At 67.0% G+C, this 55005-nt stretch carries 56 protein-coding genes and 2 pseudogenes (1 of these 58 only partly in view); 31 read left to right on the plus strand and 27 right to left on the minus strand.

Annotated elements, in window-relative coordinates; genetic code table 11:
- Positions 1-124 precede the first annotated feature (124 nt).
- Positions 125-283, plus strand: a pseudogene (locus tag AZH51_RS11250) (VOC family protein); the annotation flags it as partial.
- A gap of 61 nt (positions 284-344) precedes the next feature.
- Here the strand turns inward: AZH51_RS11250 and AZH51_RS11255 are convergent.
- Positions 345-884: pseudogene (locus tag AZH51_RS11255) on the minus strand (phosphotransferase); the annotation flags it as partial.
- Between the two features lie 311 nt (positions 885-1195).
- Positions 1196-2077, minus strand: coding sequence for an N-acetyltransferase (locus tag AZH51_RS11260; protein ID WP_291524301.1), 882 nt, complete (start codon positions 2075-2077; stop codon positions 1196-1198).
- A gap of 470 nt (positions 2078-2547) precedes the next feature.
- Here AZH51_RS11260 and AZH51_RS11265 point away from each other — a divergent pair, with 470 nt between their 5' ends.
- Positions 2548-2682 (plus strand): hypothetical protein, encoded by a 135-nt coding sequence (locus tag AZH51_RS11265; RefSeq protein ID WP_291524303.1) that lies wholly within the window; start codon positions 2548-2550, stop codon positions 2680-2682.
- A 2-nt stretch (positions 2683-2684) separates the two neighbouring features.
- On the opposite strand, the gene AZH51_RS11270 is transcribed toward AZH51_RS11265, so the two are convergent.
- Together AZH51_RS11270 and AZH51_RS11275 are read right to left on the minus strand one after the other, a co-directional pair.
- Entirely contained in the window at positions 2685-2957 is a 273-nt protein-coding gene (locus AZH51_RS11270; RefSeq protein WP_291524305.1) for an acylphosphatase, read from the minus strand.
- A gap of 19 nt (positions 2958-2976) precedes the next feature.
- The gene (locus AZH51_RS11275) at positions 2977-3357 is read right to left on the minus strand and encodes a DUF427 domain-containing protein (RefSeq protein ID WP_367188046.1); all 381 of its coding nucleotides are present in this window, start codon (positions 3355-3357) and stop codon (positions 2977-2979) included.
- Positions 3358-3496: 139 nt separating this feature from the next.
- Between AZH51_RS11275 and AZH51_RS11280 the strand changes: the two genes are divergently transcribed.
- The 3 genes from AZH51_RS11280 to AZH51_RS11290 are packed head-to-tail and all read left to right on the plus strand — an operon-like array spanning position 3497 to position 5892.
- Positions 3497-4075, plus strand: coding sequence for a hypothetical protein (locus AZH51_RS11280; protein ID WP_291524309.1), 579 nt, complete (start codon positions 3497-3499; stop codon positions 4073-4075).
- Between the two features lie 33 nt (positions 4076-4108).
- The gene (locus tag AZH51_RS11285) at positions 4109-4945 is read left to right on the plus strand and encodes a uracil-DNA glycosylase (RefSeq protein WP_291524311.1); all 837 of its coding nucleotides are present in this window, start codon (positions 4109-4111) and stop codon (positions 4943-4945) included.
- Positions 4942-5892 carry an aldo/keto reductase gene (locus AZH51_RS11290; protein WP_291524313.1) on the plus strand — a complete coding sequence of 317 codons (951 nt, stop codon included), beginning with the start codon at positions 4942-4944 and terminating at the stop codon, positions 5890-5892. Before AZH51_RS11285 ends, AZH51_RS11290 begins: the two co-directional genes overlap by 4 nt.
- Positions 5893-5896: 4 nt before the next feature.
- Here AZH51_RS11290 and AZH51_RS11295 read toward each other — a convergent pair whose 3' ends face one another.
- Positions 5897-7450, minus strand: coding sequence for an SLC13 family permease (locus AZH51_RS11295; RefSeq protein WP_291524315.1), 1554 nt, complete (start codon positions 7448-7450; stop codon positions 5897-5899).
- A gap of 95 nt (positions 7451-7545) precedes the next feature.
- Positions 7546-7704, minus strand: coding sequence for a hypothetical protein (locus AZH51_RS11300; RefSeq protein ID WP_291524317.1), 159 nt, complete (start codon positions 7702-7704; stop codon positions 7546-7548).
- Between the two features lie 154 nt (positions 7705-7858).
- Here AZH51_RS11300 and AZH51_RS11305 point away from each other — a divergent pair, with 154 nt between their 5' ends.
- The gene (locus AZH51_RS11305) at positions 7859-8872 is read left to right on the plus strand and encodes a hypothetical protein (protein WP_291524319.1); all 1014 of its coding nucleotides are present in this window, start codon (positions 7859-7861) and stop codon (positions 8870-8872) included.
- 7 nt (positions 8873-8879) lie between these two features.
- Here the strand turns inward: AZH51_RS11305 and AZH51_RS11310 are convergent, their stop codons facing one another.
- The gene (locus AZH51_RS11310; RefSeq protein ID WP_291524321.1) at positions 8880-9647 is read right to left on the minus strand and encodes an endonuclease/exonuclease/phosphatase family protein; all 768 of its coding nucleotides are present in this window, start codon (positions 9645-9647) and stop codon (positions 8880-8882) included.
- A 48-nt stretch (positions 9648-9695) separates the two neighbouring features.
- On the opposite strand from AZH51_RS11310, the gene AZH51_RS11315 reads away from it, so the two are divergent.
- The 4 genes from AZH51_RS11315 to AZH51_RS11330 all read left to right on the plus strand — a co-directional run bounded on the left by AZH51_RS11315 (position 9696) and on the right by AZH51_RS11330 (position 13313).
- Complete coding sequence (locus tag AZH51_RS11315; RefSeq protein WP_291524323.1) at positions 9696-10079, plus strand: ribonuclease inhibitor; 384 nt, start codon at positions 9696-9698, stop codon at positions 10077-10079.
- A 13-nt stretch (positions 10080-10092) separates the two neighbouring features.
- Positions 10093-10986, plus strand: coding sequence for an NYN domain-containing protein (locus AZH51_RS11320; RefSeq protein WP_291524326.1), 894 nt, complete (start codon positions 10093-10095; stop codon positions 10984-10986).
- 49 nt (positions 10987-11035) lie between these two features.
- Entirely contained in the window at positions 11036-11599 is a 564-nt protein-coding gene (locus tag AZH51_RS11325) for a YggT family protein (RefSeq protein ID WP_291524328.1), read from the plus strand.
- A 349-nt stretch (positions 11600-11948) separates the two neighbouring features.
- The gene (locus AZH51_RS11330) at positions 11949-13313 is read left to right on the plus strand and encodes a UDP-glucose/GDP-mannose dehydrogenase family protein (RefSeq protein ID WP_291524432.1); all 1365 of its coding nucleotides are present in this window, start codon (positions 11949-11951) and stop codon (positions 13311-13313) included.
- A 9-nt stretch (positions 13314-13322) separates the two neighbouring features.
- On the opposite strand, the gene glpK (AZH51_RS11335) is transcribed toward AZH51_RS11330, so the two are convergent.
- Both glpK (AZH51_RS11335) and AZH51_RS11340 read right to left on the minus strand, forming a co-directional pair.
- Positions 13323-14843 (minus strand): glycerol kinase GlpK, encoded by a 1521-nt coding sequence (glpK, locus tag AZH51_RS11335; RefSeq protein WP_291524330.1) that lies wholly within the window; start codon positions 14841-14843, stop codon positions 13323-13325.
- Positions 14840-15598 (minus strand): IclR family transcriptional regulator, encoded by a 759-nt coding sequence (locus AZH51_RS11340; protein WP_291524332.1) that lies wholly within the window; start codon positions 15596-15598, stop codon positions 14840-14842. Before AZH51_RS11340 ends, glpK (AZH51_RS11335) begins: the two co-directional genes overlap by 4 nt.
- 127 nt (positions 15599-15725) lie before the next feature.
- Between AZH51_RS11340 and AZH51_RS11345 the strand changes: the two genes are divergently transcribed.
- The 3 genes from AZH51_RS11345 (at position 15726) to AZH51_RS11355 (ending at position 19910) form a co-directional block, all read left to right on the plus strand.
- The gene (locus AZH51_RS11345) at positions 15726-16544 is read left to right on the plus strand and encodes an MIP/aquaporin family protein (RefSeq protein WP_291524334.1); all 819 of its coding nucleotides are present in this window, start codon (positions 15726-15728) and stop codon (positions 16542-16544) included.
- Positions 16545-16571: 27 nt separating this feature from the next.
- Positions 16572-18095, plus strand: coding sequence for a glycerol kinase GlpK (glpK, locus tag AZH51_RS11350; protein WP_291524336.1), 1524 nt, complete (start codon positions 16572-16574; stop codon positions 18093-18095).
- Positions 18096-18191: 96 nt separating this feature from the next.
- Entirely contained in the window at positions 18192-19910 is a 1719-nt protein-coding gene (locus AZH51_RS11355) for a glycerol-3-phosphate dehydrogenase/oxidase (RefSeq protein WP_291524339.1), read from the plus strand.
- On the opposite strand, the gene AZH51_RS11360 is transcribed toward AZH51_RS11355, so the two are convergent.
- Positions 19903-20814, minus strand: coding sequence for a LysR family transcriptional regulator (locus AZH51_RS11360; protein ID WP_291524343.1), 912 nt, complete (start codon positions 20812-20814; stop codon positions 19903-19905). The two genes, AZH51_RS11355 and AZH51_RS11360, sit on opposite strands and share 8 nt — an antisense overlap.
- 83 nt (positions 20815-20897) lie before the next feature.
- Here AZH51_RS11360 and AZH51_RS11365 point away from each other — a divergent pair, with 83 nt between their 5' ends.
- On the plus strand, positions 20898-22007 hold the full coding sequence (locus AZH51_RS11365; protein WP_291524346.1) for a C4-dicarboxylate ABC transporter: 1110 nt from the start codon (positions 20898-20900) through the stop codon (positions 22005-22007).
- Here AZH51_RS11365 and pgi read toward each other — a convergent pair.
- The 4 genes from pgi to AZH51_RS11385 all read right to left on the minus strand — a co-directional run bounded on the left by pgi (position 21913) and on the right by AZH51_RS11385 (position 25398).
- On the minus strand, positions 21913-23586 hold the full coding sequence (gene pgi / locus AZH51_RS11370) for a glucose-6-phosphate isomerase (RefSeq protein ID WP_291524347.1): 1674 nt from the start codon (positions 23584-23586) through the stop codon (positions 21913-21915). The two genes, AZH51_RS11365 and pgi, sit on opposite strands and share 95 nt — an antisense overlap.
- Before the next feature lie 36 nt (positions 23587-23622).
- Positions 23623-24090 (minus strand): DUF3995 domain-containing protein, encoded by a 468-nt coding sequence (locus AZH51_RS11375; protein ID WP_291524349.1) that lies wholly within the window; start codon positions 24088-24090, stop codon positions 23623-23625.
- Positions 24091-24092: 2 nt separating this feature from the next.
- Complete coding sequence (locus tag AZH51_RS11380) at positions 24093-24743, minus strand: 4a-hydroxytetrahydrobiopterin dehydratase (RefSeq protein ID WP_291524351.1); 651 nt, start codon at positions 24741-24743, stop codon at positions 24093-24095.
- A gap of 145 nt (positions 24744-24888) precedes the next feature.
- On the minus strand, positions 24889-25398 hold the full coding sequence (locus AZH51_RS11385; RefSeq protein ID WP_291524353.1) for a nucleoside deaminase: 510 nt from the start codon (positions 25396-25398) through the stop codon (positions 24889-24891).
- A 227-nt stretch (positions 25399-25625) separates the two neighbouring features.
- Here AZH51_RS11385 and AZH51_RS11390 point away from each other — a divergent pair, with 227 nt between their 5' ends.
- Positions 25626-27386 (plus strand): HNH endonuclease signature motif containing protein, encoded by a 1761-nt coding sequence (locus AZH51_RS11390; protein WP_291524355.1) that lies wholly within the window; start codon positions 25626-25628, stop codon positions 27384-27386.
- A 20-nt stretch (positions 27387-27406) separates the two neighbouring features.
- Here AZH51_RS11390 and AZH51_RS11395 read toward each other — a convergent pair whose 3' ends face one another.
- Together AZH51_RS11395 and AZH51_RS11400 are read right to left on the minus strand one after the other, a co-directional pair.
- Positions 27407-29149 (minus strand): sodium:proton antiporter, encoded by a 1743-nt coding sequence (locus tag AZH51_RS11395; RefSeq protein WP_291524357.1) that lies wholly within the window; start codon positions 29147-29149, stop codon positions 27407-27409.
- A gap of 9 nt (positions 29150-29158) precedes the next feature.
- Positions 29159-30067, minus strand: a complete 909-nt coding sequence (locus AZH51_RS11400) for a LysR family transcriptional regulator (RefSeq protein ID WP_291524359.1) — start codon at positions 30065-30067, stop codon at positions 29159-29161.
- Between the two features lie 72 nt (positions 30068-30139).
- On the opposite strand from AZH51_RS11400, the gene AZH51_RS11405 reads away from it, so the two are divergent.
- Complete coding sequence (locus tag AZH51_RS11405) at positions 30140-31081, plus strand: EamA family transporter (protein ID WP_291524362.1); 942 nt, start codon at positions 30140-30142, stop codon at positions 31079-31081.
- Between the two features lie 2 nt (positions 31082-31083).
- Positions 31084-32934, plus strand: coding sequence for a dihydroxy-acid dehydratase (ilvD, locus tag AZH51_RS11410; RefSeq protein ID WP_291524364.1), 1851 nt, complete (start codon positions 31084-31086; stop codon positions 32932-32934).
- 14 nt (positions 32935-32948) lie between these two features.
- Here ilvD and AZH51_RS11415 read toward each other — a convergent pair whose 3' ends face one another.
- The gene (locus tag AZH51_RS11415) at positions 32949-33476 is read right to left on the minus strand and encodes a DUF6328 family protein (RefSeq protein WP_291524366.1); all 528 of its coding nucleotides are present in this window, start codon (positions 33474-33476) and stop codon (positions 32949-32951) included.
- A gap of 2 nt (positions 33477-33478) precedes the next feature.
- Complete coding sequence (locus AZH51_RS11420; RefSeq protein ID WP_291524370.1) at positions 33479-33931, minus strand: universal stress protein; 453 nt, start codon at positions 33929-33931, stop codon at positions 33479-33481.
- A 230-nt stretch (positions 33932-34161) separates the two neighbouring features.
- On the opposite strand from AZH51_RS11420, the gene AZH51_RS11425 reads away from it, so the two are divergent.
- Both AZH51_RS11425 and AZH51_RS11430 read left to right on the plus strand, forming a co-directional pair.
- Positions 34162-35040 carry an XcyI family restriction endonuclease gene (locus AZH51_RS11425; protein ID WP_291524374.1) on the plus strand — a complete coding sequence of 293 codons (879 nt, stop codon included), beginning with the start codon at positions 34162-34164 and terminating at the stop codon, positions 35038-35040.
- Between the two features lie 49 nt (positions 35041-35089).
- The gene (locus tag AZH51_RS11430) at positions 35090-35755 is read left to right on the plus strand and encodes a response regulator transcription factor (protein ID WP_291524377.1); all 666 of its coding nucleotides are present in this window, start codon (positions 35090-35092) and stop codon (positions 35753-35755) included.
- A gap of 19 nt (positions 35756-35774) precedes the next feature.
- On the opposite strand, the gene AZH51_RS11435 is transcribed toward AZH51_RS11430, so the two are convergent.
- Complete coding sequence (locus AZH51_RS11435; protein WP_291524379.1) at positions 35775-36443, minus strand: response regulator transcription factor; 669 nt, start codon at positions 36441-36443, stop codon at positions 35775-35777.
- Entirely contained in the window at positions 36440-37687 is a 1248-nt protein-coding gene (locus AZH51_RS11440) for a histidine kinase (protein WP_291524381.1), read from the minus strand. Before AZH51_RS11440 ends, AZH51_RS11435 begins: the two co-directional genes overlap by 4 nt.
- 159 nt (positions 37688-37846) lie before the next feature.
- Here AZH51_RS11440 and AZH51_RS11445 point away from each other — a divergent pair, with 159 nt between their 5' ends.
- Positions 37847-38476, plus strand: coding sequence for a DUF4352 domain-containing protein (locus AZH51_RS11445; protein ID WP_291524383.1), 630 nt, complete (start codon positions 37847-37849; stop codon positions 38474-38476).
- 74 nt (positions 38477-38550) lie between these two features.
- Here the strand turns inward: AZH51_RS11445 and AZH51_RS11450 are convergent, their stop codons facing one another.
- Together AZH51_RS11450 and AZH51_RS11455 are read right to left on the minus strand one after the other, a co-directional pair.
- Complete coding sequence (locus AZH51_RS11450) at positions 38551-39219, minus strand: response regulator transcription factor (protein WP_291524385.1); 669 nt, start codon at positions 39217-39219, stop codon at positions 38551-38553.
- A gap of 24 nt (positions 39220-39243) precedes the next feature.
- A complete protein-coding gene (locus AZH51_RS11455) occupies positions 39244-40530 on the minus strand; it encodes a histidine kinase (protein ID WP_291524386.1) in 1287 nt (428 codons plus the stop codon).
- A 272-nt stretch (positions 40531-40802) separates the two neighbouring features.
- Between AZH51_RS11455 and AZH51_RS11460 the strand changes: the two genes are divergently transcribed.
- The 3 genes from AZH51_RS11460 (at position 40803) to AZH51_RS11470 (ending at position 43379) form a co-directional block, all read left to right on the plus strand.
- Positions 40803-42170 (plus strand): FAD-binding oxidoreductase, encoded by a 1368-nt coding sequence (locus AZH51_RS11460; RefSeq protein ID WP_291524388.1) that lies wholly within the window; start codon positions 40803-40805, stop codon positions 42168-42170.
- A 9-nt stretch (positions 42171-42179) separates the two neighbouring features.
- A complete protein-coding gene (locus tag AZH51_RS11465; protein WP_291524390.1) occupies positions 42180-42770 on the plus strand; it encodes a GNAT family N-acetyltransferase in 591 nt (196 codons plus the stop codon).
- An 87-nt stretch (positions 42771-42857) separates the two neighbouring features.
- Positions 42858-43379: a hypothetical protein gene (locus AZH51_RS11470; protein WP_291524392.1), complete on the plus strand. Its 522-nt coding sequence runs from the start codon at positions 42858-42860 to the stop codon at positions 43377-43379.
- A gap of 6 nt (positions 43380-43385) precedes the next feature.
- Here AZH51_RS11470 and AZH51_RS11475 read toward each other — a convergent pair whose 3' ends face one another.
- Positions 43386-44408, minus strand: coding sequence for an ATP-dependent 6-phosphofructokinase (locus tag AZH51_RS11475; RefSeq protein ID WP_291524393.1), 1023 nt, complete (start codon positions 44406-44408; stop codon positions 43386-43388).
- Between the two features lie 179 nt (positions 44409-44587).
- Here AZH51_RS11475 and AZH51_RS11480 point away from each other — a divergent pair, with 179 nt between their 5' ends.
- Complete coding sequence (locus tag AZH51_RS11480; RefSeq protein ID WP_291524395.1) at positions 44588-44968, plus strand: NUDIX domain-containing protein; 381 nt, start codon at positions 44588-44590, stop codon at positions 44966-44968.
- Between the two features lie 78 nt (positions 44969-45046).
- Positions 45047-45880, plus strand: coding sequence for an alpha/beta hydrolase (locus AZH51_RS11485; protein ID WP_291524397.1), 834 nt, complete (start codon positions 45047-45049; stop codon positions 45878-45880).
- Here the strand turns inward: AZH51_RS11485 and AZH51_RS11490 are convergent.
- The gene (locus tag AZH51_RS11490; RefSeq protein WP_291524399.1) at positions 45873-46652 is read right to left on the minus strand and encodes an alpha/beta fold hydrolase; all 780 of its coding nucleotides are present in this window, start codon (positions 46650-46652) and stop codon (positions 45873-45875) included. The two genes, AZH51_RS11485 and AZH51_RS11490, sit on opposite strands and share 8 nt — an antisense overlap.
- A gap of 155 nt (positions 46653-46807) precedes the next feature.
- Here AZH51_RS11490 and AZH51_RS11495 point away from each other — a divergent pair, with 155 nt between their 5' ends.
- From AZH51_RS11495 to AZH51_RS11510, 4 genes are all read left to right on the plus strand, one after another.
- Positions 46808-47284, plus strand: coding sequence for an OsmC family protein (locus tag AZH51_RS11495; RefSeq protein ID WP_291524400.1), 477 nt, complete (start codon positions 46808-46810; stop codon positions 47282-47284).
- 628 nt (positions 47285-47912) lie between these two features.
- On the plus strand, positions 47913-49460 hold the full coding sequence (locus AZH51_RS11500; protein ID WP_291524402.1) for a bifunctional phosphatase PAP2/diacylglycerol kinase family protein: 1548 nt from the start codon (positions 47913-47915) through the stop codon (positions 49458-49460).
- Positions 49461-49598: 138 nt separating this feature from the next.
- The gene (locus AZH51_RS11505) at positions 49599-49766 is read left to right on the plus strand and encodes a CopG family transcriptional regulator (RefSeq protein ID WP_291524404.1); all 168 of its coding nucleotides are present in this window, start codon (positions 49599-49601) and stop codon (positions 49764-49766) included.
- Complete coding sequence (locus tag AZH51_RS11510; RefSeq protein ID WP_291524406.1) at positions 49763-50473, plus strand: hypothetical protein; 711 nt, start codon at positions 49763-49765, stop codon at positions 50471-50473. Before AZH51_RS11505 ends, AZH51_RS11510 begins: the two co-directional genes overlap by 4 nt.
- Here the strand turns inward: AZH51_RS11510 and AZH51_RS11515 are convergent.
- Positions 50393-51091 carry a hypothetical protein gene (locus AZH51_RS11515; RefSeq protein ID WP_291524408.1) on the minus strand — a complete coding sequence of 233 codons (699 nt, stop codon included), beginning with the start codon at positions 51089-51091 and terminating at the stop codon, positions 50393-50395. The genes AZH51_RS11510 and AZH51_RS11515 overlap by 81 nt on opposite strands.
- A gap of 70 nt (positions 51092-51161) precedes the next feature.
- On the opposite strand from AZH51_RS11515, the gene AZH51_RS11520 reads away from it, so the two are divergent.
- Positions 51162-52598 (plus strand): PLP-dependent aminotransferase family protein, encoded by a 1437-nt coding sequence (locus AZH51_RS11520; protein WP_291524410.1) that lies wholly within the window; start codon positions 51162-51164, stop codon positions 52596-52598.
- Positions 52599-52600: 2 nt separating this feature from the next.
- Here the strand turns inward: AZH51_RS11520 and AZH51_RS11525 are convergent, their stop codons facing one another.
- On the minus strand, positions 52601-53059 hold the full coding sequence (locus AZH51_RS11525) for a rhodanese-like domain-containing protein (RefSeq protein ID WP_291524412.1): 459 nt from the start codon (positions 53057-53059) through the stop codon (positions 52601-52603).
- Positions 53056-53538, minus strand: a complete 483-nt coding sequence (locus tag AZH51_RS11530) for a cysteine dioxygenase family protein (protein ID WP_291524414.1) — start codon at positions 53536-53538, stop codon at positions 53056-53058. The genes AZH51_RS11525 and AZH51_RS11530 overlap by 4 nt, the downstream gene beginning before the upstream one ends.
- A gap of 236 nt (positions 53539-53774) precedes the next feature.
- Here AZH51_RS11530 and AZH51_RS11535 point away from each other — a divergent pair, with 236 nt between their 5' ends.
- Positions 53775-55005: the 5' portion of a glucose-6-phosphate dehydrogenase gene (locus AZH51_RS11535; RefSeq protein WP_291524416.1), read on the plus strand. The gene runs 185 nt beyond the window's last position; 1231 of the gene's 1416 nt are visible here — the first part of the coding sequence; it begins with the start codon at positions 53775-53777; the stop codon falls past the right edge of the window.

Below are 55005 nucleotides of genomic sequence, written 5' to 3' on the forward strand. Positions count from 1 at the left end.
ACACCACGCGCGACCTGCTCAGCGCTCATACCCTGCGACAACAACCGCAACGCCCGACGACGCTCTGCAGACAAATCTCGCAACACAACCTCCACGGTTCGTGTTGCACCCACCGCCTGAACCAGCCCTCTGGCTGCACGCCACCGACGTCCAAACCATCCACGACGCGCTCGTCGCAGACGGTCACACCATCGCGGCCGCTCCCATCGACGGACCGTTCGGCCGGACGTTCACCTTCGCTGACCCCGACGGCTACCTGATCACCCTTCACGACCGCGCCTAGCACGGCGAGGCGGACGGCACCCTTGGACGGGGATGCCGTCGCCGAGGGACCGGGCCCAGTTCTAGAGCCCTGCAGCCAATGAGCGAAGGACTTCGACCTCCGGGAAGGTGGCCGGGTCACCGTATCCGTGCTGAGTCAGCCACTGGATCTGCATCAGACTCCGGAGCGCCCAATAAGCACGAACGACGTCGACATCGACCTCGCCGTCGTACCCAGTGACGACATCGGCGAGGTGCTCGGGGTGCCCTAGCGTCAAGGTGGCGAGGTCGTACATCGCGTCTCCGTGACCGGCCTCGGACCAGTCGAGCACACCGCTGACCTGGTCCCCTTCGACGAACACGTGCACGATCTGCAGGTCGCCATGGATGAACGCCGGTTTCCATGGGCGCAGCGCGGGACGGGCAAGCTGGCGACAGCGGTCGACGACGTCTGCGGGTACGACGTTGTTGGCGACCACCCACGCGCATTCCGGGTCCAGCAACGGCGGAAACTGCAACAGGCCGTCTACCTCGACCGGCCGCTGCTGGCACTGACTACTCGGCCACGGCGGGGGTGGCGCGGCGTGCAACCGCGCGGCGGCTCTCCCCGCCGCAGACCAAGCCGCCGACGATGCGTACGACGGTTGGCCGAGTACGGCGAGAGTCCGATGTCACTATGCAGGCGCCAATCAAACTGTGAGACAGAGAATCTCGACGAGAAGACGGGCGATCCTCGGCGATCGCAACGACCTGGTCTAGTGATTACGCCCGGTCAGACGTGACCGGGTAACGGCGTATGACACCACAGCTACAGGGATGACAATCGCCGGAGTCCATCCGTTCCCCAGGTTGAAGACCAGCCTGCAGATGATCTCCAAAACGACCGCAATTGCGACTGCAACGGTAAGACTGATCAGAGTGGCCCGGTCCATTGTTATGACGGTGGCTCGAAGTCGGCGACCTCCGGGAGCCGTTCGAACCCAGCTGATTCATAAGCCGCCACCGCGCCCACATTACTGGCGGGTGTGCAGACCACTACGCAGGAAGCGCCCATGGCTGCCAACTGGCTCGCAGCAGCAAGCGTGATGGCCCGGCCGTAGCCGTGGCCCCGGAACTCATGGTGGGCACCGAGCGGCTCGATGAGCCCCGCTTTTCCCTGTCCCGCCGACCACACCGTTGCGGCCGCGACGGCGTGGTCATCGGCGTCGTAGGCGACCAGGCAGCAGGCGTTGCGGTAGGCGAGGGATGCTGCCATCGTGTGCCAGCGCTCGATCGTGAAAGTCGAGCCCGCGAAAGAGGCTCGCTGCACCGAGACGCGGTCGCGGATGAGCCGCTCATCGGTCGTCGAGGCATCGAGCGTGACGATACGCAGGCCGCAGTCTTCCACCGGGTTCGCAAGATTCCGTCGAAGAGGGGTCCACGGCTCGCCCGGCAGCCACCCGCTGTCGGCGAGCAAGGCCCGGAACGCCGTACCTGACCTCGCCTCGACGGTTCCACGGTCCGCCGGCAGGACTCCCCGGTCCGGGTCGCTCAGGTCGTCCCGAACCTGCGCGGCGATGTCCTTGTCCTCGTCGACCTGCGGGTCGATGCTCATCCGGATCATCGCACTCTCGGAGTCCACCAGGCCGATCGAAACCACACGCCCGTCACGTCGCCAGAGCCGGAGGTCATCGGCGAGCGCCTGTGCACCGAAGCTGGAGTTCCACCCCAGATCGCCGGGGTGGACCTGGACCGATCGCCCGTCCTGCCAGGACGAAACCGCATCGATGACTTCGGGAAGTACGTCGATCGTGGCCGCGTGGAGGGTAGTCGTCACGTCATCAACGAACCAGGTCGCGGACGGGGCGGCTACGCATTTTCGACCGCCTAGCTTGGTGGATGACGGCGCGGGATGTTGCTGCGAAGAGCATCATGAGGGCATGAGCGTGCGCCTTCTGATGCAGATCGGCGCGAGCCGTTGACCCGAATCGTGACGTTCACCCTGACCACCTTGGACGGCGCGGTCGACGACCCGGGTCGCTACTTCCCCAACCCGGGCGCGGACGGCCCGTCCCCGCCTGGGTACGACGCAGTGATGGCCGACCTGGAGGCGCAACTTCTGGCCTCCCAGAAGGCGGTGCTACTGGGCCGTGGGATGTACGACCAGTGGTCCGCTCGCAGACGTTGTCGCGGAATTGAAGGGGTTGCCCGGGAATCGAGACGTCGGCGTCCACGGCAGCATCACCCTGGTCCAGTCGCTGATCACCCACCAGCTGGCCGATGAGGTCCAACTGGTGGGTGGCGCCGGTGACTGATCCCGTCGGCCGACGATTGTTTGCCGGGATGGAGCAACTGGCTCGCTGGCAATTGATCAGCTGCACCGCGACTGACACCGGAGCGCTCTGGCTGACCTACCGTCCACAGCGGGAGAAGTCCGCCTAGGGCTAGTGCGGCTCCACGACGAACTCAGTCTCGCCCTTCGCGGGAACCTCGATGACGTCCACGTGCGACACGCTCGCTGACGGCGGTCCCTTGTGCAGCCAGGCGAGCATCGAGTCAACCGCCTCCGGCGACCCTTCCAACTCGGCCTCGACCGCGCCGTCGGAGCGGTTGCGCACCCAACCCGCGAGCCCGTACTTGTCGGCCACCGTCTGCGTGCTCCACCGGAATCCGACGCCCTGGACTGATCCAGTGACGACCACCCGCACTCGTCGCATCAACTCATCCTGCCCGAGCTCAGTCCTCGAGCGAGATGTCCACCGCGTCCGGATAGAACGCCAGGTGGTCGGCGATCGGCGACACCGCGTCGTACGGCTCGGGATAGAACCACACTTTGTCGGCGGTGACGTTTCCATCCGCGTCCCGCAACCCGTGGTAGCGCGCCGTCCCCTTATACGGGCAGTACGTCGTGTGGTCGCTTTCGGTGAGCACTGCTGGGTCCACGTCGGCGCGAGGGAGGTACTGCACCGCGGGATAGGTCGACTCTGCGAGTCGTAGGCTCGAGGTGCTGGAAGCGATCACCCGACCTCCGAATCTGACTGTCACCCGATGCTGCTCGGGTTCAACTGTGATCGGATGATCCGGTCCTGGTTCGAGTCTTGGCTGGACGGCCATCATTTCCTCGATTCCTCAGTGGTACCCAGGTGAACGCCACGACGGCGGGGGCTCATTCCCGGAGTCCATCACCAAACGAAACGGGGTATCTCCACGGGCAGCGGCATCTCCTTAAGATCAACCCCGTCACGAGGAGACCGTCATGTCTGAAACCGTTACTCGCGAGTACCTCTCGCAGATAACCACCGAACTTCCGATGACGGTGCGCGATCTGCGCGCCCGGCAGTTCGACTCCGTCAGCCTCCATCTGAACCCGGGCATCATCCGGCTGCTGCAGGGAGATCACCCCGACCTCGGCCCGGCGGTCCTCACCCTGACCACCCGCACGCCGTACGCCGATAACGGGCTGCTCGACTTCTACGCGCCCGGACGCTGGGACTGCACCTCGGGCCTGGTCTTCATGGGCTCGATCCATCAGGTCGGCCAGTCGATCGGGGAGTGGGAAGGCACCGTCGGATACGCCTCGTACACGATCGCCGATCCGGGAACCTATCTGGTCGCCTTGGCCTTCCGCGGCCTCAACCAGACGATGCGGATGAGCGGCCCGTTCGGCGACGTCACTATGCCGTCCAACTCCAATTCCCAGACCAAGTGGCTGACCGCCACGATCAGCACGACCACTGCGGACGAGAAGGTCTGGACCAACTTCTCCTCGCGCGAGGACCACGGCTGGGCGGGGCTGGCCTACTTCGAAGAGTTCAGCGTGCACCGCTTGTCCTGAGGGACCTGACGCGATCCCGGTAGCGTCGGCTGGGTGGAACGCCTCCCGCACCCGGTCACCGGAGCGATGATGACCTCGCCGGCGACCCCGGGCGAGGGATGGCCCGGTGACCTGGCTACCCCGGCCACGCCACAGGCCACGTCCGCGAGCGACGTACGCCGATGGGCAGCAGATGCCTCCCTCGCCGAACTCACGGCCCGGCTGACCGTCTGTCGCGCCTGCCCCCGGCTGGTGAGCTGGCGCGAAGAGTGCGCCCGGGTGAAGAAGGCGGCCTACGCGGACCAGCCCTACTGGGGCCGACCGGTCGCTGGTTTCGGCGACACCAGACCGTGGTTGCTGGCGTTCGGCCTCGCGCCGGCGGCCAACGGCGGTAACCGCACCGGTCGTAACTTCACCGGAGACCCCTCTGCCACATGGCTTTTCGAGGCGCTTCACCGAGCCGGCCTGGCCGCGTTGCCCACCTCGGAGAACGCAGGGGACGGGCAACACCTGACCGGGGTCAGATTGCTCAACCCGGTGCGGTGCGCGCCACCCAAGAACAAACCAACGCCGACCGAGCTGTCGACCTGCTCCCCGTGGGTCGCGCGCGAACTCCAACTCGTGCTGCCCACGGCACGAGTTGTGTTGTGCCTCGGTGCTATTGGGTGGTCAGCGGCCCTGACGGCACTCGAGAGCGCGGGCATCGACATCCCGCGACCCCGACCGAAATTCGGCCACGGCACAGAAGCAACGGTCGGCGGCCTGCACCTGATCGGTTGCTACCACCCGTCCCCGCACAACACCTACACCGGCCGACTGACTCACGACATGTTCGACGAGATCATCACGCGGGCAACCAAACTCGCGCAGGAGAAGGAGGGGAACGGATGAGTGCAGAGAAGGTCGGGCTGGGTCTGGCGGCACTCGGCCGCCCGGCGTACATCACCTCCGGGCGAGGCAGCGACCTGGGTGGCCACCGCACCGTCGAGGAGATGCGGGAGCGCACCGCCCAGGTGCTCGACGCCGCGTACGCCGCGGGCGTGCGGTACGTCGACTGCGCCCGGTCGTACGGCGTCTCCGAGAGTTTCCTCGCGAGCTGGCTGGCCACCCGGCCGGCAGCCAGCGATGTCACGGTGGCCTCGAAGTGGGGTTACCGCTACGTCGGCGACTGGCAGATGGCCGCCGAAACCCATGAGCAGAAGGACCATTCGCTGGCTGCCTTCCAGGAGCAGTGGGCCGCAACTGAGCACGAACTGGGCGGCCACGTCGACATCTACCAGATCCACTCGCTCACTCCGGACAGCCCCGCGCTCAACGACGATGCCCTGTTGGATGCGCTGGCCACGTTGCGGGACAACGGAATTCGGATCGGCTTCTCCACGTCCGGGCCGCAGCAAGCCGAGGTAGTACGGGCGGCACTGAGCATCACCAGAGGCGGCCAGCCGCTCTTCCGCGTCGTGCAATCGACCTGGAACCTGCTCGAACCCTCCGTCGGCCCGGCGCTGCAGGAAGCCGCCGATGTCGGAGTGCACGTCGTGGTCAAGGAAGCCATGGCAAACGGCCGGTTGGTGACTGGCAGCGACGATGCGACGACCCGCCCGCTGGAAGAGGCTGCCGAATCGATGGGGCTGCCGCTGCGCCAAGCCGCGTTCGCGGCCGTCGCCGCCCAGCCGTGGGTCGGTCACGTGCTGTCCGGTGCGGTCACCGCCGGGCAGGTAGAGGAGAACGTGACTGCCGCTTCAATCTCCCTGTCTGACAGTCAGATCCAGGAACTCCTGGTGGCGGCGCAGGACCCGCAGGCCTACTGGACCGCCCGCTCGCAGCGCGACTGGGCCTGAGATCTCAGAACGACCAGATCACCGGCACCAGGAACGCGGCGACCGCGCCGAAGAAGATCAGATTCGGCAGCCCGAGCCGCCAGTAGTCCCCGAACCGGTATCCGGCCGGCTCCTGGATCATCAGGTTCGCCGGCGTCGCCACCGGCGTCAGGAACGCCGCCGCGGCCGCCACCGCGATCGCCATCAGCATCGGCAACGGCGAGGTGTGGGTGTTCTGCGACACCGCCACTGCGATCGGCGCCACGATCAGGGCCGTCGCGAGGTTGCTGATGAACTGCCCGAGGATCAGCACCACGACGACCACCCCGATCAGCAGCAGTCGCGGCGAGTCTCCGAAGGTCGAGACCAACCGGTCGGAGATCAGGTCGGCAGCGCCACTGGTCTGGATCGCGGTCGACAGCGGGATCATCCCCGCGATCGTGATCAAGGTCGGCAACTGGATCGCGCTCTGCGCTTGCTCGCGCGTCAGCGCCTTCAGCGCCACCAGCAACACCGCCGCGCCGAGCACGATGATCGCCGGCGGGGCGGCACCGATCGCCAACAACACCGCCATCGGGATCACGATCGCCAGGGTCAGGTAGGTGCGTACCCCGAAGCGGCCGCTCTGTCGCCGAACCTGCTCCGGCTCAGCCACACTCACCACATCCGGCTCCGCCAGATGCTCGTCCAGCGCCGACCAGCCGCCCCGCACGACCAGGATGTCGCCCGCCTGCAACTGACCGTTCTCCAGCGCCGACCCGCCCCGTCGCAGCGCCACCACGAACAGGTCCTCGCCCTGCATCGGCATCCCGACGTAGACGTGTTCGCCGATGAACGACGACCGGGGCGGGATCACGATCTCCTTGAGGCCCTCGTGGTAGGAGATCGCCGCGTCCTCCGAGGCCAGGTCGTACTCGCGGGCCATCAACTCGGCGTACCGGCTCAGATCGTTGGGGGCATCCCGGGGCGTCCGCACCGGCAGGACCTTGGGTCCGAGGAAGAGGTTGATCGCAAAGGTCCCTACCACCAACGGGATACCCGCCAGCGCGAACTCGAAGAAGCCGAACGGCCGACTGCCTGATTCCTGCGAGACCTCCGAGACCAGCAGGTTGATCGGGCTACCCAGCAGTGTCAGCAGCGAGCCCGCGTGCGCGGCAAAAGCCATCGGCATCAACAGTTTTGAGGGAGCCTGACGGATCCGGGTCGCCAGGATGACCCCGACCGGCACCAGCGCCGTGACCGAGCCGTTCACGCTGATCGCGGCCGTCAGGACCGCCACCAGGAGCATGAGCCCGAGTACGACGGATCTCGGGTTGGTGCCCGTGCGCGCCATGAGTTGCTGGCCGGCAAAGGCAGTCACCCCGGTGGCGTCCAACGCCTCGCTGATCACGAAGAGGCTGGCGATATAGATGATCAGCGGATCGCCGAAACCGGCGACAGTCTGTCCCAGGGTCAACACCCCGGTCAGATAGAGCGCCAGCGCCACGCCGAGCGCCACCACCGAGGGCGGCAGCTTGTTCCAGATGAAGACGGCGACGGCGACGACCAGGATCACGAACGTCGTCGTGCTCGCCGCCATCCTGCACCTCCGCCTGCGCCCGGGTCCCCAGAATGACAGGACGCCCCTTCGCGATCCACCACGGGGCGGATCGCGAAGGGGCGTCCAGGAGGGTCTTAGCGGTTGATGCTGCTGCGACCCCGGCCGAGCAGAGTCAGGACGGCGCCGACGACCAGGACGGCCACGCCGATCCAGATCAGGATCTTGCCGACTCCGGCGAAACCAACGATGAGCAGGATGACGCCGATCACGACGAGTGCAAGCCACGGGGACATAACGAACCCTTTCGGGGTGGAGGAACGAATGAACGGGGCCATCCGATCGGGCGTTCCCCCCGTGACCGGACAGCGAGGATCAAACTTACGAAATCGAAAGCAATTCGTCGCCACCCCCAGGAATGGAGGCCCAGGATCAGGCACACTCTGTTTTATGAATCTCTCGTCCGCACCCGCTGCCCGCCGTCGTCGCTGGTCAGCCGCCCCTCGGCGTACGTCGATCCTCGCCCTCGCGGGCGTCCTCGGCGCTGGTGCGCTGGGCCTGGCGCCCACCGCACAGGCAGCCAGCCAAGCACCGGTCGTCAGTAACACCGTCGCGACCCGGTGTGCGTTTTTGACCTACCAGACGCCGGTCGACTGGTACTTCCCGGCGGGGAACGCCAAAGCCCTGGTGTGGTTGCAGCACGGGTTCGCCGAGAACAAGGACGTCTACGCGGGGTACGCCCAGCAGTTGGCCGACAAGGGATTCCTGGTCGCGGCCACCACCTTGCCCTCGGCCGACCTGTTCGGCTGCACGGTGAACAACCTGGGCAACAACACGTCGTACCTGAACAACATCGCCACGCTCTTCGGCACGAAGGACGCGAGCAGCGGCGCGTTGAACGCCTCCTTCCGTGCCGCGCGCGCCACCGCCGGCCGCACGGATCTGGCCATGCCGCAGTCGCTGGCCTTCGTCGGGCACTCCGCGGGCGGCGAGGCGGTCAGCTACGTCGCGGGCCGCCTGCGGACGGCCTACCCGGCCGCCTTCGCACAGCTGAAGGGCCTGGTGCTGGAAGACCCGGTCGCCTCGCCCGCCGGGTCGAACCTCGCGACCGGTCTGAACGCGCTCGCCCCGGCCGGCGTCCCGGTGTACGCCCTGGCCAGCCCCAAGAACTCGTGCAACGCCAACCAGAGCGGCACCCAACAACTGATCAACGCGCTGCCGGGCCGCTTCCACGGCGCCCAGATCACCACCGGCGTACACCAGGACATCTACGGCACGAATAACACCGCGTTGTTCAACCTGGTCTGCGGGACACCGAAACCGAATAACACCAACGCCGTCCGGACCCTGACCACCGGTTGGCTGACCGGCTTCGCCGACGGCGCGAGCGACTCGGCGTACTTCCCGGGTGGCTCGGCGTACGACGCCCTGCAGTCCGCGGGAACGATCAGCACGCTGCCCTGAGCCGGCGTCACCCGAGCACGACACGGATCGCGCTGTGATCGGTGATCCCGGTGCGGCGCGGTTCATGGTCGAACGCGCACTCGACGACGCGTCCGGCCAGGAGGTCGTCGCACAGGGCGTGATCGAACCGGTACCCGTGGCCCTGATGGCTCACCCAGGTGTAGGTGTAGTCCGCGCTCGGGATGGCGCTGGTCAGGTCGGTCATGTGCAGTTCGGTCGTCAACCGGTAGAAGAACTCGTATTCGAACAGTTTCGTGGAGGGGTAGAGCGGCTGATGGTCCGGCGGGATGACGTTCAGGTCGCCGATGAGCAGGCTGCCGGCGGCATCGGGAGCGGGCCAGGATCGTTCGAGCTGCGCCATGCACTCCGAGAGCCAGCTCTCCTTGCGCTGCAGCGCTTTCCGGTCCGGTGGGATGCCCTGCGGCGGTGATGACGGACCGTAGATCGCGACGACATCGATCGGCCCGCGCGCCACGTCCAGCCGGACGCGTACAGCGCGACCGGACAGATCGGCGTACGGGTCATCGGCAGGAAGGGTCGGCACGCTGGTAGCCACCAGGACGCCCCGCTCGCCGGTGGCCCGGCGGGCGTCGTGCAGGTCGAAGCCCAGGTCCCGTAATCCCGCGCACAGCGCCCGGTGGCCCGGCCCGTTCCGGATCTCGCTGAGCACCAGGACCGCTGCGTCCTGATCCGCCAGCCAGCGCAGCAACGCCGGCACCCGGCGCTCGCCGGGAGCCGACACGTTGAGACTGACGATCCGGATAGGCCCGGTCATCCGGCGAGCGTACAGAAAGTGCGCCGGGCGGCGAGGATCCTGGTTGGTATGGCGACCTACCGGATCGAGGGTGCCCGCATCCACGGCATCGACGACTTCTACGGCGAGCTCAACCGGCTGGTGATGACCAGTGAGAACTGGCGATTGGGCGCCAGCCTCGACGGGCTGAACGACCTGCTCTACGGCGGAATCGGCGCGCTCGCCGATGACGACGATCCGCAGTTCGTGTGGGCCGATCACGACCTGAGTCGTACGTCGCTGGGCACCTCCGCGACCCGGGCCTGGCTGACCGCCAAACTGGAGGGGCCCTTCAACCACGCCCTCATCCAGCAGCAGCTGGCAGACCTCGAAGCCGGCACCGGTAAGACCTACTTCGAGTTGGTCCTGGAGGTCTTCGCCGAGCATCCGGGCGTCGGGCTGACGCTGGCCTGACAGACTCGGCAATATGCCCGAACCCAGTTCCGCCGTCGCCGTCTACATCGACTTCGACAACGTGGTGATCTCCCGGTACGACCAGGTCCACGGCAAGGGCGCCTTCTGGCGCGATCGCGACAAGGGTTTCGATCCGGACCGGGTCAGCGCTGCCGAGGTCGACCTGCACGCCATCCTCGACTTCGCCTCCTCCTTCGGCCGGCTGGCGCTGACCCGTGCGTACGCCGACTGGTCGGTCCCAGCCAACGTCCACTACCGCAAACAGCTGGTCGACCGAGCCGTCGATCTGATCCAGCTCTTCCCCGCCTCGGGTTCGAAGAACGGTGCCGACATCCGCCTGGCCGTCGATGCCCTCGAGGACATGGGCCGGATGCCGTCGGTCGCGACGGTCGTTCTGGTCGCAGGGGATTCGGACTACATCCCGCTCGCCCAGCGCCTCAAGCGGATGGGCCGCTACGTGGTCGCGGTCGGGGTCGCCGGTGCCACGAGTCGCTCCCTGGCCGCGGCGGTCGATGAGTTGGTCACCTACGACAACCTGCCCGGTTTGTCCGACCGCGAGCAGGAAGAGCGGGAGGTGGGGCAGGCACCGGCGAAGAAGGGCGGACCGCGGTCGTCCGCGAAGGGCGAACCGGTCGCGGAGGAGGACAAGGACGAGGAGCAACTGAGTTCGCGTCAGGCCACCCGGTTGCTGTTGCGCGCGTTGCGCATCCTGCGGGAGAAGGACCCGGACGCCGAGTGGTTCAACGCCGGTGAGGTGAAGAGCCAGATGAAACGGATGGACCCCTCGTTCAACGAGAAGGACTTCGGGGTGACGTCGTTCTCTGAGTTCGTGAAGACCCGGGGCTCGATCGCAGAGCTGGAAGAGGACCACCACAGTCGCAAGGTCCGGCTACGACCCGGGCACTGACCGGCTGGCTAGAGTGAAAGGGACAGCGCATCGAGCGAGGAGCAGGACCGTGTCCCAGCACAGCAGCCCGCCCCCGGCCCATCTCACCGAAGAACCGCCGAAGGAGAAGCGCTACCTGCTCACCTTCGGTCGGGTGCTGGCCTACTTCGCCTACGCCTACGTGATCGTCGTCGAGATCGTCCTCGGACTGGGCTTCATCCTGCAGTTGTTCGGAGCAAGTGAGGACGCCGGCTTCGTGCGGTGGGTCTATCGCTCGATGGAGCGGGCGATGGAACCATTCCGCGGCATCTTTCCCAGCGTCGACCTCACCTCGAGTGCCAACGGCCAGCACATCGCGGTCCTGGATACCTCGGTGCTCTTCGCGATGTTGATCTACGCGATCGTCGCGTGGGTGATCCATCTGGCGATCTACTGGCTCACCAAGCAACTGAATCGTTTCGATCGCGAGCGCGCGGAGGCTCTGGACCGCCAGACCTACCTGGCCGCGCACGGCCTGGCGGGCACCTACGCCCAGCAGCAACCCCAGTACCCGCAGCAGCCCGCCCAGTACGCGCCCGGCCAGCAGGGGGAGTACCCCACCCAGCCCAACCCGCGGTACCCGGATCAGCGTTGAACCTCGGTGAACTGTCCGCGATGTCACCGTAATCGGACGGGTCGGTAACACCACCGACGCCATCGGCAGCGTTAGCATTTTGTTCAGACGCCGGTCGGGACGGCGTCAAGGAAATCTCAGTAATCGCCACCGTGGTCGATCACCCGACTCCGCCAGGACCGTTGCCCTGGGCTGTCGAATCGGATTCGAACGGTGTCGGGACCCCATCGTGCACAGCCCTTCGTGGCTGTCCAGATGTCGTTCGTCTCCTCTTACGAGCTGGTCCATCCATTGGAGAAATCCCATGTCAACCAATCCCGTTGCTCCCCTCACCGACGCGGCCGACTGGCCGCCGCCCATCGACACCCTGATGAACCTCACGCCCGACGGTCTGGGCACCGAGGCCCCCCGGCTGACCGTGATCGGCACCGGCTACCTCGGTGCGACCCACGCCGTGGCGATGGCTGCCCTCGGCTACCGGGTACTCGGCGTCGACGTGGACCCGCAGAAGGTCAGGGACCTGTCCGCCGGCCAGGTGCCGTTCTTCGAACCCGGGCTGCCTTCGCTGCTGGGCAAGGCCATGGCGACCGGTCGCCTGTCGTTCACGGACTCCCTGCAGGAGGCTGCCGAGTTCGGGGACGTGCACTTCCTATGCGTCGGAACTCCCCAGCGGGCCGATGGGCTCGGCGCCGATCTGACGTACGTCGAGGCCGCGCTGACGGGTCTGGCCGTGCACCTGCGCCGCCCGTGTGTGATTGCCGGCAAGTCGACCGTTCCCGTAGGAACCGCGCGCCGCTTGGCACAGACCGTCAGCGATCTGGCACCGGCTGGCGCGGCTGCGCAGCTGATGTGGAACCCCGAGTTCCTGCGCGAGGGATTCGCGGTTGAAGACACGTTGTGCCCCGACCGTCTGGTGATCGGCGCCGCTGACGGCGGTACCGCCACGGATCTGGTCGCCCGGGTCTATGAGCCGTTGACCGACCGTGGCTGCCCCCTCATCCGCACCGACCTGGAGACTGCGGAGTTGGTCAAGGTCGCGGCCAACTCGTTCCTGGCCACCAAGATCTCCTTCATCAACGCCATGGCCGAGGTCTGCGAGGCCACCGGCGCCGATGTGTCGGTGCTGGCCAACGCGTTGTCGTACGACGCGCGCATCGGTGGTCAGTTCCTCAAACCGGGTCTCGGCTTCGGTGGTGGTTGTCTGCCCAAGGACATCCGCGCATTCATGGCGCGGACCAACGAGTTGGGAGTGGGTCAGGCGACCGCCTTCCTTCGGGAGGTCGACGACATCAACCGGCGTCGCCGGCGGCGCACCGTGGACCTGGTCCGGGAGGTCGCCGGCGGCGATCTCACCGACGTGCGGGTGTGCGCGTTGGGCGCTGCGTTCAAACCGAACAGCGACGACGTGCGGGACGCGCCGGCCCTTGATGTTGCGCGCATGCTCGTCGAGGAGGGTGCGCTGGTGAGCGTGTTCGATCCGGAGGCGATGGACAATGCCCGCAAGGTGCAGCCCACGCTGCACTACGCCGATGGGGTCGGTGCGGCGGCCAGGGGCGCCGAGGTGGTGGTCCTGCTCACCGAGTGGCCGCAGTTCCGGGCGATCGACCCCGAACTGCTCGGACACATCGTGAACGCCAAGCGGGTCGTCGACGGCCGACATGCGCTCGACGCCCGGAGTTGGTCGGCAGCCGGCTGGGAGTACCGCGCGCTGGGCCGGCCTACGCAGGTCGCCTGAACCGCCGGATCAGACCGGTTCCCCGTCCTCATCCCGCGCCCAGCCCAGGGTGTGCTCCACGGCGCGGTTCCATTGCGTGCGCCGCCGCCGGCGCAACCCCTCCGCCATGCTGGGCTCCCAACGACCCGCGCGATGCCAGTTACGGCGCAGGCCCTCCAGGTCCGGCCAGTACCCGACGGCCAGCCCCGCGGCGTACGCCGCACCGAGCGAGACGCTTTCAGAGACCAGGGTGCGTTCGACGGGAATGGCCAGGAAGTCCGAAACCATTTGCATCAGTGTGTGATTCGCGGTCATGCCGCCGTCCACCTTGAGCTGGGTGATCGCCAACCCGGTGTCGGCGTTCATCGCATCCACCACCTCGGCGGTCTGCCACGCGGTGGCCTCGAGCACCGCGCGTGCGAGGTGGGCTTTCTTGACGTACGACGTGAGGCCGACGATCACGCCGCGCGCCTCCGGGCGCCAGTGGGGAGCGAACAATCCGGCGAAGGCCGGGACGATGTAACAGCCACCGGTGCTGTCCACCTGGCGGGCAAGCGTCTCGATCTGCGGAGCGGAGTCGATCATCTCCAACGCGTCACGGAACCACTGCACCAGCGCCCCGGCGACCGCGATCGATCCCTCGATCGCGTAGACCGGGCGCTCGGAATCCAAGGCGTAGGCCACCGTGGAGATGAGCCCATGGCTGGAACCGGTCAGCCGCTCACCGGTGTTGGTGAGCACGAAAGCCCCTGTGCCATAAGTGCATTTGGCCTCACCTGCGCTGAAGCACGCCTCTCCGAAGAGCGCCGCCTGCTGATCCCCCAGGGCGCCGCCGAGGGGCACACCCGGCATCCCGGACGTACACGAGCCCCACACCTGCGCGTTCGGCCGGATCTGCGGCAGGAGCTGCTCGGGGATGTCGAGGGCGTCCAGGAGGCGCTGGTCCCACTCGAGGGTGCGGATGTTCATCAGCATGGTGCGACTGGCGTTGGTGACGTCAGTAACGTGCACCCCGCCGTCCGGGCCACCGGTCAGATGCCAGGTCAGCCAGCTGTCCATCGTCCCGAAGGCCACCTCACCGGAGCGGGCCCGCCGCGCCAGACCGGGGACGTGATCCAGCAGCCACCGCAGGCGGGGTGCCGCGAAGTACCCGGCCGGGCTCAGCCCGCAGACCTCCTCGAACAACGCGCGATGGGCGCTGTTCTGTAGTTCGGCGACGATCTGGCTGGACCGGGTGTCCTGCCAGGTGATGGCGGGCGCCAGGGCCTTGCCGGTGATCCGGTCCCAGACCACCGTGGTCTCACGCTGGTTGGCGATACCCAACGCCGCGATGTCGGTGGTGAGCAGACCGGCCGAGCGCAATGCCTCGGGCAGCACGCGCAAGGTGTTGGTCAGGATCTCCTCAGCGTCGTGCTCGGCCCAACCGGGCTGGGGGAAGAACTGTCGCTGCTCGTGCTGGGCGACCGTCACCATGCGGCCGCGCTGGTCGAAGATCATGCACCGGGTCGACGTGGTGCCCTGGTCGAGGGCAGCGACATAGCGGGCGCTCACAGTCGCTCCTGAAGGGTCTGGGAGATCGCGGTGGCGGCATCGACGACCCGTTCGGGCAGGCGCTCGCGGGGTCGGCCGGCGGAGTCCAGCATCCGTGCGGACCGACCCACGACGGCCAGTGCGCCCACGCTGACCCCGGCGTAGTGCAGGATCGGGGCCGCCACGGCGGCCACTCCGGGGGTCAGTGTCCCGTCCACCACGGCGTACCCCTGGCGGCGGACCTGCGACATGGTGCGCGCGAGCTGGGTCCGGCTGGTGATGGTGCTGGCGGTGAACGGGTGCAGTTCGAGGGTGTGCAGCCGGCCGGCGGCCGAAGAGAACGCCAGCAACACCTGGCCGAGAGAGGTGGCATGCAGTGGTTGGCGCTCGTCGATGCGCAGCCGTTGGGGCGAGCCGTCGGGGCGGAACACGTGATGCAGCAGCAGGACGCCGTTGCCGCTGAGGACACCCAGTTGCACCTCCAGGCCGGTCGTCGCCGCCAGCTGGTCGGCCCAGTTGGCCGACCGCGAGCGCAGCAAGTGCGGGTCGAGGGTCTGTCCCAACCGGGCCAGGTCGGCGCCGATCAGATAGCGACCCGTCTCCGGCTCCTGGGCCACGAAACCGACCTCGACCAGCGTCCGCACGATGCCGTGCACCGTGGGCTTGGGCAGGTCCAGCATCCGGGCCAGTTCACCCAGCATCACCGGCTCGGTCGCCGCGGCCAGCAGGTGCAGCACATTGGCAGCGCGCTCGATCGATTGGATGGGTGCGGGCACACCTCATCGTAGGCCGTTCGACATTGGCGAATCATCATTCGCGTATACCGAACGGTGGCTCTGGCTTTGAGCTCGCGGTCAGGGTTGTGTGATCCACATCGCAACGAGGCGACGAAAGGACCTGCCCATGAAGAAAGACACGCTGACGTGGGAACTCCTCGCGGAGTTCGCCGGCACGTGCATCCTGATTCTGTTCGGTGTCGGTGTGGTGGCGCAGGTCGTCACCGGCGACGGGAATCTCGGTGATCACGACTCCATCGCCTGGGCCTGGGGCCTGGGTGTCACGCTCGGTGTTTACGTCTCCGCCCGGATCTCCGGTGCGCACCTGAACCCGGCGGTCACGGTGGCGCTGGCCACCTTCCAGGGGTTCTCCTGGAAAAAGGTGCTGCCCTACGCCCTGGCTCAAACCGCGGGTGCCTTCGTGGCAGCGCTCATCGTGCGGTTCACCTACGCGGATCTGATCAACGCGATCGACCCGAATCACACCTACAAGACGCAGGGCATCTTCTCGACCCTGCCGGGCAATGGTGGCCCGGACGTCACGATGACGACGGCCTTCTTCGACCAGATCGTCGGTACCGCCATCCTGGTCTTCGTGATCTTCGCGCTGACCAGTGCGCGCAACAACCCGCCGCTATCCAACATGGGTCCGCTCCTGGTGGGTCTGCTGGTCGTCGCGATCGGTATGGCCTGGGGTGCGAACGCCGGCTACGCCATCAACCCGGCCCGTGACTTCGGTCCGCGTCTGGCGTCCTGGATCACCGGATACAGCACGGCGATGAAGGATCAACACGGCACGTACTACTTCTGGTTACCGATCGTGGCGCCACTCATCGGTGGTGTCGTCGGTGGCGGGCTGTTCAAGCTGCTCGTCGACCGGGGCCTGGACGCGGTGCACGAAGAACCCGAGCAGGAAGCGGCCGGCGAGCCGCTCCCCAACGAGTGACAGACCGACTTTCAAAGGAGAAAGCAGATGGCAGATTACGTAGGAGCCGTGGACCAGGGCACGACGAGTACCCGGTTCATGATCTTCAACCACGACGGTGAAGAGGTCACGCGCCACCAGTTGGAGCACGAGCAGATCCTGCCCAAGGCCGGTTGGGTCGAGCACGACCCGATCGAGATCTGGGAGCGCACCAGCTCGGTCATCCAGACCGCGATGGGCAAGGCCAACATCACCGCCGCCGACCTGGCTGCGATTGGCATCACCAACCAGCGTGAAACCACGGTCGTCTGGAACAAGAACACCGGCCGGCCGTACTACAACGCGATCGTCTGGCAGGACACCCGCACCGACAAGATTGCCTCCCGCCTGGAGCGGGACGGTCACGGTGACCTGATCCGGCAGCGTGCCGGTCTGCCCCCGGCGACGTACTTCTCCGGCGGCAAGATCCAGTGGTTGCTGGAGAACGTCGACGGGTTGCGTGCGGACGCCGAGAAGGGCGATGCCCTGTTCGGTACGACGGACTGCTGGGTGACCTGGAACCTCACCGGTGGCACCGAGGGCGGCCGGCACGTCACCGACGTGACCAACGCCAGCCGGACCATGCTGATGGATCTGGAGACGTGTGAGTGGGACGACGAACTGCTCGCGCTGTTCAACATCCCCCGGGCGATGCTGCCCGAGATCGTCTCCTCCTCCGACGCCGAGGCGTACGGCGTGACCGACCCGCACGGGCCGTTCCACGCCGAGGTGCCGATCACCGGCGTGCTCGGTGACCAGCAGGCGGCCACCGTCGGTCAGGTGTGCTTCGAGCCCGGCGAGGCGAAGAACACCTACGGCACCGGCAACTTCATGTTGCTGAACACCGGTGAAGAACTGGTGCGCAGCAACGCCGGTCTGCTGACCACGGTGTGTTACCGGTTCGGCAAGGACAAGCCGATCTACGCCCTCGAGGGCTCGATCGCGGTCACCGGTTCGGCAGTTCAGTGGCTGCGTGATCAGCTGGGCATCATCTCCGGTGCTGCCGACACCGAGCGGCTGGCCGGTCAGGTCGAGGACAACGGCGGCGTCTACTTCGTCCCGGCGTTCTCCGGTCTGTTCGCGCCGTACTGGCGCTCGGATGCCCGTGGTGTGATCGTGGGTCTGTCCCGCTACAACACCAACGCGCACCTGGCGCGGGCCACGCTCGAAGCGATCTGCTACCAGAGCAAGGACGTCGCCGACGCCATGGAGAAGGACTCCGGGGTGAAGCTGGAAGTGCTGAAGGTCGACGGCGGTGTCACCGCCAACAACCTGTGCATGCAGATCCAGTCCGACATCCTCGGTGTCGAGGTGAGCCGCCCGGTCCTGGCCGAGACGACCTGTCTGGGCGCGGCGTACGCCGCTGGTCTGGCTGTCGGTTTCTGGAAGGACACTGACGAGTTGCGGGCCAACTGGCACGAAGGCAAGCGCTGGAAGCCGGAGTGGAACGACGAGCAGCGCGCTGAGGGGTACGTCGGCTGGCGCAAGGCCATCGACCGCACGCTGAACTGGGTTGACGTCGACGCCGACTGAGACCACCGCCGGGACCCGCAGTGATGCGGGTCCCGGCACCGTCGCGTCTCCCCGGGTCGGGGTGCCGCGGACATCAATATCTGAGAGGCTTGAACCATGAGAGCGATCGCCCTGTCACCGCAGTTCCGGGAAGACTCGATCCAGGCAATGTCGGACCAGGAGTTGGACATTCTGGTCATCGGCGGCGGGGTCGTCGGCGCCGGTAGCGCCCTGGATGCCGCCACCCGCGGTCTGAGTGTCGGACTGGTCGAGGCACGAGACTTCGCGTCCGGGACCTCCAGCCGGTCCAGCAAGCTGATCCACGGTGGCTTGCGCTACCTGGAGATGCTCGACTTCCGTCTGGTGGCCGAGGCGCTGACCGAGCGGGGTCTGCTGTTGCAGAAGATCGCTCCGCACCTGGTGCACCCGGTTGCCTTCCTCTATCCGTTGCAGCACCACGTGTGGGAGCGCGCGTACGCCGGCACCGGCGTTGCGATGTACGACGCGATGAGCCGCCTGTCGGGCAAGGCGGGTGTGCCGCTGCACAAGCACCTGACGCGGACCGGCGCCCGGCGGCAGTTCCCGTCGCTGCGCAAGGACGCGCTGACCGGCGCGCTGCGCTACTACGACGCGCAGGTGGACGACGCCCGGCACACGATGTTCGTGGCGCGCACGGCCGCGGCGTACGGCGCCCATGTCGTCAGTCGCGCGCGTGTGGTCAACCTGGTCAAGGAGGGTGAGCGCGTCACCGGGGCGGTCATCCACGACCTGGAGTCCGGTCGCGAATTCACCGTCCGCGCCAAGCAGGTCGTCAATGCGACCGGCGTGTGGACCGACGAGACCCAGTCGATGGCGGGCTCCCGCGGCCAGTTCCACGTGCGGGCCAGCAAGGGCATCCACCTGGTCGTGCCCAAGGACCGGATCCGTGGCGACGTCGGCCTGATCCTGCGCACCGAGAAGTCCGTGCTCTTCGTCATCCCGTGGGGTGCGCACTGGATCATCGGCACCACCGACACCGACTGGGACCTGGACAAGGCGCACCCGGCCGCGAGCGAGAGCGACATCGAGTACCTGCTGGAGCACGTCAACACCGTGCTCGAGACGCCGCTGACCAAGGACGACGTGCAGGGTGTGTACGCCGGTCTGCGGCCCCTGCTCGCCGGCGAGTCCGAGGCCACGTCCAAGCTGTCGCGTGAGCACGCCGTCGGTCACCCGGCCCCGGGTCTGGTGGTGATCGCTGGGGGTAAGTACACGACGTACCGGGTGATGGCCAAGGACGCGGTCGATGAGGCGGTGTTCGGCCTGAACGCCCAGTTCGACCGGGCCATCCCGGCCTCGACGACGCAGAACGTGCCGCTGCTGGGAGCCGAGGGCTACCCGGCGCTGATGAACGGTCGCAACGCGCTGGCGCAGCAGTACGGGCTGCACGAAGTGTGGATCGAGCACCTGCTGAAGCGGTACGGCTCGCTGATCCACGAGGTCCTGGGGGCCACCAAGGACGACCCGTCGCTGAAGGAGCCGCTCACCGGTGGCACCGACTACCTGCGGGCCGAAGTCGTCTACGCCGCCACCCACGAGGGGGCGCGGCACTTGGACGACGTCCTGGCGCGGCGTACCCGGTTGTCGATCGAGACCTTCGACCGCGGCACCGGCGCCTGCGAAGAGGCGGCCGAGCTGATGGGCAAGGTCCTGGGTTGGAGCGACGAGCAGCGCGACAACGAGATCGACCACTACCGCAAGCGCGTCGAAGCGGAGTTGGAGAGCCAGCGGATGCCCGATGACGCAACCGCCGACGCGGCGCGGATGGGTGCCTCGGACGTGGTGCCGGTCAGCTGACGGTGTGGCGGCCGGCGGCAATCGACATCAGATCGCCGGCCGCGCCGCGGGGTGGGCTGCTGGGGTGCCACACTGCGCGCAGCGCTCGGCGAAGGTTCGTGTCCTTTACCTCGATCGCGACCAGGCGGCCGGATTCGACGTCGCGACTGACCGCGAGCGATGACAGGACCGCGGGTGCGCCAAGCGTGATGACCGCGTCGCGTACGGCGGCCGTGGACGGGAGCACGGCCGCCGCCTCTGTGAGGTTGCCGATTGCGTCTTCGAGGAATGCCCTTGTGCCAGAGCCGGATTCGCGCAGGACGAGCGGCGTTTGGGCCAGTTCGCTCGCCGGTAGCGGTCTGCTGCGACGGGCCCACGGATGATCGGGCGGGACCACCGCGACCAACTCGTCGTGGGCGACGACTCTCGACCGCACCGAGCGGGGGATCCGGGGCGACTCGACGAAGCCGAGTTGTGCTGCGCCAGTGGAGACTTCGTGGATGACCTGGTCGGAGTTGCCGGGTAGCACGTGTAGTTGCACGTCCGGGTCTCGCGCGCGCAGGCGGCTGGCCCAACCGGGCAGCAGGCATTCGGAGACGGTGTTGCTGGCTGCCACGGTGACCGACCGCCGGTCCGCTCCACAGAGCGTGCGCACGCCTTGGTCGAGATTTTCGGCAGCGATCAGGATGTCGGTCGCCCAGTCGATGACCACGCCGCCCTGAGTGGTCAGCCGAACGCCGCGTGCCGTGCGCTCGAATACCGGCACGCCCAGGACGCGCTCGGCGATGCGGACCCGTTCGCTGACGGCTTGCTGGCTGATCCCGAGTTCGCCCGCAGCGGCGGTCATGCTGCCGTGCTGGGCGACGGAGATGATCGCCTGCAACTGCGTCAGGTCGGGCACGTGGGACAGGCCGGCAGCGTTCACGGGCGTCATCCTACAAGCGCTGCTTGTAGCTGCACGGGATCCAGCCGCTACCTCGGGCCGGTCGTCCGCGACAGGCTGTGACCATGACCAGCACGATCCTGCAAGCGCCCACTCGCCCTGCCTCCGCGCTGCCGCCGGCGGGTCCGGCGTGGTTCCCGAGCGTGATGGGCACCGCAATCCTCGCGCTGCTGGTCCAGCTCCATCTCGGCAGTACGTCGATCGGTCACCTGGCTGCCACCGTCTGGTTGGTCACGGCGTGGGTTCTGCTTCTTGGGCTCAGCGTCGGTTTCATAGGCAACTGTCGTCGCCGTCCGGGCCAGCTGCGGGCGAGCCTTGCCGATCCGAGCACGACCTCGATGTGGGGAACGGTCTCGATGGGGATCCTCGCGACCGGGTCCGCAACGCTGGCGGTGGGAGATCACGCCGGCTGGGCCGTCGGCGTGGATATGGCGATGTGGGTCGTGGGGTCCATGCTGGGACTCGCGACCGCCGCCGTCTTCGGATCCCTCGTGGCACGAGGGAATTTCGGTAGACCGACCATGGTGTGGGGTCTGGCGGTGGTGCCGCCGATGGTGACGGCGACGGCGGGTGCGACCCTGGCGGCCTCGCTACCTGACTCGTTGCATGCTCCCGTGCGCGACCTGTCGATGGCGGCGTTCGTGCTGGCGCTGGTGCTCGGCTTGGTCGTCTTCGGCGCCGCGTATCACCACCATCTGCGAGTCGCCCCGCTCCCGCTGGAACTCAGTGCCACCAGTTGGATCCCGCTGGGTGTGGTCGGCCAGTCGATGGCAGCGGCAACTGCCCTGGCCCACGGCACGCGCTACCAAGCGATCGCGCACGGTTACGGGTACGCGATGCTGCTACTCGCCGTACCTGTTGTCGGTTTTGCGGCCTGGACGACGGTCGCGGGCTTCCGCGCGCGCATGCCGTTCGCCACCAACTGGTGGGCGCTCACCTTCCCCATCGGCACGCTCAGTCTGGGCGCCCACCTGCTCGGCGCACAGACTGGCGATGCGTGGATCACCACCATCGGCCGCTGCGCGCTCGTGGCCCTGATCGCGACGTGGACCTTCTGCGCGGCAGCGACTTTGCGGGGTGTTATCGGCGCAGGGCTCGGTAGTAGCGCACCAGTGACTGGGTCGAGGGGTCCTGCTTCTCCAGCGCCGCCTCGTCTCCACCGACCGCGGGCGTGACCTGCTTGGCCAGCTGCTTGCCGAGCTCGACGCCCCACTGGTCGAAGCTGTCGATGCCCCACACGGTCCCCTCGGTGAAGGTGATGTGCTCGTAGAGCGCGATCAACTGACCGACGGCCGACGGTGTGAGCGCCGGCGCCATGATCGAGGTGGTCGGCCGGTTGCCGCTGAAAACCCTTGCGGGTACGACGTTCTCGGGCGTTCCCTCGGCCCGCACCTCGTCCGCGGTCTTGCCGAACGCGAGTGCAGCGGTCTGCGCGAAGAAGTTGGCGAGGAACAGCTCGTGGACGTCCTCCTGGCCATCCTTCAGGTCGTGCGCCGGGTTCGCGAACGCGATGAAGTCGGCCGGGATGACCCGCGTGCCCTGGTGGATCAGCTGGTAGAACGCGTGCTGGCCGTTGGTCCCGGGCTCACCCCAGAAGATCTCGCCGGTGGTGGTGGTGACGTCGCTGCCGTCGTACCGCACGCTCTTGCCGTTGGACTCCATCGTCAACTGCTGCAGGTAGGCCGGGAACCGGTGCAGATACTGCGCATACGGCAGGACCACGTGCGACTGAGCGTCGAAGAAGTTGGAATACCAGACGTTCAATAGACCCATCAACACCGGCACGTTCCCGGCCAGCGGCGTGTTCTTGAAGTGCTCGTCGATCTCGCGGAAGCCGGCCAGGAACTGCCGGAAATGGTCCGGCCCGATCGCCACCGCCACCGACGTACCGATCGCGGAGTCCACCGAGTAGCGGCCGCCGACCCAGTCCCAGAAGCCGAACGCGTTCTGCGGGTCGATGCCGAACTCCTCGACCTTGTCCAGAGCGGTAGATACCGCGACGAAGTGCTTCTCGATGGCTTCCTTGCAGGCAGCATCGTCATCCTCGATCGCGCCGCTGGCGATCAGTCCGTCGAGTAGCCAGGTGCGAGCCAACCGCGCGTTGGTCAGCGTCTCCAGGGTGCTGAATGTCTTGGAAGCGACGATGAAGAGCGTGGTCTCCGGGTCCAGGTCCACCGTCTTCTCATAGGCATCCGTCGGGTCGATGTTCGAGATGAACCGGCAGGAAAGGCCCTCTTGCACATACGGTTTCAGCGCCTCATAGACCATGACCGGTCCGAGGTCGGAGCCGCCGATCCCGATGTTGACGACGGTCTCGATCCGCTTGCCGGTGACCCCCGTCCACGCACCCGAGCGGACCTTGTCGGCGAAGGCGAAGACCTTGTCGAGCACCTCGTGCACATCGGGGACGACGTTGTGCCCGTCCACTTCGATGACCGCATCGGCCGGGGCGCGCAGCGCCGTGTGCAGGACCGCCCGATTCTCGGTGACGTTGATCTTCTCGCCGGCGAACATCGCGTCCCGCCGCGCCTCCAGACCGACTTCGTCACCCAACGCGACGAGCGCCGCGACGACGTCGTCGGTGATCAGGTTCTTGGACAGGTCGACGAACAGGTCACCGGCCGTGAACGTGAAGCGCTCCGCTCGGTCGGGATCCTCCGCGAACGCCTCACGAAGATTCAGGGAGAAGTTCTCCTTGAGTTCCAGCAGTTGCTTCCACGCGGCGGTCTGCGTCGCGTCGATCGGAGTGCTCATGAAGGTCTCCTAGGTGGTCGTCGACTATCCCTTGTTTCAAACACTAGTGATCATCGCCGTACGCCGAGTAGAGACCCGGGTGAGCCAGAGGCCTCCCAGCAGGGCCAGGCCCCAGATCAGGAAGAGCGGATCCCACAGCCAGGCGTGCCCGATCATCGCCTGGCGGTCGTATCCGCCTGCGGGAGTGATGATTCCGCTCAGGACCAGGTTCCCGACGATGGTGTTGGTGCCTCCCCAGACCACGAGCACGGCGCCGGCCAGCAAGGCCAGGGCGCGCGTGATGGGCGGCCAGCCGGTGCGATCGAAGACCAGCGGCAGGACAGCGACCAGCGCTTTGACGGCGGCGACCGGCCACAGCAACCAGATGCGGTCGCCCACGGCGGACAGGATCGTCTGACCCAGAGTGGCGAGCAGCGCCGTACCGCCAAGTGCCCAGTAGACACTGACCGCAGCGTGGACCAACCCGCAGATCGCCGCGATCGTGAACGCGTGGCGAGCGCGCACCGTCAGCCCATGGCCGCTCGGTCCTGCCACGTGCAGATGCACGCCTGGTTGCCGTCGTGGTCGGCCAGCACCCAGAAGCTGGGCGCCTCCTTGTCCGAGACCATCGTGCCGCCAGCCGCCAGCGCAGCCCGAAGGCGGTCCTTGGCCTCGGCGGCATCGACCCACACGTCGGGGTGCCAGCGCTGGCGCGGTTCGTCGGAGCCCGATGGCTGGTACCACAGCGACGGCAACGCGCCCGAGTGGTCGACCAGGTCCTTGCTGCCCTGGTCCGGAAGGCCGAGGATCGCTGCCCAGAAGGGGCTGATCCGGCCGCCATCAGGGGTGTCGAGCGCCCATTCAACCTTGGTGACAGCGGGTTCGAGGGTGAGGTCCTTCGCGAGGTCAGTGATCTGCCGGGCCAGGTCGACATCGCGCTGGGTTACGCCGTGCTCGTCGTGGGAGACCAGCCGGATGTCCAGGTGTGCGTAGCGCAGGTCGAGATCCGGATGGTGATTGGCCGCTTCCGCGCGTTCGCCGATCGCGTTGACCAGCGCCAGACCGGTCGCGAAGTCGCCGGTCTTCACCCGGGTCATCAGCCCGCCGCCCGGGTAGGACAGATACGCCCATCCGCTGAGGCCGAGTTCGGAGATCTGTTGTCCGTCGAGAGTGGTCACGCCTTCATCGTGCTGTGCGGGGGCGCCGCTGGGAACCCCCGATCAACTCAGCGGGATGCCCTTGTCCCCTTTGTCTGCCTGATAGGTCTGGGACAACTCGTCGTACGTCGCGTGCAGGCGTTGCGCTGTCGCCGCCAGTTCCGGGTCATCGGATTGCCGCACCTGCGCAGCCAGGTCGGTGCTGGTGAAGTAGGCGTTGGTCCGGTTGTAGAGGTCGCGGTCGGGGGGCGGCCTCGTCGCGATCCGGGTCGGGCACGGCGTAGACGGCCTTGAGGATCTGGATGTCATAGGGGATCGCGAAGGAGTCGGCCGAATCCTGGTGGCTGAAGAAGTAGCTGAAGTTGTCGAAGCCGGACCAGGTGATACCGGACAGGCACAGCGAGCACGGTTCGTGGGTGGCCAGGAAGACGCAGTTCTTGGGCGCCGGCCGCTCGTTCGCGGGCAACTCGTAGAACTTCTTGATCGCGTGAATCTCGCCGTGCCACAACGGGTTCTCGGTCTCGTTGTTGGTCGCGGCGAGCACGAGCGAGAGGTCGTCCTTGCGCAGGATCGCCGCACCGAACAGCTTGTTGCCCTTGACGACGCCTTCCCGGGTGAGCGGGACGACGTCGGTCTCGATGACGTCGAGGAGGCGGGTCAGCTGGGTGCGGTCCATGGGTGGAGCGTAAAGTCTTTTGGAAACGATATTCCGTTAAACGGAAACCGAGTTTGGATGGCTTCTATTTGCGCGGGTTGTCGACAGCTGCGCGGGTGTAAACCGCGCGTTTGTCGATAAGTCGCGCGTTTGCGAGTCGGCCTGTGCCGATTTAGCCCGGCCGAGATTTCTGAGTTTTAACTGTGCATAACCTGGATACAGGTGTCGAACACCAGTACAATATGGGTATGTCCGCGACCCCCTCCGAGTCCCCTTCTGGGATCGTTGCCGCGGTCCCGGATGCGGTGCTGACGGGGGCCTCGGTCGCGGAGTTGTTGGCGGCTGCTGAGCAGTTGCTGCGGGTCGCGTATGACCGGGTCGGTTCGGGTGCTGCTGCCCTGTCGCAGGACGCGTTGCTGTCTGATGTGACGGCCGCGCAACGGGTGCAAAACAGTGCCTGGGGTGTGCAAACGCATCGGATCGCTCAGGCGGCGGCGATCGAACACCGCGAGGACCCCAACCCGGTCGAAGGTGCTCTGCCGCGGTTGATCTCCCGCGTCGTTGTTCATGAGCCGGGCAGCTTCGTCGATGAATGGTTCCCCCTCGAAGTGGCCACCCGGTTGGGCTGGTCGGATCGGCAAGCCGGCAACCGGATCAGTGACGCCGTCACTACCCTGGGGCGTTGTCCTCGGTTGTTGGACCGGGTTGGTGCTGGTGGGTTGGACCCGTTCAAAGCCACCGTTGTTGCTGAGGTGACTCACGGAGCACCCGAGCACGTCACCGTCGCGGTGGAGGACCGGGTCCTGGCGGGTGACCCAGAGACCACGACGGCGGCGAAACTGCGGGCGAAGGCTCGCCGGTTACGGGTGCGCCTGGACCCGATCGGAGCCGATGCCGCCGCGGCTGCCCGGCGTCGCTCGGCGGTGGGGGTGTTCGTGCGGGAGCATCACGAACCCGGGCTGTCGGAACTGACCGCGGTGCTCCCGACCCTGGATGCGGCGAAGCTGATGGCCGCGATCGACCAGTTAGCCCGCGACCTGCACTCGGTGACCACCACGGACAAGACGTTGGCGGAGTGCCGGGTGGATGCCCTCACCGACCTGACACTGGCCGGGGTCGGTGTCGACACGCAGCTGACGTTCCTGATCCCGATCGACACCGCTGCCCCAGCAGGCGTCGACCCGGCAGCGGCGGCCGCATCCGGCGATTCGGCCGGAACTGGCGGGGATGACCCGTTCGCGGGTGACCTCGGCGAGGACCTGTTCGATGGCCTGGATTTCGACGAGGCATCCCTGCTAGCCCACGAAGCGCTGATCGAGCAGGACCTGCGCGACCAAGGCCTGGTCCCGATCAACGGCCGCGACCTGATGGATGAAGAACTCCGGGCGCTGTTCGATGCCGAACTCGCCGAACTCAACGCCATCGCCAGTGGATCCACCGAACACCAACAACACGACAGTCCACCGGAGTCGCCCGGCGCCAGTCCACCGGGGTGTGAGCATGTGCCCGACCCGGACAACACCAGCTGCGGTCACCTCACGAGGTACCGCACCACACCCACCCTCACCGACACCATCACCACCGAATCCCGCGCGATCAGTGACCTGCTGCTACCGCGGGTCGGGGTGATCCCCGTCGACAGCATCGTGGAGATGACCCACCTACTCGGGGTGAAACTGTCCCGCGCGCTCACCGACGCAGCAACAGGTGTTGTGGTGGAAACCGGTGACCGCTCCTACCGGCCCGGTGCCCGCCTGGCCCGGTTCGTCCAAGCCCGCGACCAACACTGCCGCTTCCCCGGCTGCACCAGGCCCGCGAAACTCTCCGACATCGACCACGTCATCCGCTACCCCGACGGAGAGACCGCGGCGCACAACCTGCAATGCCTGTGCCGACACCACCACCGCGCCAAACACGAAGGCGGCTGGAAAGTGATCATGTCCCCCACCGGGGTCTGCACCTGGACCAGCCCCACCGGCCGCACCTACCTCACCACCCCCGGCGACTGAGAGCAGGCGAGGTGCCTCAGTCAGCCGTCCATCGGACCGGGCTCCCGGCGCCGCATCTCCAGACTGATCTGGTCGGCATCCAGGACATTGAGCAGTTCCGACAGGACTTCGGATGGAGCCGTGCCGGCCCGGCGGATCTCCAACAGCCGTCGACGTTCGGCGTCCAGCACCGCGATCCGCAACTCAAGCATCTGGTTGGCCCGATCGATACCCTCCGGGTCGTCGGCGGCAGGACGCAGGTCGGCCCGCGACTGGGTGCGGCCCTTCATCCTGTCGACCAGGTCCGCGTCGTACGTCGATCCATCCGCTCGGCGCAGCTCCGGACTGTCGAGGAACTTCTCGCCCGCAACCTGCATCGTCGAGATCAGACTCTCGATCTCGCTGCGATCGGTGACGTTCCCGGTCAGTCCGAGTCGGCGTACCAGAGGACTCAGCGTCCCGCCCTGGATCAGCAGGCTGCCGCCCGCCACGAAGAAGGCCACCAGGATCAGCAGCGAGCGCTGCGGAGTGTTGGCCGGGAGGGTCTGGGCGGCCGCCACGGTGACCGCCCCGCGCATCCCCGCCCACACCAACATCGCGCCATCGCGAGCGCCCCAGCGCTCCTGCAGGATGTAGTCGAAATCGGCGAGCCGCTGATTCCACATGCGCCGCCCGGCGCGCACCACCTGCTCCTCGTCCATCCCGGCGGTCCGCCGCGAGGAACTGACCCGTTCGTAGAGGTGCTGTTTGGCCTCGTCTGTTGTCCAGTACTCCTTGGCTTTCTTGGTCCGCTCGACCCGGCGGTTACCGGTCCACAGCAACAGCGCGACGTACGCCGCGCGCACCAGAAGCACGGTCAGTCCCGCCGCGAGGGCGAGCCAGCCCGCCTTCCACAGACTCTCGTGTTCCTCGCGCACGTCCTGCACCAACTCGATGAGCTGCATGCCCATCAGCAGGAAGATCGTGCCCTCCAGGATGAGTCCGATGGTGCTCCAGTTGGCGCGGTCGGCGAGCCGGTCCTGGGCGCGCAGGTGCTTGCCGGCGCCGACCGAGGTCACCAGGCCAGCAGTCACCGCGGCGACCAGGCCGGATCCGCCGAGTCGCTCGACCGGCAGATACGCCGCGAACGGCACCACGAAAGAGACTGCGGTGCTGAGGGTTTCGTCTTGCATGCGGGAGCGAACCCACACCGCCAGCCGGCCGACTGCGTAGCCGATCGCGGCCGCGATAACGATCGAGTAGATGAACGAGCCGAGCACTCCGGCCAGCGACACAGAAGCGCCGATCGCGGCCACCGCAGCGCGCAGTAACACCAGCGCGGAGGCGTCATTGAGCAGGCTCTCGCCCTCCAGGACGGTGAGCAGGCGCGGACTGACCCCGAGGCTGCGGGCGATCGAGGTCGCCACGGCGTCGGTGGGACTGACCACGGCGCCGATTGCCACCCCCGTCGCGAAACCGATCTCCGGGATCAGCCGTGACATCAACCAACCCACCGACAGCGCAGTGATGACCACCAGCACGATCGACAGACCAGAGATCGCGGGAAGGTCGCGCCGGAAATCCATCACCGGCAGGCGCGTCGAGGTCGCATAGAGCAGCGGCGGCAGGATGCCCGCCAGGATCCACTCCGGATCGACCTCGATGTGCCGCAGGGAGGGAACCGCCGTGAGCGCGATCCCCGCAGCGACCAGGGCCAGCGGGGTGGCGATGTTGATCTTCGATGCAAAGAAACTGACCGCGACAACCACCGTCACCACGAGGACCCCGAGGACCAGCAGTTCCATGGACTGACCCTAGTGAGCGGTCAACTCTTGCAGGTGGCGCAGCACCTCGGCGACGACTGCCCGCGCGGCCCGGTCCGGCCGCAAGATCGCCTCGATCTGCCGGGTCGGCTCCCCATCCAGCGTGTCCAACAGCCGCAACCGCTGCCCTTCGCGATCGTCCACCGAATCCTTCGGCAGCAAAGCGATCCCGTGCCCGGCCGCGACCAGCGCCTCCTGCATCCGCAGATCCCCGAAGCGTTGGACGACCCGCGGTGTCAGACCCGCCGTGCCGAACCACTGCGTCAGCAACCGGTCGAACGGCCAATCCGCAGGTACGCCGATCCAAGACTCCCGCGCCAACGTCACCGGGCGCACCCGGTGCCGATCCGCAAGTCGATGGCCCGGAGCGACGGCGACGGCCAGGCGCTCGCGGGTGAGCGGTACGACGGTGAAGGAGTCGCCGTCGCGTGTCCTCACAGGAGATGGGTCTCCCACCGGTCGGTGCGCGACGACGATGTCGAAGCGATCGGCGTACGGCGCGTAGTCGTCACTGTGCACGTCCAGGTCGGTGGCGATCAGTTCGATCTCCGGCTGTGCGGCCAGGCGCGACAGCAATCCGGGTACGAATCGCTGGCCGGCGGTCGGGAAGACGGCCAACCGCACAATCCCCGCGACCTGGCCCCGATAGCGATCCCAACGGGCCTGCAGTTCCTCACGGGCGGCAGCTAGATGCACACTCGCAGCGGCTAATTCACGGCCAGCATCGGTGAGCTCGATCCCGCGGCCGACCCGCCGCAGCAACGTCGCCCGCGCCTCGCGTTCGAGCAGGTGCAGCTGCTGGGAGACGGCGGTCGGAGTGACGTGCAGCGCCGCAGCAGTAGCCGTCACCGAACCGCGACGGTCCAATTCGCGCAGCATGTCCAACCTGCGTTCATCCATGAAGTAACGCTACAAGAATGCTCAAATCATTCTCGATAGACTTGATGATCAGACCGACGCCACGCTGGTCCCATGACTCGACGTGACACTGCGATCGCCTGCCTGGTGGCGGCCCTGTGGGGTGCGAACTTCGTGGCGATCCACGAGTCGTTGCAACAGTTCCCACCGTTCTTCCTGATCTCGCTCCGGTTCGCGCTGCTGGCGATCCCGGCGCTGCTCTTCGTCCGCCGGCCGAACGTGCCACTGCGCTGGCTGCTGCTCTACGGAGTCGGTTTCGGCATCCTGCAGTTCGTTTTCCTGTACGCCGGGATGGCCGCTGGGATGCCATCCGGACTGGCGTCGTTGGTCCTGCAGGCGTCAGCCCCGTTCACGGTGTTGCTCGCGGCAGTCTTCCTCCGGGAGAAGCCGGGCCGGGTGCGGTTGATCGGGATCGGTGTTGCAGTGGTCGGCTTCACGGTCATTGCAGTCACCCGCGGACTGGCCGCCCAACTGGTCCCGGTGCTGCTCGTGCTGGCCGGTGGGCTGGGCTGGGCGATCGGCAACATCGGCAACCGGCAGGCCCGCACCACCGAGCCGTTCGCACTGATGATGTGGATGTGCGTGATCCCGCCGATCCCGATGCTGGCGTTCTCGCTGGCGGTCGAAGGTCCGCACCGGATCGCCACCTCGCTGACCACGTCGTTGGCGGCCAGCGCGATCCCGGCGTGGCTGGGTCTGGCCTACACGGTCCTGCTGGGCACCGTTGCCGGTAGTTCACTGTGGTCGATGCTGATGGCGCGCAACCCGTCCTCCAGCGTCGCGCCGTTCTCGATGCTGGTGCCGGTCGCCGGGTTCCTGTCCGCCGGAGTCGTCCTGGGCGAGCGGCCAGCCGCAGGTGACCTGGCCGGTGGCACTCTGGTGATCCTCGGCGTACTCGCACCCACTCTGGTGGCCCTTGCCCAGCGGCGGATGGTGTCCAATCGCCCGCATCCCGGGCTCGAATATCAGCATCCGGACGAGAGTCTTACGATGTAGTCATGCCCGCACTGCGTTCCAAGACCTCGACCGACGGTCGCAACATGGCCGGTGCGCGCTCCTTGTGGCGCGCGACCGGCATGACCGATGACGACTTCGGCAAACCGATCATCGCCATCGCCAACTCCTACACGCAGTTCGTCCCCGGGCACGTGCACCTCAAGGACATGGGCGACCTCGTCGCCGGAGCGATCCGCGAGGCGGGTGCGGTCTCCAAGGAGTTCAACACCATCGCAGTCGACGACGGCATCGCGATGGGCCACGCCGGCATGCTCTACTCGCTGCCCAGCCGCGAGTTGATCGCCGACTCCGTCGAATACATGGTCAACGCGCACACCGCTGACGCACTGGTCTGCATCAGCAACTGCGACAAGATCACCCCCGGCATGCTGATGGCCGCCCTGCGCCTGAACATCCCGACGGTCTTCGTCTCAGGTGGCCCGATGGAGGCCGGCAAAGCGGTCATCGTCGACGGCGTTGCCCAGACGCCCACTAACCTGATCACTGCGATCAATGCGTCTGCGGCAGAAGCGGTTTCGGACGAAGGACTGGCCGCCGTCGAGCGCTCGGCCTGCCCGACCTGTGGCTCCTGCTCCGGCATGTTCACCGCCAACTCGATGAACTGCCTGACCGAAGCGCTCGGCCTGTCGCTGCCCGGCAACGGGTCCACGTTGGCCACTCACGCTGCCCGCAAGGAACTCTTCCTCAACGCCGGCCGCATCGTCGTCGACCTGGCCAAGCGCTACTACGAGCAGGACGACGAGTCGGTCCTGCCCCGGTCGATCGCCACTGAGAAGGCCTTCACCAACGCGATGGCCCTCGATGTCGCCATGGGCGGCTCGACCAACACCGTGCTGCACATCCTGGCCGCCGCCCAGGAGGGCGAGGTCGACTTCACCCTGGCCGACATCGACGCGATCTCCCGGCGGGTGCCGTGCCTGGCCAAGGTCGCCCCCAACCACCCGAGCTATCACATGGAGGACGTGCACCGCGCGGGCGGAATCCCTGCGCTGCTCGGCGAACTCGACCGCGCCGGCCTGCTGGAGCGCGACGTGCACACCGTCCACTCGCCCGACCTGGAGTCGTGGCTGTCCGCGTGGGACGTGCGCGCAGCCAACCCGAGCCGCCAGGCCATCGAGCTCTTCCACGCGGCTCCTGGGGGAGTGCGTACCACTGAAGCGTTCTCCACCGAGAACCGTTGGGAGACATTGGATCTGGACGCCGCGGGCGGCTGCATCCACGACGTCGACCACGCCTATACCGTCGATGGTGGCCTAGCAGTCCTCTTCGGCAATCTGGCTGAGGACGGCGCCGTCATCAAGACCGCCGGAATCGACGAGGAGCTCTTCCACTTCGTGGGCAAGGCCCTGGTCGTCGAGTCGCAGGAGGCCGCCGTCGAGGCCATCCTGAGCAAGCGCGTGCAGCCCGGCGACGTCGTCGTGGTGCGCTACGAAGGCCCTGCGGGCGGTCCGGGCATGCAGGAGATGCTGCACCCGACCTCGTTCATCAAGGGCCTCGGCCTGGGCAAGGTGTGCGCGCTGATCACCGACGGCCGCTTCTCCGGTGGCTCCTCCGGCATCTCGGTCGGCCACATCTCTCCCGAAGCGGCCTCCGGGGGCACGATCGCGCTAGTCGAGGACGGCGACGAGATCGAGATCGACGTCCACCGCCGGCTCCTGCAGGTCAACGTGCCCGCCGACGTCCTGGCCGAGCGACGGGCCAAGATGGAGGCTTCCGAGCATCCGTGGTCACCGATCGACCGTGACAGGGTCGTCTCCAAGGCTCTGCAGGCGTACGCCGCGATGGCCGCCTCGGCATCCACGGGCGCCGTACGCCAATTGCCCACGCGCTGAGGCGGATTCGGCGCTTAGTCCTCGTCCGGCGTACGCCGATCGGCAGCTGCATCCTGTGCCCTCACCAGGGTGCGCAGCGGCAGGGCAACCCACAACGCTAGGAAGCCCAGGACGCTCAACACACCGCTGACGATCGCGGCCACGGGTCCGACCACGATGGAGAAGACCAGCATCAGGACAAGGGTCACGGTGATGGCCAAGGTGACCAGACCACATTTGGCCAACAGGTCGGCCTGCGCGACCAGGACACCCTTCTCGTGTTTGGCGAAGAGCAGCCGATGGGCGCTCACCGGTGCGATCAGCAGGCCACTGGCCACGACCGAGCACACGGTCGCGGCCATATAGATGGCCTTCTGCCAACCCGCGAGGTCGTTGAACAGGGACTGCAGCGGCAGCGTCAGCAGGAAACCGGACAGCAGTTGCACGCCGGTCTGTACGACGCGCAACTCCTGCAGGAGTTCGGTCCAGTTGCGGTCGAGCTTCTCGGTCGGGGTCTCATGGCGTTCGGCATCCCCCGCGTGCCAGACCTCCGGGTCGGTCACCGTCAGGCGGCAGGCGGCGGTGCGGTGTCACCGTGAACGACCAGCACCGGGCACTTGGCATGCTCAGCGACCGCCGAACTCACGGAGCCGAGCAGCAAACCCTTGAACCCACCGTGCCCGCGGCTGCCGACCACGATCATGTGGGCGCCGTCCCCTTCGTCGAGGATCACGTTGGCGGCCGAGCCCTCACGGATCACGGTGTCGACGGTGCTGGGGTCCTCCAGGACCCGGGCGAGTGTCGCATCGAGGGACTCCTTGGCCAGCGCCTGCGGGTCCCAGTCGGGCAGCGTGACCCAATCCGCGCCGTACATCGCAGTCGGCAACGCATAGGCGGTGACGGCCACCAACCGGCTGCCACTGGTCTTAGCCATGAAGGCACCCCACTTCAGCGCGTTCACCGACGGGTCCGACCCGTCCACCCCTACGACTACGGTGTTCTTGCTGTCGTTGCTCATGACCGTGCGCTCCTTTGATCGAGCCGAGACCGGCGCTCCGCCGGTGCAGTTGCGGGCTCCCGCCCACCCCTTCATTGTGCTCCTCACCCCTGCGGATGGGATTGGCGGGTATTGCTGATTGGTGGGCGTTATTGGTTCAACTGGGGCAATAAATCACTTATAGTTACAAATAGTTGTTCACAACGGAACATGTCCGTGGACGACGACAACCCCCATCATCGGAGGCCGATATGTATCACGTCGCCGAAGCCCAAACGCCCGACCACGACAACGAGTTCGACGTCCACGTCACTGCCACTCGTTTCGCGGTGCCGCACCGCAAGAGCAAGATGCTCGCGGGTGCCCTGTTCGCCTACGCCAGCCGCGACGGCATGCACGACACCGTCCGGCATGCGTCCCACCAGATCGACCCGCACCAGCTGCGGATGGAGTTGTCGCAGTACGTGCCCACGGAGGGTCTGCGGGTCCTGCAGGGCACCGGGGTGCGTGATGAGTTGGTGTTCGCTGTGCCGTCCGTGCTGCAGCAGGCGCCGACCGCTATCGGGCACTACCGGTTGTTGCTGGGCCTGACCGTGGCCGAGTTCTTCAGCGAGACCGGCGGCATCAGCGAGTTCTCCGTGATGGAGGAGCGCGGCGCCGTTCCGCCCGCCCTGCGCGAGGATCTGCCCAGCCTGTGTCGGGCGATCAATGTCGGGATCGCGCAGATGCTGGCCCCCCGTGGCCTGCACTCAACGATCCCGTCCGACCCACTGGCCCGTTGGAAGCGCTCCGACTCCCCGACGCCACCAGAGGGGTACGGCGACCTGAGCGAGTTGGCGCTGTCCCGCGACCACGAGCGCACCTCGGCCCGCGCGGCCCGTCGTGCACTGGGTGACTGGCCGGGCCGTGAGGTGGGCGTGACCGAGCGGGAGCTCGACGTGCTGCGGATGATCACCGAGGGACTGAGCAACCAGGAGATTGCCGATCGCAGCTTCCTGTCGATCAACTCGGTGAAGTCCTACATCAGGGCTGCCTACCGCAAGATCGACGTGTCGAGCCGGTCCAAAGCGGTGCTGTGGGGAGTCCAGAACGGCCTCATGGAGCCTGAAGCCGCGGTCGTCGAGAACTGACCTTCACCCCTAGGGGCGAAGCTGCAGGTAGGCGACTTATTCTTCCGGTATGTCGCAGGACGCCGACGCAACCCCCCTCCGGCTCGCGATCCGCAACGACTACGTCGTGGTCGTTCTCGGGATCGCGGCGATGCTGGAGCCGTACCAGGATCAGATCGAGATCGTCGAAGTCATCGTCGGCGAATCCGGCGAGTGCACGCCGGTCGACATCACGCTGTACGACGCGTTCAGCCAGAGCCAGATCGACGGCAGCGACGTCGATGACCTGCTGAACGATCCCGCGGCCGGCAAGGTCGTGGTGCTGACGTGGAACGTCAACCCCACCCTGGTGCGGCTGGCCACGGATAAGGGCGTCAGCGGCTACCTCTCCAAGTCAGTCGACGCGGCCGAATTAGCTGCCTCCTTGATGCGGATCCACGGTGGTGAAGTCGTCATCACCGACCAGACGACCCGGTCCAGCAAGGTCAGAGGTCAGTGGCCGGGCCGGGAGTACGGCCTCACCGCCCGCGAGGCAGAGGTCGTCTCCCTGGTGACGCAAGGGTTGTCCAACGAGGCCATCGCCAAACAGTCCTTCATCAGCATCAACTCGGTGAAGTCCTATATCCGCACCGCCTATCGCAAGATGGGCGTCACCACGCGTGCCCAGGCGGTGCTGTGGGGAGTGCAGCACGGCTTGCTGCCCGATCGTGGGCGGCTGACCCCCGACGCCGACTGACGGCTTGCCGATTGGCGTATCAGTCCGTCAGTCCCGCCCGCGCCACAATCGTCGCGAGCTCCTGGCGGCTGGAGATCCCCAGCTTGCGGTTGATGCTCTCTTGATGGGTCTTCACCGTGCTCAGGCTCAGGAACATGGCGCCGGCCACCTCCGCGAGGGTTTGTGGCCCGCACAGCGCAATCGCCACTTGCTGCTCCCGCTGGGACAACCGGCGCCAGGCCTGCGGTGGCTCGATCGTCGTGCCGGTGCTCGCGCGGGCGAACAGAGCCGGCACCTTGTCCGGTGACACCACACCGGCACCGCCGGCCACTCGGCGTACACCGTCCAGAATGTCTTGTGGCGCAGCGGATTTCAGCAGGAAGCCGTGCGCGCCAGCCTCGATCGAGCGGAACATCATGTCGTCGGTGTCCCAGGTCGTCAGGACCAGCACAGCAGGCGGATCGGCGAGCTCGCGCAACTGCGCGGTCGTCGTAATGCCGTCCTGTCGCTTCATCCGGACGTCCAACAGGACGACGTCGACTGGTTGCGTCGCAAGCAGGGGCAGCACTTCGTCGCCGTCCTCCGCGCTCGCGACGACCTCGATATCCGCAGCGGTCGTGAGGATGGCTTCGAGGCCCGATCGCACCATGGGTTCGTCGTCGACGATGAGCACCCGGATCGGGGTGGCGCTCATCGATGTGGGGCTCATCGAGGCACCGCCCCGTCGGTCGCGACCGAAGCCCGCCACGGCAGTTGCGCCAGAGCCCGGAAGGCGTGCTCATCCTCATCGATCCAGGCCCAGCTCTGACCGCCGAACTGCGCTGCGCGCTCGCTGATCCCGGTCAACCCGCCGCCCGGTTGCAACGGTGCGACGGCGCCGTCGGGCAGGCGGTTGGCCACCCCGATCCGTAGGCCCTCGCCCGGGTCGGCGCTCAGATCCAGACGGATGGGTGAGCCGGGCGCGTGCCGCCGGGCGTTGGTCAACATCTCCTGGGTGATCCGGTAGGCAGCAGCGCTCAACGCAGGGTCGATCGCGGGATCCACGAAGACGGTCGCCGCCACGATGCTGCCCGCGGCCATGGATTCCTCCAGCAACGTCCGCAGGTCCGCGAGGGTGGGCACCGCAGCCGCTGCGTCGGGTGAATCCGGTTGCCGCAGAACGCTCAACAGCGAATGCAGGTCATCGATCGACTGGGCTGCGGCCTCTCGGACGACCCGTGCGCTCTGCGCGATGCCCGGATCATCGGTGCCGGCCCCGGACGCCTTCAGCTCCAACGCCCCCGCGTGTAGGGACAGCAACGACAACCGGTGCCCCATCGCATCGTGGACCTCCCGAGCGATCCGCTCCCGCTCGGCCTGCCGGGACACTTCTTGACCCAGCTCGGCGAGTTGGTTCTCCTGCCGGGCCGACGTCGATTGCACCGATCGCAATGCGCGACGGCTGCGCAGCAGCAGACCGATCGCCACGGCCGCGCCCAGCAGGATCACGCTGATCAGTGCGACCAGCCACCAGGGGAAGGTCTGCCCGTTGCGGATCAGGGACGTCGTGCGCCAGAGTGACTGGTCGTTGACCAGCGGGCGGGTATCACGCCACACGCTGTAGAACACCGCGACCGTCGTGGCGGCACCGCACACCCCGAGCCACCAACGGTTGGTCTGGGAGGCCAGCACGGCGACGAGGAAGACCAGCGCGGGCAACGCGTCCAGGGGCAGCAGCAGCGGCACGACGCAGGCGATGAGGTTCAGGGCGACCGGCCAACGCCACCGCCAGATGACCGCGATCGCGAGGGCGAGGCCGGCGAGGGCGCTGGCCGTCGCAAAGTCGTCCAGGACCGCGTTGCCGTTGTTGTGGCGCCCGGCGTTGTCGAAGCCCGCCGCCATCACGGCACTGAGCGCGCACGCGAGCACGAGCAACGTCGTACGCGTTGCCTGCAGTGCTCGCTGGGCGGTCATGGGCACAAAGTAGGGCGCGGCACCGACACCGGTCATCGGATGATCTGCCGATGGTCAGGATCGGCGGATCGACCGATCAGAAGCAGCCGTTTCCCCGAAGCGGCCGACCGGGCGCTCCCGGTGGACTGTTCCCAACAGCCCAACCGAGAGGAAGAAACCATGAATGCTCAACCCCCGCAGGAGTTTTCGCACTACCCGGCGGTGCCGCCGACGCCGCCCAAGCAGCGTAGTTGGTTCGCCCGGCACACGATCCTGACCGCGCTGATCGGTCTGGCCGTGCTCATCGCGATCATCGTGGCCGCTTCCGGGGGCGGGAAGTCAGGTGAGACAAGCGCGCCCGCAGCCTCCTCGCCCGCTGGCGCAGCATCGGCCAGCGAGGCTCCCGCAGCGAAGGATCCCGGGATCGGGACACCGGTGCGCGACGGCAAGTTCGAGTTCACCGTCGCGAAGGTGGAGAGCGGTAAGAAGCAGGTCGGTGAGCAGTACCTCGAGCAGACCGCACAGGGCAGCTACACCCTGGTGCACCTCAGTGTGAAGAACATCGGCGACGAAGCGCAGTCCTTCAGCGACAGCGACCAGAAGCTGATTGGTGCGGACGGCAAGCAGTACAGCGCCGACTCGATGGCCGGGTCCGCGATCAAGAACAACGATGTCCTCTTCGCCCAGATCAACCCCGGCAACGCCGTCGACGGGATCCTGGTCTTCGACCTGCCCGCTGGAGCGGTGCCGGCAAAGCTGGAGTTGCACGACTCACCGTTCTCCGGTGGCGTCACCGTCGCGCTGAAGTAACGGGCGCCAGCCCGATCCGAACGTACGCCGAGTGCGCGAGTCCGCACTCGGCGTACGTCATGGTCGGGGTTGGGTCAGATCAAGCCGGCGTGGGCGGCGATGACCGCCAACTCGTGCCGGCTGCTCACCCCGAGTTTGCGCTGGGCACTCTCCATGTGGCTCTTCAAAGTGCTTTTGGCCACGAACATGCGGGCGGCAACCTCATCCAGACTGCCCGGACCGCTCAACGCGACGATGGCTTCGCGTTCGCGCGGCGACAGGGTCCGGACCGCGTCGCGGGCCTGCGCGCGCATCACCGTGTCGGAGCTCGCGGCGGCTGACAGGACAGCGTGCACCGGCGACTGGCTGAGCGCTCCGCGTCCGGCGGCCACTGCCCTGATCCCGTCGGGGATGTCCAACCCGGCGTCTGTCTTGAGCAGGAAGCCCGCGGCACCGGCTCCGATTGCTTGCAGCGTCACCGCGTCGGAGTCCCACGTGGTGAGGATGAGCACCGCCGGCGGATTGTCTAGGGCCACGATCCTGCGGGTCACGGCAACCCCGTCCTCACCGGGCATCCGGATGTCGAGCAGCACCACGTCGGGTGCCTCGGACTCGATCCGGGCCAGGGCCTCGGGGCCGTCGGCAGCTTCACCAAACACGACGATGTCGGAGGTGGTCCCGATGATCGCCGACAATCCGGAGCGGACCATTGGCTCGTCGTCGACCAGGAGCACGCGGATGGCAGCGGGCGGCTGGTCGCTCATCCGGTGTCCTCCGAAGGGGGTCGCTCAGGGGGCTTTTGCGTCGGGCCAGGGTAGGTGCACGGTCGTCCGGAAGACCGGGGTGTCACCAGACCCGGTGGAGACATTGTGCTCAATGGCCGCCGCGGCGTCACCACCGGCTCGTCGGGCTCGCTCCCGGACACCCAACAGGCCGTTGCCCTCGGTGAACTCCTGCGCAGCGGTCGCGGGCAGTTGGTTCACCGCGGTGATGTCGGCGCCGTCCTGCGGTGTGACGTCGATGTGGATGCGCAACGGTTGGTCCGGTGCGTGCTTGCGGGCGTTGGTGAGCAACTCCTGCACGATCCGATAACAGTCGCGGCTGAACTCCGGATCCAACGGGCCCGCATCGTCCACGAAAAACGTGGCCGTGATCGGGGTGCCCGCCAGCCGGGTCTCCTCCAGTAGCTGCGGCACCTCGGCCAGACCGGGCAATCCGTCGTGCAGGTTAGGGGTCTGTGGATCGCGCAACATGGCCAGCAGTGCCCGCAGGTCGGCCGCGGACTGTTGGGCGTTCTCCTGCACGACCCGGGCGCTGCGGGCCAGCGACTCGTTGCCCCCGGCCTGCATCTCCAACGCGCTGGCGTGCAGATTCAACAGGCTCAGCCGGTGGCCAAGGGCGTCGTGCACTTCGCGGGCGACCTCTTCGCGCTCCTGCTGACGCAGCAACCGCTCACTCAGTTGGCCGACTTCACCGCGGGCCTGTGCGGCTTCCCGTTCGGCGCGGTGGGCGCGTCGCCAATCACGCACCAGGGCCGCCAGACCGATCACCACCCCGACGATGAGCGCGGTCAGCGCGATGACCAGCCACCACGGGAAGCTCTGGTCGTCGCGCATCGCCAGGACGTTGCGCCAGAACGACGTGTCGTGGGAGCGCCGCTGGGTGTCCCGCCAGATCGAGACGAAGATCGCGAGGGTGGCGGCCGCGGAGCAGAGGACCCGCGAGCGCCGCCGGACGTCGGCGATCAGCACGTTGAACATCAGGATCGTCGGGGCCATCCCGCCCAATGGCAGCACGATGGTCAGGGCCGAGGAGATCAGACTCAACTGCACCGGCCACCGACCACGCCACACGGTCAGCACCGCCAGGCTGAGCACCACGACGATCTCGACGACGGTGACCACCGGGTCGACGTCCTTGGGCCAGTTGATCTCCAGTTGTGGATTTTTGGCAGCGGTCGCGAGCAGCACGGCCACCAGTCCGGTCAGCGCACAGGCGACCACGATCAACACCGACCGCACGAGCGACCACGGGTCGACGGGCCGACCTGTGGGAGAGCTGTCCATGCTGGCCATAAGCAAACGTTAGGGGTTGTGTCGAGTCAGAAAGATCCACTCTTCGCGTAACACCCGCCTCCGCTGAACGAAGGAGGTTGAAATGGTCGGTTCGGTGGAAGCCATTAGCAGGCCAGACACGATGAAATAGCACTACACCTGCGGAACCCACGGCAACCGCCATGCCCGTGTGCGAGCCCAGGTGCATAAACGTCCTGCGGCGTGTTTGGTTGGGTGACTAGCCAGGGGGTTCATTCCGCGGGGGCTGAGGGAACGGGGGTAGCGTGCCTACGGTGCGCGCCCCCGTTCCTGCATCTAACGGGCGAGTTTCCTTCTGGTGGCAGCAGCTTGGCGGTGGCGACATCACCCGCCCGCAGCTGGCCGGGCCCCTGTCGGTCGACGTGTGCATCGTCGGTGGCGGCTATACAGGTTTGTGGACCGCCTACTACCTCAAGCAGATTCAGCCCTCGCTGTCTGTCGCAGTGCTCGAACGGGAGTTCATCGGGTACGGCGCGTCGGGGCGGAACGGGGGCTGGTTGACTGCCGCTCTGCCCGGGTCACGAGCGGTGTTGGCCCGCTCCGGTGGCGAGGCCGGTGTGGCGGCGTTGGAGCAGGAGTTGCGCGACCAGGTGGACGAGGTGATCGCGGTCTGCGACCGCGAGGACATCGACGCCGACATCATCAAGGGTGGCGAACTGTCCGTCGCGACGTCGGGCCCGCAACTCGCGCGGTTGCGTGGGCACATCGCGCCGCCGTCGGCTTTCCTGTCCGCTATGGATGTCGCGTCGCGGATAGCGATCGACGGCGCGCTGGGCGGGTCGTTCACCCTGCACTGTGCCCGGATCCAGCCGGCCAAGCTCGTCGTCGGGCTCGCGCGTGTCGTGGAGGCCGCCGGGGTGCAGCTGTTTGAAGGCACGCCGGCGACGTCCCTGGCGCCGGGTGAGGTGGGCACGCCGTTCGGGACTGTGTCGGCGGGCACTGTCCTGCGCGGCACGGAAGGTTTCACCGCAGTGCTCGCCGGGCAGCGACGTACCTGGTTGCCCATGAACTCCTCGATGATCGCGACCGACCCTCTGCCGCAATCGTTTTGGGACTCCATCGGCTGGTCCGGTTACGAGGTCCTGGGCGATGAGGCCAATGCCTGCATCTACGCGCAGCGCACCGCCGACGACCGGATCGCGATCGGCGGCCGTGGGGTGCCCTACCGCTACGGGTCGCGCACCGACGTCGACGGACAGACGCCGCAACGGACCGTCGAGGAGCTCTATGGCGCGTTGGTCCGGCTCTTCCCGGCCGCGGAGGGCATCGGCATCGCGCACGCGTGGTCCGGGGTGCTGGGTGTGCCGCGCGACTGGTCGGCGACCGTGACCTTCGATCCCGCGACCCGGGTGGGATTCGCCGGCGGTTACGTCGGGCACGGGGTGACGTCGTCCTCCCTGGCCGGGCGGACGCTGGCCGAGCTGGCGCTGGGGGTCTCCACTCGACGTACCTCATTGCCCTGGGTCAACCGCGCAGTCCGCAAGTGGGAGCCAGAACCGTTGCGCTGGTTGGGAGTTCATGGCATGTACGCCGCGTATCGCTTTGCGGATCGCCGCGAGTCCGCCACGGATCGGCCCTCCCGCGTGGCAGCTATCGCGGACGTCGTCTCCCGCCGGCCGTAGTCTTCGCGCATGGAGTGGGCACCGCGGACCGTTGTAACGACGTCGCTGCAGATGACCTCGCCGTCCCAGTTGCGGCCCGCGGGTCCCACGCCGGACGGGGTGCGGTTCGAGCGGGTGCTGACGCCGACGCCGGAATTCGTGCGGTGGCTGTATTCGGCGGTGGGCGGCCCGTGGACCTGGACCGACTGCATCCGCTGGACCCGCTCGCAGTGGGCGTCCGATCTCGCCCTGCCCGGCACCGAGATCTGGGTGGCGTACGCCGATGGCGCACCCGCCGGGTATGTACACCTGGGTGGGTCAACCGACGGTGACGCGCAGGCGGTGGAGATCAAGTACTTCGGTTTGCTCGAGCACGCGATCGGGAAGGGGATCGGGGGCGCTTTGCTGACCCACGCCGTACGTCGCGCGTGGGAGTTGCCCGCCGACCACGGCCTGCCGCCCGCCCAGCGGGTGTGGCTGCACACCTGCTCACTCGATGGGCCGGCCGCCTTGCCGAACTACCGCGCTCGCGGCTTCGTCGACTTTGCCGAGGTCACGACGGAAGAAGTGGTCCCGGTCGAGCCGCTGGGCACCTGGGTCTCGACCGGCGGTCCGCAGTAGCGGTTGGAGGCCCCTTGGGGGTGAGGGCCGTGCAGTTGTCGCTGGTAGGACAGGGCGATGGTTCGGGGGGCACGGCCGATGATGGTGATGGGGATCCTGTGGTTCGGCAATCTAATGGGGCTGCAGATGGTGTCGTCCGACGTGTCGCGGCATCATCGGTTCGGGGTCCGCGAGGTCGTTGCCTGGCTCCTTGCGACCGTGGTTCTTGGTGGCGTGTGGGGCTGGCTCATGAACTACTTCACGCGTGGCCAGTCAGTGCTCGGCGGGGAAACGGCCGAGCGCCAGGTGGCGGTCAACCAAGCGCTACGGGTCGGCCGGCTCGATGACGACCCCGACCTGCGGGCGTTGGAGTTCCGGGTTGCCGCGGAGCGTTATCGAAGCGACCGCAGCCTGGTTGTGTGGGGATTGGCCATCGTCGCTTTCCCGATCGGCCTGTATTGGTGGCGGATGGCCAACATCGACAACCCACCCACTGGCTATCGGTGGTTCCTGATCCTCACCCTTGCTGTGATGGTCGGGTCGGGCCTTTGGGTGCTGGTCATGACGTGGCGGCGTAACGGGGCGTTGGAGCAGGTGTTGGTGCAGCGGCAGGATCTGGCTGTCGAGTAACCCTGATCAGCCGAACAGGATGCCGGCCTCGTCCCAGAGTTCGCGCGGCACGGACTTCAACTCGGTCGTCGCATCGTGCAGATCGACGGTGGTGATCTCCTCACCGTGCAGCGCGACCATGTGGCCCCACTTCTCCTCCATCACGGCGTCAATGGCAGCAGTGCCGTAACGGGTCGCGAGCACCCGGTCGCGGGCGGTGGGGACACCACCGCGCTGCAGGTGACCCAGTTGCACCGCGCGGGTCTCGATCCCGGTCTTGCTCTCGATGATCGGCGCCAGCTGCTCACCGATGCCGCCCAGGCGCATCCGGCCGTCGTTGCCCATCCCGCGACTAGTGGTCTCACCCTCCTGGCCCAGCGGTTTGAAGCCCTCGGCCACCACGATCACCGGCGCACGACCACGGTTCTTGGCCTTGTTCACCCACACGCAGATCTGGTCGATCGACACCGGGAACTCCGGCAGCAGAGAGGCATGCGCACCACCGGCGATGCCAGCGTTAAGGGCGATCCACCCGACGTGGCGGCCCATGACCTCGACCACCATGCAGCGGTGGTGTGACTCAGCCGTCGTGCGCAACCGGTCGATCGACTCGGTCGCAATCGCCACCGCGGTGTCGAAACCGAACGTGTAATCGGTCGCTGACACGTCGTTGTCGATGGTCTTCGGCACCCCGACCACGTGGATGCCGTCGTCCGCCATCCGCTTGGCCGCGCTCAGCGTGCCCTCGCCACCGATCGCGATGATCGCGTCGACCTCGTTGTCGTGCAGTTGTTCCTTGATGTTCTCGAGGCCGCCGCGCTCGTAGGGGTTGGTGCGCGACGTGCCGAGAATCGTGCCGCCGACGAAGGACAGACCACGGACCCGCTTGCGCGGCAAGGGGATCATGTCCCCTTCGGCCAGCCCCCGGTAGCCGTCCAGGATCCCCGCGAACTTCACCCCGTAGATCTGGTCGCCCTTGATGACGGCACCGCGGATCACCGCATTCAGGCCCGGACAGTCTCCACCGCTGGTCAGGATGCCGATCTTCATAGGCCTATCTTTACGGAGCGACCGCCCCTGGCAAGGGTTTTCCGACTGCTGGACCGGCAGACTGTGACCGTGCCGACGCTGCGGACCTGTCTGACCCTGCCCCTGCGCGACGGCCAGGTGCTGCTGGCCACAAACTGCGCGGCTTCGGTGCGGGCAAGATCGTCGGGATCGGCGGCAAGGTGGAGCCGGGGGAGAGCCTGGTCCAGGCCGCCGTACGCGAACTGCACGAAGAGGCGGGATTGACCGTCGATCCGGCCGACGCGGACCTCGCGGCGTACCTCGATTTCCGCTTCCCCCACCGCCCCGAGTGGGACATGACCAGCCACGTCTTCGTCGTACGTCGATGGGCCGGGCAGGTGCGCGAGTGCGACGAAATCCGGCCCGAGTGGTTCCCCGTGGACGCCCTGCCGTATCCGCAGATGTGGGATGAGGGACGGGTGTGGCTGCCGCACGTGCTGCGGGGGGAGCGGGTGGAGTTGGCGGCGACGTACGGCGAGGACAACGACCACCTCACCGCGGTGAGTCTGCGGGTGGTCGCAGAAGTGGACGACCGAATGTGACCCAGAACACCTACTGGTTGGTAAGGTGGCGTTCTACTACACCTGTGGTGCCCACTTTCCCAGCATGCGAGGTTCGTCATGGTTGCTCCGATCCACTACAGCCGCAAGGGCTCTGGCGAGCCGCTGGTGCTCATCCACGGGATCGGGCACAACCGCTCAGCGTGGGGCGACGTGCCCGACCGGTTGGCGGAGGAGTTCGACGTCATCACCATCGATCTGCCCGGTTTCGGGGAGTCGCGGCGGCTGGAGAAGCCGTACAACGCCACCCTGAAGAGCTCCGTGGACCGCCTCGAGCTGTTCTTCGAGGAACTCGGCCTGGACAAACCACACGTCGCCGGCAACTCCCTCGGCGGCGCCTACGCACTCGAACTGGCCAAGCGCGGCAAGGTCTCGTCGGCCACCGCGTTCTCCCCGGCAGGGTTCTTCCAGGTCCCCGGCTTCCTGTGGTGCGGGACGGTGCTGTTCTTCCTGAAGTTCTCCAGCTACACGCCGGCACCCGCGGCCAAGGCAGTGCTGAAGACGCCGGTCGGTCGCTATGCGATCTTCGGCAGCCTGTACAAGCACCCGGAGAAGCTGCAATTTGAGCACGCCTGGAGCGATGCCCAGCAGCTGCGGCGGGCCCGCGGTTTCTGGCCGGTCATCGCCCGCAGTTACACCCTGTTCCGCAGTAACAAGCCGGAGGTGCTGACCAACGCGACCATCGCCTGGGGTGAGAAGGACTACCTGCTCCTGACCACACAGGCGAAGCGGGCCAAGCGACTGCTGCCGCAGAGCAAGCATGTCTCGGTGCCCGACACGGGCCACATCACGATGTTCGATCACCCGGAGCTGGCGGCGGACATCATTCGCGAGACCGCCGAAGCCTCCCGTCAGGGACTACCTGTTCAGGAGCCCCTGGCCGCCGTCAGCTGAGCCCTTCCGCCAGGAAGTCCCGGGCGATCTGCGGCCACGCCGCGCGCTGCTCGGGCGACGCGGCCACGGACACCGTCACGTCGTCCAACAGGTCGGTGAGGGCTTCGGTGGTGCTCAAGGGATGACCCGGGTCGTCGGTCCACGCGAGGATCAGCACCGGCTGCGTGAGTCGTGAAATCGCCTCGGGTGCAGGCAGATCCGTGGTCGCCGCACCACGCATCACGCTGGGCAGCAGGTCCTCGGCGATCGCGGGTGCCGGTGTCACCAGCCCCGCACATGCCGGGGGAACGGGTTGCAACGCGTTCATCGCGATCAGCCGCCGCACGCCGTACGTTTCAGCCAGATCCGCCGCCTGCCGGTACCCGTCGGCCTGAGCGGCACGGGTCTCCCACGCAGTCGGTGGGATGGTGAGCACCAGCCGCCGGAAGCGGGCAGGTTCGCGCACGGCCGCGTGCAGCAAGGTCGCGGTGCCCATTGAGGCCCCGATCCCGTCGACCGGTTCCTTGACGCCCGTCGCAGCGAGGACCGTGAACAGGTCGGTGGCCAGGTTGCGCCAGTCGTAGTCCTTCGGCTGGGGCCGGCCGCTGGAGGCACCATGCCCGCGCGCGTCGTACGCAATGACCCGGTGGCTATCGCTCAGCGCTGACGGCCAGTCCGTGCCGACAGCCTGATCGTTGGCGCGGCTGCCGGTCAGGCCGTGCAGGACGACCACCGGCGGGCCTTCGCCAGTCACTGAGACGTCGAGTTCGGCCCCGTCGACAGCTACGCGCACCTGGCCACCTTAGGACGCATTCCCCGCGACCTTCCCGCCTCCGCTCCCCGCGGTTCCCTTGCTGCTTCCGGGTTCGGATACCAGTGGCTGGTCCGACCGGCCGAAACCAGCAATTCATATCCGAACCCGGTCCCGTTTTGTGATTCGCTGGCGTCGTGACCGATCGACACGAGTACGTCGTTGACCTGAGCTGGTCGGGATCGACCGGTGAGGGGTACGAGCATTATGCGAGGACGTATGAGATGAGCACTGGTGGCGCGCTCGGCCCGTTCTCTGCGGATCCTGCGTTCGGTGGCGACGCGGCGCTCGCGAACCCGGAGCAGCTGCTGGTGATGGCGGCCGTCTCGTGCCAGTTGCTGTCGTTCCTGGCCGTTGCCGCCCGCTCGCGGGTCGATGTCATCACGTACGTCGATCGCGCCGTTGGCGTGATGCCTCCACAGTCTGAGGGTCCGATGTGGGTTACAACGATCACGCTGTCACCGCAGATCACCGTGCGCGGCGACGTCCCGGAAGCCAAGCTGCACAGGATGGTCGAGATCGGCCACCGCGAGTGTTTCATCGCGAACTCGCTACGGACTCAGATCGAATTGCAGCCGGAGTTCAGGAGGAGCCCTCACGGGCTATCGCTTTGATCCAGTCGGGCACCGGGACGCCTGACTTCTTGCTAGCGGCGATGAAAAGTTGTGCGGCCGCAATCTGGTTGGCCCTAGACACCGGGGCACGCTTCGGCCCGTTGTAGCTGTTACTCCCAGTTGCCATTGCCAGATCCCCTTCCTGCGTCCAAGTCTGAATCACCATCGGCAGGTGCGTCCACAGGTGCCCGATCCGCTCCCACTACCGGCATTACGGCTGAGTTTACGAATGCCGCAGCCTGGGAGTCTGGCGCACGGTCCATCAAGAATCGCAGCGTGCCTATTCCGATGGCAACATCGCTGTCTTCTCCGGCCAGCAGCCGTGTCGCCCATCTCGCTTGGTCCCACCATCGGTCCTCGTCGGCGCGTTCGTTCTGGGCTCGGGCGTTGCTGACGGCGGCAGCATAGGCAATCGTGGCGGCCACCACCGCGGCCAGGCCACCGAAACCGGGCGAGTAGACGAAGCCGCTGAGCCAATGAGCCATGAGTCAGATGTTGTGGGGTCCCGGCGTCATGTCGCCGACCTTAAGCAGGTTGCAACCAGGCATGTTGGGCGATGCTCAGCTGCTGGGGATAACTCCGCCGGCGACTCGACGTAAGCGAACAGAACTGCCCGTAAGGTGACGTCATGCCGCTGATCCCACAACCACCCGCCGTCGGCCGCTTCGACACTGCCGTCCACCAATGGATCACCCGGCACGATGTCCCGGCCAAGGTAGACAAGGGTCCGGTCCGGTTGAGCGGCTTCGCCGACCACTCGAAGTTGTGGGGTGTCACCGCATTGGCCATGGTGCCGATGGGGCAGCGCGGACGGAGAGCGTCCTTGCGCGGCATCCTGTCGCTGGCTGTCTCCAGTGCGACCGCGAACGTGATCGGCAAGACGGTCTTCGGCGGGCCGCGGCCGCTGGCGAAATCAGTGCCGCTGGCCAGGCGCCTGATGAAACACCCCACGTCGGGTTCCTTCCCCTCCGGGCATTCCGCCTCCGCCGCAGCCTTCGCAACCGGTGCGACCTTGGAGTGGCCGACATCCGGAATCGTGCTTATCCCGCTGGCCGCTGCCGTCTGTTACTCACGCATCCACGTCGGCGCGCACTGGGTATCCGACGTGGTAGGCGGCGCGGCGCTGGGGGCCGGGATAGCAATCGCCGGAAAGGTCCTGTTCCCGGGCAAGCCCCCGGGCGAGGCGCAGATCCCGGCGGGTCAGCCCATTGAGTTGACCCCGATCAAAGACGGTCAAGGGCTCTTTGTCGTGGTCAACCCGGGGTCCGGCGCCGAGCGGCGCAACGCTCCCGATCCGGTGAAGATCATCCGGGACCGCCTGCCGCAGACAAAGATTCACGAACTGGCCAAGGGTGACGACCTTCCGCAGCTCTTTCGCGATGCCGTCGACAACGGAGCCACCGCGATCGGAATGAACGGTGGCGACGGATCGGTCTCGGCCGCCGCGACGGTTGCGATGGAGCGCGATGTGCCGCTGGTCGTCTTCCCCGGCGGCACGCTCAACCACTTCGCCAAAGCCGTGGGGTTGAGCGAATACGACACCGTGCTGGACGTGGTCCAGGCTGGCGACGGGATTTCGGTGACCACAGGGGTCCTGGAGATCGACGGAAAGCCGGCGAACGCCGTACTCAACACCTTCTCGATCGGGGTCTATCCGGAGTTGGTCACCGAGCGCGAGAAACACGAAAAGCGTTGGGGCAAAGGCCTGGCCGGGATCTACGCGGCCGGCAAGGTGCTGCGCCAGGCAGAACCTCTGCCGCTCACGGTGAACGATCACGACGGGCAGCGTTGGGTCCTCTTCGCCGGGGTCAACCGCTACTTCCCGCGGACCATCGCACCGGTCGAGCGCAAGCGCCTCGACGACGGTGTTCTCGATGTTCGCGAGGCTCGGGTGGAGGGTCGAGGCAGCAGACTGCGAACCTTCCTCGAAGCGGCCGGTGGGTCGACTGCGGACCGGATCGCGCGGCGTACGCCCTATGTTCGCAAGCACCTGGGCGTTGAGGACTACACGGTGCAGGACCTGAACGTGTCATGGGCGCCCCGCGACCCGGCGGATGGTCCCGTGATCGTCGCGCACGACGGTGAGACCACCGAGGTGCCGCAGGGGACGTACGCCGTGCGGCTGGCCGCCAAGCCGCGCGGACTGCGCGTCTACGCACCCAGCGCAGCCCGCTGATCCAGCTACTGGTCGGCCAACTCACACCCGCTGTCGGGTTTGGGACGGGTTTGACCCACAACTCGCGAATCCGTGGGTTAACCCGTCCCAAACCGGCGGCGTCTGACGGCTATCTAAGTAGGATGCTAGCATTCTGTCATGTCCAGTGAGCGAGCCGTCGCCGACGGCAAGGTCCAGTTCAACGTCTACCTGCCCAAATCCCTGGTGACGCAGGTCAAGCACCGCGCGATCGACGACGGCACCAGTCTCTCGACTTTGGTCGAACGAGTTCTCCGCAGCTATCTCGAAGAAGGTGGTTCCCGATGATTTCCGTCCAAGCAATCCGGTTCAGTGACAACGTGCCGGCGATGCAGCAGTTCCTCGAGGCGATTGGCCTCTCCGCGTCGGTCACCAGCGGCGACTGGGCCGTCATGGAGTCCGGCTCGGGGAAGGTGCTGCTGCACGGCACCGCCAACGCGACCAGCGGCGCGCAGTCCGGCTGGACCCAACTCACCTTCGAGACCGACGAACTCGATGTGGTCGCAAAGGAATTCGGTGCGGTCCCGGTCGACGAGTCATGGGGTCGTTCGCTCTTCGTCACCGACCCCCTCGGCGCGGAGGTTGTGATCAACGAGGCTCAGACCGATCACTACGGATACGAACAGCACGCAGCTCATCCCGACGCCGCGATCGCCGTTGTGCCAGTGCGCTTCACGGATCCGCATGGCCCGTACGCCGAGTTCCTGGTCGGGCTAGGACTGCGTCCTGATGGCGAGGGCGACTACGTGGCGCTCGTCGCCGACCAGGGATCGGTGGGTCTGCACGTCGACCGACCGGACGAGTCAGCGCGTTACCTGGCAACCGGAGGCGGGGCGCAGGTGCACCTGACCTTCACCGCCACCGGTGACGTCAAGGCGCTTGGGGAGAAGCTGCGAGCTGCCGGCTACGACGACCTACGGATCGACACGAGCTTCGGCGCAATGATCGAGGTGGCCGATCCCGACGGCCGGTTGGTGCAGATCCACCAGGCTTAGGTCGGTGGAGGGGCGGCGGGTCAGCAAGGGGGACTGCGGTGTCACCGGCACCAGGTGCAGGAAGCGTTGCACCAGTGGTCCGATCGCGACCGCGTACAGCACGGTCCCCAGCCCAACGCTGCCGCCAAGCAACCAGCCGATCAGCAGGACCGTCCCCTCGATACATGTGCGGGCCACGCGCACTGACCATCCCCGCTGACGCACGATGCTGGTCCACAGGCCGTCGCGCGGTCCGGGTCCCAAGCCCGCTCCGATGTAGAGCGCGCCGGCAAGACCGTTGCCGATGACGCCGAAGGCCAGGTAGCCCACCTGCACCGGCAGCACATGAGCGGTGGGGAGCCAGCGCAGCGTAATGTCCGCGGCGGTTCCGATCAGCAGCACGTTGAGCACGGTGCCGATGCCGGGCTTCTGCCGCAACGGGATCCAGGCCAGCAGGAGGATCGCGCCAACCACGTTCACCGTCAGACCGAAGGACAGCGGCCAGTGCTTGGCCAATCCCTGGTGAAAGACATCCCACGGGTCCAGCCCCAGACCGGCACGCACCATGAAGGCCATGGTCACGCCGTACAGCCACAGCCCGATCACGAGCTGGACGAGGCGTCCGGGGGCACTGCGCATGGGATTCACATTAACGATGGTGGGGTGAAGTGGCTATCTCATCAATAGCCACTTGTGACAAAGTGGCGCCATGGCGATCACGGCACGCACGCTCACCGCGATGCTCGGGACACAGCCCGGCAACCGGCCGGCATACCTGGAACTGGCTGATGCGCTGCGGCTCCTGATCGTCGACGGCCGCCTCACAGTGGGCGCACGACTGCCCGGCGAGCGCGAACTGGCCACGGCGCTCGGCCTCAGTCGCACCACCACGACCCGCGCCTACCAGCAGTTGCGCGATGCCGGATTCGCCACTGCGCGCCGCGGATCCGGGACGGTCGTCGCACTGCCCCTGGCGCAGTCCTCGGCCAGCACCCTGATCGTTGAGTCCGGCGACCCCGACTCCATCGCCTGGACCTACTCCGCGCCCCCCGCGCCGCCGGGAACCGCTCGTGCTTTCGAACGCGCCACCGCCGCCCTGCCCGGGCTGCTCACCAGCACCGGCTACCTGCCCGACGGGCTACCCGTCCTGAGAGAAGCCATCGCTCGCACGTACGTCGATCGCGGCCTACCGACCGATCCGGGCCAGATCGTGGTGACAGCCGGCGCGATGGGCGCGATCTCCTTGGTGACACGCACGCTGGTGCGGCGTGGGGACCGGGCCATTACAGAGGGACTCAGCTACCCGCACGGCATCGATGCCCTCCGCGCCGCCGGGGCGCGTCTTGGCGCGATGCCGGTCCTCGAAACACCCTGGGAAACCGACGAATTCGCCCGATTGGCCGCAGGCGGTGCACGGGCGGCGTACCTGATCCCGGAGTTTCACAACCCCACGGCCGCGATCATGGCGGCCGAGCAACGCGAGCAGATAGCCCGCAGTGCCAAGCGGCACGACGTGACGGTCATTGTGGATGAGTCCCTGCACGCAGTGAATCTCGACGGCGTCACCCTGCCAGCGCCGTACGCCACCTTCGACCCCAGCGCGATCAGCATCGGCTCGTCGTCGAAGCCGTTCTGGGGTGGGTTGCGGGTCGGCTGGATCCGCGCGCCGCAGCACCTGGTCATGCCACTCATCCAGACCCGGATGGCCAGCGACCTGGGCGCGTCCGCTTTCGATCAACTCGTCGTGACCGAGTTGCTCACCGAGGGCGGACAGACGGCGGCCAGCGGTCGCGCCCGGTTGCGCAGCGGCCGGGACCTGCTGCTATCGCTGCTCGCCGAGCAGTTGCCTGACTTCGAAACCTACTGTCCTGCAGGGGGATTGAACCTCTGGGTCCACCTGCCTGCTGCGGTGTCGAGTGCCCTGGTCACCGCCGCGGCGCAGCGTGGCCTGTTGCTGACACCCGGTCCACGCTTCTTCACCCAACCGGGTCAGGCGGGCGAGCGACACCTGCGGCTGCCCTTCGTGACCGGTGCAGCGCAATTGACCGAAGGGGTGCACCGTCTGGCGGATGCCTACGCGGCCGTCCTGAATGGTGCATCGGACCGTCGCGACAGCACCTGCCGTGGCTTGGACCTGATCGCCTGACCTCAGGCAACCGGCAGGGACAACGCCTGCCACGCGGCGAAGCCACCGACAACGTCAGTGGACCGCGAAATCCCCAGCCGCAGAAGGGAGTCCGCGGCCAGCGACGAGGTGTAGCCCTCCTGGCACAGCACGATGACCCGGGCGTCATAGGACGCCTGCGGCAACCGGGCATCATGGCGGGGGTCGAAGCGCCACTCCAGCACGTTGCGTTCGACGACCAGCGGTGACAGCGACGGGTGCACCTCACCCTCCTGCTGACGCTGCGCCGCGGGTCGGATGTCGACCAGGATGCCGCGCTCCCAGAGCACTTCCTGGTACGCCGCTCGGGGGCTCAATCGGTCCAATCGGCTTCTGGCGTCGGCCAATTGATCGTCAACGCCGTCATAGGTCGGCGCGAAAGTGCCTCGACCGGAGCGCCGGAAGAGCTCGGTATGCAGCGCCGTGATCGTCGCGGCGCTCACCAGTCGTCGCCGTCCCGGTCGGTCCCGGTGACCCACAGCTCGCCGTCGCGTAGCGCGTAACGAGTCATCACGTCCAGCACCGGTGAGTAGGCGTGCACCGAGATGGCCGGTTCGGAGGAGGTGTTGCGGACGTCGTGGATGTGCGCGGCGGTGAACGGCCGTCCCACTCCGGGCCGTTGCTGGCGGACCTGCTCGCCTGAGCGCCACCAGTGCTCGGTCAGTGTCCCGCTCACGGTTAGGAAGGCGCCGCTGGCATCCCCGTGGTCGTGCCATCCGGTGGCCGACCCCGCAGGCCAGTAGATCCCCCAGACCTGGACGCGCGAGGTACGGGCCAGTTGGTACCACCGGCGGCCCGAGTCGTCCCCGTCGGCGTCGGTGAACGACTTCAGCCGGGGTTCGTCGGCGAACAGGTGGGTGATCGAGAGCAGTTGACGGGGCGTGAGCGCGGTCGAGGACCGAAGGGCGGGAGCAAGAGACATGGCGGTTCTTTCGGATCGGGGTGAGGTACGGCGTGGGGTCAGGACACGACGTACGGACACTCGATCTGGCCGCGAGCAAGAGTCCACCGGGCCGGAACGGCGAGGATGCCATCTCCACTGGTTCGGTAGGACATGACGCAAGGTTACCGATGACATAACGACGATGCAAGCAAAACGCTATTGCGACGAGGTGCCGACTCAGCCGAAGCCCAACCTTCCCGTGACATGCTCGGCGTATGAGTCCGACTGCGCGCCGGAAGCCGGCCACCCACGCACCCCAACCCGCCACGTTGCTGATCCTGGGTGCCGGCGGTGATCTGACCCATCGGCTGCTCCTGCCGGGCCTGGCCAGCCTGCTGATGATCGAGGACGACCGTGAGGTGCGGGTCGTCGGCGCGGATCGCGCGGCGAAGACCGCAGCCGAATGGCGTGCCCTGATGAAGGACTCCTTCGACGCGGCGGGTGCACCGGCGAAGGTCCTGCGCCGGGCGCAGAAGGGCACCAAATACCTCCAGGCGGATCTGCTGGATCCTGAGCACCTCCAGTCGGTCATCGACGAGTGCGCGACCGGAAGTCCGTTGGTCATCTTCTTCGCCCTGCCGCCGGCGGTCACGGCCAAGATCTGTGACCTGTTGCAGAACATCGAGTTGCCGCACCCAACCCGCCTGGCGTTGGAGAAGCCGTTCGGCACCGACGCACACAGTGCGCACGCGCTCAACCAGACCCTGTTGCGGGTCGTCCCCGAGAGCCAGATCTTCCGGGTCGACCACTTCCTCGGCGTCTCCACGGTGCTGAACCTGATCGGCCTGCGCTTCTCCAACCGTCTGTTGCAGCCGGTGTGGAACGCCGAGGCGATCGAGCGCGTCGAGATCGTGTACGACGAGGCGCTGGCTCTGGAGGGCCGGGCCGGCTACTACGACACCGCCGGTGCGCTCAAAGACATGCTGCAGTCCCACCTGCTGCAGGTGATGGGCTTGTTCGCGATGGAGTCCATCGCGACCTTGAAGCCGACCGAAGTGCACGACCAGATCGCGCAGGTGCTGCGGGCGACGCGGCTGTGGGGCAACAACCCGCGCCGGGCGGGCAAGCGAGCGCGCTACACCGCCGGGAAGATCGGCGATCGCAAGATCCCGTCCTACGTCAACGAGAAGGGCGTCGATCCGGCGCGGAACACCGAGACGTTGGCCCAGATGACTCTGGAGATCAATAACAACCGCTGGAAGGGCGTGCCGATCACGCTGCGCAGCGGTAAGGCGCTCGGCGTGGCCTGCAAACAGATCGTCGCCTATTTCCGCGAAGTGCCCCACGTGCCAACGGGATTCAGTGGCAATGACTGCGCTGACCGGTTGATCATCGACCTCAAACCCGGTGCCGTGACGCTGGTGCTGTCGATGAACGCCGAGGGCGGCCCCTACGACCTGGAGCAAAAAGAACTGCGAGCCGAGTTGGCGCCGGGCCGGATGCAGC

Origin of the sequence: Branchiibius sp. NY16-3462-2 (assembly GCF_001594145.1) — a bacterium.
GTDB lineage: Bacteria > Actinomycetota > Actinomycetes > Actinomycetales > Dermatophilaceae > Branchiibius.

What these genes read in the sequence shown, in the direction of transcription:
- AZH51_RS11270 (WP_291524305.1), bottom strand. Translation starts at nt 2,957, where the DNA reads ATGCGACGAGTGCGGGTGGTCGTCACTGGATCAGTCCAGGGCGTCGGA.
- AZH51_RS11275 (WP_367188046.1), bottom strand. Translation starts at nt 3,357, where the DNA reads ATGATGGCCGTCCAGCCAAGACTCGAACCAGGACCGGATCATCCGATC.
- AZH51_RS11280 (WP_291524309.1), top strand. Translation starts at nt 3,497, where the DNA reads ATGTCTGAAACCGTTACTCGCGAGTACCTCTCGCAGATAACCACCGAA.
- AZH51_RS11290 (WP_291524313.1), top strand. Translation starts at nt 4,942, where the DNA reads ATGAGTGCAGAGAAGGTCGGGCTGGGTCTGGCGGCACTCGGCCGCCCG.
- AZH51_RS11295 (WP_291524315.1), bottom strand. Translation starts at nt 7,450, where the DNA reads ATGGCGGCGAGCACGACGACGTTCGTGATCCTGGTCGTCGCCGTCGCC.
- AZH51_RS11300 (WP_291524317.1), bottom strand. Translation starts at nt 7,704, where the DNA reads ATGTCCCCGTGGCTTGCACTCGTCGTGATCGGCGTCATCCTGCTCATC.
- AZH51_RS11305 (WP_291524319.1), top strand. Translation starts at nt 7,859, where the DNA reads ATGAATCTCTCGTCCGCACCCGCTGCCCGCCGTCGTCGCTGGTCAGCC.
- AZH51_RS11310 (WP_291524321.1), bottom strand. Translation starts at nt 9,647, where the DNA reads ATGACCGGGCCTATCCGGATCGTCAGTCTCAACGTGTCGGCTCCCGGC.
- AZH51_RS11315 (WP_291524323.1), top strand. Translation starts at nt 9,696, where the DNA reads ATGGCGACCTACCGGATCGAGGGTGCCCGCATCCACGGCATCGACGAC.
- AZH51_RS11320 (WP_291524326.1), top strand. Translation starts at nt 10,093, where the DNA reads ATGCCCGAACCCAGTTCCGCCGTCGCCGTCTACATCGACTTCGACAAC.
- AZH51_RS11330 (WP_291524432.1), top strand. Translation starts at nt 11,949, where the DNA reads ATGAACCTCACGCCCGACGGTCTGGGCACCGAGGCCCCCCGGCTGACC.
- AZH51_RS11345 (WP_291524334.1), top strand. Translation starts at nt 15,726, where the DNA reads ATGAAGAAAGACACGCTGACGTGGGAACTCCTCGCGGAGTTCGCCGGC.
- glpK (WP_291524336.1), top strand. Translation starts at nt 16,572, where the DNA reads ATGGCAGATTACGTAGGAGCCGTGGACCAGGGCACGACGAGTACCCGG.
- AZH51_RS11355 (WP_291524339.1), top strand. Translation starts at nt 18,192, where the DNA reads ATGAGAGCGATCGCCCTGTCACCGCAGTTCCGGGAAGACTCGATCCAG.
- AZH51_RS11365 (WP_291524346.1), top strand. Translation starts at nt 20,898, where the DNA reads ATGACCAGCACGATCCTGCAAGCGCCCACTCGCCCTGCCTCCGCGCTG.
- pgi (WP_291524347.1), bottom strand. Translation starts at nt 23,586, where the DNA reads ATGAGCACTCCGATCGACGCGACGCAGACCGCCGCGTGGAAGCAACTG.
- AZH51_RS11385 (WP_291524353.1), bottom strand. Translation starts at nt 25,398, where the DNA reads ATGGACCGCACCCAGCTGACCCGCCTCCTCGACGTCATCGAGACCGAC.
- AZH51_RS11390 (WP_291524355.1), top strand. Translation starts at nt 25,626, where the DNA reads ATGTCCGCGACCCCCTCCGAGTCCCCTTCTGGGATCGTTGCCGCGGTC.
- AZH51_RS11395 (WP_291524357.1), bottom strand. Translation starts at nt 29,149, where the DNA reads ATGGAACTGCTGGTCCTCGGGGTCCTCGTGGTGACGGTGGTTGTCGCG.
- AZH51_RS11400 (WP_291524359.1), bottom strand. Translation starts at nt 30,067, where the DNA reads ATGGATGAACGCAGGTTGGACATGCTGCGCGAATTGGACCGTCGCGGT.
- AZH51_RS11405 (WP_291524362.1), top strand. Translation starts at nt 30,140, where the DNA reads ATGACTCGACGTGACACTGCGATCGCCTGCCTGGTGGCGGCCCTGTGG.
- ilvD (WP_291524364.1), top strand. Translation starts at nt 31,084, where the DNA reads ATGCCCGCACTGCGTTCCAAGACCTCGACCGACGGTCGCAACATGGCC.
- AZH51_RS11420 (WP_291524370.1), bottom strand. Translation starts at nt 33,931, where the DNA reads ATGAGCAACGACAGCAAGAACACCGTAGTCGTAGGGGTGGACGGGTCG.
- AZH51_RS11425 (WP_291524374.1), top strand. Translation starts at nt 34,162, where the DNA reads ATGTATCACGTCGCCGAAGCCCAAACGCCCGACCACGACAACGAGTTC.
- AZH51_RS11430 (WP_291524377.1), top strand. Translation starts at nt 35,090, where the DNA reads ATGTCGCAGGACGCCGACGCAACCCCCCTCCGGCTCGCGATCCGCAAC.
- AZH51_RS11435 (WP_291524379.1), bottom strand. Translation starts at nt 36,443, where the DNA reads ATGAGCCCCACATCGATGAGCGCCACCCCGATCCGGGTGCTCATCGTC.
- AZH51_RS11440 (WP_291524381.1), bottom strand. Translation starts at nt 37,687, where the DNA reads ATGACCGCCCAGCGAGCACTGCAGGCAACGCGTACGACGTTGCTCGTG.
- AZH51_RS11445 (WP_291524383.1), top strand. Translation starts at nt 37,847, where the DNA reads ATGAATGCTCAACCCCCGCAGGAGTTTTCGCACTACCCGGCGGTGCCG.
- AZH51_RS11450 (WP_291524385.1), bottom strand. Translation starts at nt 39,219, where the DNA reads ATGAGCGACCAGCCGCCCGCTGCCATCCGCGTGCTCCTGGTCGACGAC.
- AZH51_RS11455 (WP_291524386.1), bottom strand. Translation starts at nt 40,530, where the DNA reads ATGGCCAGCATGGACAGCTCTCCCACAGGTCGGCCCGTCGACCCGTGG.
- AZH51_RS11465 (WP_291524390.1), top strand. Translation starts at nt 42,180, where the DNA reads ATGGAGTGGGCACCGCGGACCGTTGTAACGACGTCGCTGCAGATGACC.
- AZH51_RS11470 (WP_291524392.1), top strand. Translation starts at nt 42,858, where the DNA reads ATGGGGATCCTGTGGTTCGGCAATCTAATGGGGCTGCAGATGGTGTCG.
- AZH51_RS11475 (WP_291524393.1), bottom strand. Translation starts at nt 44,408, where the DNA reads ATGAAGATCGGCATCCTGACCAGCGGTGGAGACTGTCCGGGCCTGAAT.
- AZH51_RS11485 (WP_291524397.1), top strand. Translation starts at nt 45,047, where the DNA reads ATGGTTGCTCCGATCCACTACAGCCGCAAGGGCTCTGGCGAGCCGCTG.
- AZH51_RS11500 (WP_291524402.1), top strand. Translation starts at nt 47,913, where the DNA reads ATGCCGCTGATCCCACAACCACCCGCCGTCGGCCGCTTCGACACTGCC.
- AZH51_RS11505 (WP_291524404.1), top strand. Translation starts at nt 49,599, where the DNA reads ATGTCCAGTGAGCGAGCCGTCGCCGACGGCAAGGTCCAGTTCAACGTC.
- AZH51_RS11510 (WP_291524406.1), top strand. Translation starts at nt 49,763, where the DNA reads ATGATTTCCGTCCAAGCAATCCGGTTCAGTGACAACGTGCCGGCGATG.
- AZH51_RS11515 (WP_291524408.1), bottom strand. Translation starts at nt 51,091, where the DNA reads ATGCGCAGTGCCCCCGGACGCCTCGTCCAGCTCGTGATCGGGCTGTGG.
- AZH51_RS11520 (WP_291524410.1), top strand. Translation starts at nt 51,162, where the DNA reads ATGGCGATCACGGCACGCACGCTCACCGCGATGCTCGGGACACAGCCC.
- AZH51_RS11530 (WP_291524414.1), bottom strand. Translation starts at nt 53,538, where the DNA reads ATGTCTCTTGCTCCCGCCCTTCGGTCCTCGACCGCGCTCACGCCCCGT.